At 69.5% G+C, this 55,048-nt stretch carries 48 protein-coding genes (1 of these 48 only partly in view); 18 read left to right on the top strand and 30 right to left on the bottom strand.

Annotation, left to right across the window (positions count from 1 at the left end; all coding sequences use genetic code 11):
* The 5 genes from AC07NS_RS14310 to AC07NS_RS14290 form a co-directional block, all read left to right on the top strand.
* The coding region (locus AC07NS_RS14310) for a transposase (protein ID WP_494604230.1) at positions 1 to 378 on the top strand (378 nt) is incomplete at its 5' end.
* Between the two features lie 482 nt (positions 379 to 860).
* Entirely contained in the window at positions 861 to 2,249 is a 1,389-nt protein-coding gene (locus tag AC07NS_RS14305) for an alginate export family protein (RefSeq protein WP_494604229.1), read from the top strand.
* A gap of 14 nt (positions 2,250 to 2,263) precedes the next feature.
* Complete coding sequence (locus tag AC07NS_RS14300; RefSeq protein ID WP_494604227.1) at positions 2,264 to 3,553, top strand: CmpA/NrtA family ABC transporter substrate-binding protein; 1,290 nt, start codon at positions 2,264 to 2,266, stop codon at positions 3,551 to 3,553.
* A 25-nt stretch (positions 3,554 to 3,578) separates the two neighbouring features.
* Positions 3,579 to 4,499 carry a nitrate ABC transporter permease gene (gene ntrB, locus AC07NS_RS14295; protein ID WP_494604225.1) on the top strand — a complete coding sequence of 307 codons (921 nt, stop codon included), beginning with the start codon at positions 3,579 to 3,581 and terminating at the stop codon, positions 4,497 to 4,499.
* A gap of 14 nt (positions 4,500 to 4,513) precedes the next feature.
* The gene (locus tag AC07NS_RS14290) at positions 4,514 to 5,299 is read left to right on the top strand and encodes an ABC transporter ATP-binding protein (RefSeq protein ID WP_494604223.1); all 786 of its coding nucleotides are present in this window, start codon (positions 4,514 to 4,516) and stop codon (positions 5,297 to 5,299) included.
* A gap of 184 nt (positions 5,300 to 5,483) precedes the next feature.
* Here the strand turns inward: AC07NS_RS14290 and AC07NS_RS14285 are convergent, their stop codons facing one another.
* The 3 genes from AC07NS_RS14285 to AC07NS_RS14275 all read right to left on the bottom strand — a co-directional run bounded on the left by AC07NS_RS14285 (position 5,484) and on the right by AC07NS_RS14275 (position 8,234).
* A complete protein-coding gene (locus AC07NS_RS14285; RefSeq protein WP_494604222.1) occupies positions 5,484 to 6,125 on the bottom strand; it encodes a GntR family transcriptional regulator in 642 nt (213 codons plus the stop codon).
* 96 nt (positions 6,126 to 6,221) lie between these two features.
* On the bottom strand, positions 6,222 to 7,220 hold the full coding sequence (locus AC07NS_RS14280; RefSeq protein WP_494604220.1) for a 4-hydroxyproline epimerase: 999 nt from the start codon (positions 7,218 to 7,220) through the stop codon (positions 6,222 to 6,224).
* 96 nt (positions 7,221 to 7,316) lie between these two features.
* Positions 7,317 to 8,234, bottom strand: a complete 918-nt coding sequence (locus tag AC07NS_RS14275; protein ID WP_494604218.1) for a dihydrodipicolinate synthase family protein — start codon at positions 8,232 to 8,234, stop codon at positions 7,317 to 7,319.
* 66 nt (positions 8,235 to 8,300) lie between these two features.
* Here AC07NS_RS14275 and AC07NS_RS14270 point away from each other — a divergent pair, with 66 nt between their 5' ends.
* From AC07NS_RS14270 to AC07NS_RS14260, 3 genes are all read left to right on the top strand, one after another.
* Positions 8,301 to 9,566, top strand: a complete 1,266-nt coding sequence (locus AC07NS_RS14270; protein WP_494604216.1) for an NAD(P)/FAD-dependent oxidoreductase — start codon at positions 8,301 to 8,303, stop codon at positions 9,564 to 9,566.
* Positions 9,563 to 10,771, top strand: coding sequence for a M24 family metallopeptidase (locus tag AC07NS_RS14265; RefSeq protein WP_494604214.1), 1,209 nt, complete (start codon positions 9,563 to 9,565; stop codon positions 10,769 to 10,771). The genes AC07NS_RS14270 and AC07NS_RS14265 overlap by 4 nt, the downstream gene beginning before the upstream one ends.
* A gap of 87 nt (positions 10,772 to 10,858) precedes the next feature.
* Positions 10,859 to 12,301 (top strand): amino acid permease, encoded by a 1,443-nt coding sequence (locus AC07NS_RS14260; RefSeq protein WP_494604213.1) that lies wholly within the window; start codon positions 10,859 to 10,861, stop codon positions 12,299 to 12,301.
* 6 nt (positions 12,302 to 12,307) lie between these two features.
* Here the strand turns inward: AC07NS_RS14260 and AC07NS_RS14255 are convergent, their stop codons facing one another.
* From AC07NS_RS14255 to AC07NS_RS14205, 11 genes are read right to left on the bottom strand one after another with little or no spacing between them, the layout of a single operon-like run.
* Positions 12,308 to 12,895, bottom strand: coding sequence for a hypothetical protein (locus AC07NS_RS14255; RefSeq protein ID WP_494604211.1), 588 nt, complete (start codon positions 12,893 to 12,895; stop codon positions 12,308 to 12,310).
* Between the two features lie 40 nt (positions 12,896 to 12,935).
* On the bottom strand, positions 12,936 to 13,577 hold the full coding sequence (locus tag AC07NS_RS14250; RefSeq protein ID WP_494604209.1) for a hypothetical protein: 642 nt from the start codon (positions 13,575 to 13,577) through the stop codon (positions 12,936 to 12,938).
* A gap of 1 nt (position 13,578) precedes the next feature.
* Positions 13,579 to 14,838: a PASTA domain-containing protein gene (locus AC07NS_RS14245; RefSeq protein WP_494604207.1), complete on the bottom strand. Its 1,260-nt coding sequence runs from the start codon at positions 14,836 to 14,838 to the stop codon at positions 13,579 to 13,581.
* Positions 14,835 to 15,491 carry a hypothetical protein gene (locus AC07NS_RS14240; protein ID WP_494604205.1) on the bottom strand — a complete coding sequence of 219 codons (657 nt, stop codon included), beginning with the start codon at positions 15,489 to 15,491 and terminating at the stop codon, positions 14,835 to 14,837. The genes AC07NS_RS14245 and AC07NS_RS14240 overlap by 4 nt, the downstream gene beginning before the upstream one ends.
* Entirely contained in the window at positions 15,491 to 16,579 is a 1,089-nt protein-coding gene (locus tag AC07NS_RS14235) for a hypothetical protein (protein ID WP_494604203.1), read from the bottom strand. The genes AC07NS_RS14240 and AC07NS_RS14235 overlap by 1 nt, the downstream gene beginning before the upstream one ends.
* Positions 16,579 to 17,133: a hypothetical protein gene (locus AC07NS_RS14230; protein ID WP_494604201.1), complete on the bottom strand. Its 555-nt coding sequence runs from the start codon at positions 17,131 to 17,133 to the stop codon at positions 16,579 to 16,581. The genes AC07NS_RS14235 and AC07NS_RS14230 overlap by 1 nt, the downstream gene beginning before the upstream one ends.
* Before the next feature lie 21 nt (positions 17,134 to 17,154).
* Entirely contained in the window at positions 17,155 to 17,889 is a 735-nt protein-coding gene (locus AC07NS_RS14225) for a hypothetical protein (protein WP_199232641.1), read from the bottom strand.
* A 36-nt stretch (positions 17,890 to 17,925) separates the two neighbouring features.
* Complete coding sequence (locus AC07NS_RS14220; protein ID WP_494604199.1) at positions 17,926 to 18,396, bottom strand: hypothetical protein; 471 nt, start codon at positions 18,394 to 18,396, stop codon at positions 17,926 to 17,928.
* Positions 18,393 to 20,168 (bottom strand): OmpA family protein, encoded by a 1,776-nt coding sequence (locus tag AC07NS_RS14215; RefSeq protein ID WP_494604197.1) that lies wholly within the window; start codon positions 20,166 to 20,168, stop codon positions 18,393 to 18,395. Before AC07NS_RS14215 ends, AC07NS_RS14220 begins: the two co-directional genes overlap by 4 nt.
* Positions 20,161 to 20,745 carry a hypothetical protein gene (locus AC07NS_RS14210; protein WP_494604195.1) on the bottom strand — a complete coding sequence of 195 codons (585 nt, stop codon included), beginning with the start codon at positions 20,743 to 20,745 and terminating at the stop codon, positions 20,161 to 20,163. Before AC07NS_RS14210 ends, AC07NS_RS14215 begins: the two co-directional genes overlap by 8 nt.
* Positions 20,742 to 21,833 carry a hypothetical protein gene (locus AC07NS_RS14205; protein ID WP_494604193.1) on the bottom strand — a complete coding sequence of 364 codons (1,092 nt, stop codon included), beginning with the start codon at positions 21,831 to 21,833 and terminating at the stop codon, positions 20,742 to 20,744. Before AC07NS_RS14205 ends, AC07NS_RS14210 begins: the two co-directional genes overlap by 4 nt.
* Before the next feature lie 261 nt (positions 21,834 to 22,094).
* On the opposite strand from AC07NS_RS14205, the gene AC07NS_RS14200 reads away from it, so the two are divergent.
* From AC07NS_RS14200 to AC07NS_RS14185, 4 genes are all read left to right on the top strand, one after another.
* Positions 22,095 to 22,598 carry an RNA polymerase sigma factor gene (locus AC07NS_RS14200; protein WP_110119698.1) on the top strand — a complete coding sequence of 168 codons (504 nt, stop codon included), beginning with the start codon at positions 22,095 to 22,097 and terminating at the stop codon, positions 22,596 to 22,598.
* Positions 22,595 to 23,536: a FecR family protein gene (locus tag AC07NS_RS14195; protein WP_494604191.1), complete on the top strand. Its 942-nt coding sequence runs from the start codon at positions 22,595 to 22,597 to the stop codon at positions 23,534 to 23,536. Before AC07NS_RS14200 ends, AC07NS_RS14195 begins: the two co-directional genes overlap by 4 nt.
* Before the next feature lie 103 nt (positions 23,537 to 23,639).
* Positions 23,640 to 26,537 carry a TonB-dependent receptor gene (locus AC07NS_RS14190; RefSeq protein WP_494604190.1) on the top strand — a complete coding sequence of 966 codons (2,898 nt, stop codon included), beginning with the start codon at positions 23,640 to 23,642 and terminating at the stop codon, positions 26,535 to 26,537.
* A 173-nt stretch (positions 26,538 to 26,710) separates the two neighbouring features.
* Complete coding sequence (locus AC07NS_RS14185; RefSeq protein WP_494604188.1) at positions 26,711 to 27,970, top strand: histidine-type phosphatase; 1,260 nt, start codon at positions 26,711 to 26,713, stop codon at positions 27,968 to 27,970.
* A 186-nt stretch (positions 27,971 to 28,156) separates the two neighbouring features.
* Here AC07NS_RS14185 and AC07NS_RS14180 read toward each other — a convergent pair whose 3' ends face one another.
* The 3 genes from AC07NS_RS14180 to AC07NS_RS14170 are packed head-to-tail and all read right to left on the bottom strand — an operon-like array spanning position 28,157 to position 32,333.
* The gene (locus AC07NS_RS14180) at positions 28,157 to 29,710 is read right to left on the bottom strand and encodes a DHA2 family efflux MFS transporter permease subunit (RefSeq protein WP_494604186.1); all 1,554 of its coding nucleotides are present in this window, start codon (positions 29,708 to 29,710) and stop codon (positions 28,157 to 28,159) included.
* Positions 29,711 to 29,745: 35 nt separating this feature from the next.
* Complete coding sequence (locus tag AC07NS_RS14175) at positions 29,746 to 30,888, bottom strand: HlyD family secretion protein (RefSeq protein ID WP_494604184.1); 1,143 nt, start codon at positions 30,886 to 30,888, stop codon at positions 29,746 to 29,748.
* Between the two features lie 23 nt (positions 30,889 to 30,911).
* Complete coding sequence (locus tag AC07NS_RS14170) at positions 30,912 to 32,333, bottom strand: efflux transporter outer membrane subunit (protein WP_494604182.1); 1,422 nt, start codon at positions 32,331 to 32,333, stop codon at positions 30,912 to 30,914.
* Positions 32,334 to 32,478: 145 nt separating this feature from the next.
* Here AC07NS_RS14170 and AC07NS_RS14165 point away from each other — a divergent pair, with 145 nt between their 5' ends.
* The 3 genes from AC07NS_RS14165 (at position 32,479) to AC07NS_RS14155 (ending at position 34,171) form a co-directional block, all read left to right on the top strand.
* Positions 32,479 to 33,093: a TetR/AcrR family transcriptional regulator gene (locus AC07NS_RS14165; protein WP_494604180.1), complete on the top strand. Its 615-nt coding sequence runs from the start codon at positions 32,479 to 32,481 to the stop codon at positions 33,091 to 33,093.
* Positions 33,094 to 33,165: 72 nt separating this feature from the next.
* A complete protein-coding gene (locus AC07NS_RS14160) occupies positions 33,166 to 33,654 on the top strand; it encodes a hypothetical protein (protein WP_494604178.1) in 489 nt (162 codons plus the stop codon).
* A gap of 37 nt (positions 33,655 to 33,691) precedes the next feature.
* Positions 33,692 to 34,171 (top strand): SEL1-like repeat protein, encoded by a 480-nt coding sequence (locus AC07NS_RS14155; protein ID WP_494604176.1) that lies wholly within the window; start codon positions 33,692 to 33,694, stop codon positions 34,169 to 34,171.
* On the opposite strand, the gene AC07NS_RS14150 is transcribed toward AC07NS_RS14155, so the two are convergent.
* From AC07NS_RS14150 to AC07NS_RS14130, 5 genes are all read right to left on the bottom strand, one after another.
* On the bottom strand, positions 34,168 to 34,800 hold the full coding sequence (locus AC07NS_RS14150) for an isochorismatase family protein (RefSeq protein WP_494604173.1): 633 nt from the start codon (positions 34,798 to 34,800) through the stop codon (positions 34,168 to 34,170). The two genes, AC07NS_RS14155 and AC07NS_RS14150, sit on opposite strands and share 4 nt — an antisense overlap.
* A 187-nt stretch (positions 34,801 to 34,987) precedes the next feature.
* Positions 34,988 to 36,181 (bottom strand): CaiB/BaiF CoA transferase family protein, encoded by a 1,194-nt coding sequence (locus AC07NS_RS14145; RefSeq protein WP_494604172.1) that lies wholly within the window; start codon positions 36,179 to 36,181, stop codon positions 34,988 to 34,990.
* A gap of 12 nt (positions 36,182 to 36,193) precedes the next feature.
* Positions 36,194 to 38,077 carry a hydantoinase B/oxoprolinase family protein gene (locus tag AC07NS_RS14140; protein WP_494604171.1) on the bottom strand — a complete coding sequence of 628 codons (1,884 nt, stop codon included), beginning with the start codon at positions 38,075 to 38,077 and terminating at the stop codon, positions 36,194 to 36,196.
* Between the two features lie 3 nt (positions 38,078 to 38,080).
* Positions 38,081 to 40,138, bottom strand: a complete 2,058-nt coding sequence (locus AC07NS_RS14135) for a hydantoinase/oxoprolinase family protein (protein WP_494604170.1) — start codon at positions 40,136 to 40,138, stop codon at positions 38,081 to 38,083.
* Between the two features lie 129 nt (positions 40,139 to 40,267).
* A complete protein-coding gene (locus AC07NS_RS14130) occupies positions 40,268 to 42,751 on the bottom strand; it encodes a TonB-dependent receptor (RefSeq protein WP_494604168.1) in 2,484 nt (827 codons plus the stop codon).
* Positions 42,752 to 42,927: 176 nt separating this feature from the next.
* Between AC07NS_RS14130 and AC07NS_RS14125 the strand changes: the two genes are divergently transcribed.
* Positions 42,928 to 43,845: a hydroxymethylglutaryl-CoA lyase gene (locus AC07NS_RS14125; RefSeq protein ID WP_494604166.1), complete on the top strand. Its 918-nt coding sequence runs from the start codon at positions 42,928 to 42,930 to the stop codon at positions 43,843 to 43,845.
* Between the two features lie 166 nt (positions 43,846 to 44,011).
* Here the strand turns inward: AC07NS_RS14125 and AC07NS_RS14120 are convergent, their stop codons facing one another.
* The 5 genes from AC07NS_RS14120 to AC07NS_RS14100 form a co-directional block, all read right to left on the bottom strand.
* On the bottom strand, positions 44,012 to 44,422 hold the full coding sequence (locus AC07NS_RS14120) for a DUF2141 domain-containing protein (protein ID WP_494604164.1): 411 nt from the start codon (positions 44,420 to 44,422) through the stop codon (positions 44,012 to 44,014).
* 14 nt (positions 44,423 to 44,436) lie between these two features.
* Complete coding sequence (locus tag AC07NS_RS14115; protein WP_110119714.1) at positions 44,437 to 45,612, bottom strand: aromatic ring-hydroxylating dioxygenase subunit alpha; 1,176 nt, start codon at positions 45,610 to 45,612, stop codon at positions 44,437 to 44,439.
* A complete protein-coding gene (locus tag AC07NS_RS14110) occupies positions 45,609 to 46,817 on the bottom strand; it encodes a serine hydrolase domain-containing protein (RefSeq protein ID WP_494604163.1) in 1,209 nt (402 codons plus the stop codon). Before AC07NS_RS14110 ends, AC07NS_RS14115 begins: the two co-directional genes overlap by 4 nt.
* Positions 46,817 to 47,710: an SMP-30/gluconolactonase/LRE family protein gene (locus AC07NS_RS14105; RefSeq protein ID WP_494604162.1), complete on the bottom strand. Its 894-nt coding sequence runs from the start codon at positions 47,708 to 47,710 to the stop codon at positions 46,817 to 46,819. Before AC07NS_RS14105 ends, AC07NS_RS14110 begins: the two co-directional genes overlap by 1 nt.
* 79 nt (positions 47,711 to 47,789) lie before the next feature.
* Positions 47,790 to 48,344, bottom strand: a complete 555-nt coding sequence (locus tag AC07NS_RS14100; protein WP_494604160.1) for a TetR/AcrR family transcriptional regulator — start codon at positions 48,342 to 48,344, stop codon at positions 47,790 to 47,792.
* Positions 48,345 to 48,716: 372 nt separating this feature from the next.
* On the opposite strand from AC07NS_RS14100, the gene AC07NS_RS14095 reads away from it, so the two are divergent.
* Both AC07NS_RS14095 and AC07NS_RS14090 read left to right on the top strand, forming a co-directional pair.
* Complete coding sequence (locus tag AC07NS_RS14095) at positions 48,717 to 51,257, top strand: TonB-dependent receptor (RefSeq protein WP_494604158.1); 2,541 nt, start codon at positions 48,717 to 48,719, stop codon at positions 51,255 to 51,257.
* Between the two features lie 88 nt (positions 51,258 to 51,345).
* Positions 51,346 to 52,659: an MFS transporter gene (locus AC07NS_RS14090; RefSeq protein WP_494604156.1), complete on the top strand. Its 1,314-nt coding sequence runs from the start codon at positions 51,346 to 51,348 to the stop codon at positions 52,657 to 52,659.
* A 59-nt stretch (positions 52,660 to 52,718) separates the two neighbouring features.
* Here the strand turns inward: AC07NS_RS14090 and ku are convergent, their stop codons facing one another.
* The 3 genes in view from ku to otsB are tightly spaced (at most 1 nt apart) and all read right to left on the bottom strand, a layout consistent with a single transcriptional unit that may run on beyond the window.
* Positions 52,719 to 53,561, bottom strand: a complete 843-nt coding sequence (gene ku, locus AC07NS_RS14085; protein ID WP_494604154.1) for a non-homologous end joining protein Ku — start codon at positions 53,559 to 53,561, stop codon at positions 52,719 to 52,721.
* A gap of 1 nt (position 53,562) precedes the next feature.
* Positions 53,563 to 55,029 (bottom strand): alpha,alpha-trehalose-phosphate synthase (UDP-forming), encoded by a 1,467-nt coding sequence (locus AC07NS_RS14080; protein WP_494604152.1) that lies wholly within the window; start codon positions 55,027 to 55,029, stop codon positions 53,563 to 53,565.
* Positions 55,026 to 55,048, bottom strand: the end of a protein-coding gene (gene otsB / locus AC07NS_RS14075) for a trehalose-phosphatase (RefSeq protein WP_494604150.1). The gene runs 772 nt beyond the window's last position; the window shows 23 of its 795 coding nt (coding positions 773-795); its start codon lies beyond the right edge, outside the window — the gene reads right to left on this strand; it ends in the stop codon at positions 55,026 to 55,028. Before otsB ends, AC07NS_RS14080 begins: the two co-directional genes overlap by 4 nt.

Raw genomic sequence — 55,048 nt, 5'->3', positions numbered from 1 at the left:
GCCCGTCAGGCCCTGCTGCAGACCATTCCCGGCGTCGGCCCGGCTGTCAGCATGACCCTGCTGGCCGACCTGCCAGAGCTGGGAAGCCTCGACCGCAAGGCCGTCGGCAGCTTGGCGGGCCTGGCGCCTCACCCCAACCAGAGCGGAACCCGGACCGGCCCCGCTCATATCGGCGGCGGCCGACCCTGTGTGCGCGCCGCCCTCTACATGGCCGCCGTCAGCGCCGCCCGCTCCGACAAGGGCTTCAAGCGCGAGTACCAGGCCCTCCGCGCCGCCGGCAAACCCGCGAAAGTCGCCCTCGTCGCCATCGCCAGGAAGATCGTCGTCGCCGCCAACGGCATGCTCAAATCCGGACAACCCTGGCAAAGGCCCGCTTGACCCAACACAGTCGCCGGGTCTGCGGTCCGCTGCGCGCCCCTCCGCCCGGGATGACGAGGGAAGGAACGGGCGAATTGGGTCGGAAACGCGCCAGCATCAGTCCGACCCCACGCCTCCCTTCCGGTAACCAGATGCCTTCAAAGCCTTGCGTCGCCAGGGATTGGTGAAGGCGAGTCCCCACCGGTCATCGTCCGTGAGGGGAGGGTGGCGCCTGGTTTCCAGGCGCCGCCCAAGCTTTGGGCGCCGTGCTGCTGCGCAGAAACGGGCGCCGCACCCGCGAAATGGTCGATAACGCCGGTTTTCAGATTGTCGGCGTCCCGACGGGGTGCGTCCCTGATGACGACACGCGGGGCAACGACGTCCTGCGAGGGTCCTTGAAGGATCTACGCCGACGACGGGGTCGGCGACTGTTTTGGACAACGACGTCCGGAGGGGGCTCACGCCCTCGCCGGGCGTTTTTTTTTGGCCTGAGGGGAAGAGGCATGAACACGAAGAGGGCCGGGCTCACGCTCGGCGCCGGGCTCGCAGCGCTGCTGTGGGCGACGGGAACCTGCGCCCAAACGACCGCCGCTCCGGAGCAGCCGGCGGCCACGGAAGCCGCACCGGAAACGGTTGCCGAACCCGCGCCAGAGCCGGCCGAACCGCCGCCTCCGCCCGCGCCGCCGCCGACGTTCAGCGACCAGGTCGCGGCCGGCAAGGTGATCCTTGAGGTCCGCGCCCGCTACGAGAGCGTCGACCAGGCCAACCTGGCCGACAAGGCCTCGGCCTTCACCGTCCGCACGCGTCTGGGCTGGGAGACCGCCGAGTTCCACGGCCTCAAGGGCCTGATCGAGTTCGAGGACGTCCGCCAGATCGGCGAGGAGCACTACGCCGTCAACGTGCCGGGCGCGACGACCGCCCCGCTGAACGGCGCCGACAAGGCCCGCTATCCGATAATCAACGATCCGGATGTGACCGAGCTGAACCGCGCCCAGGTGACCTGGACGCCCAGCGCCGCCTTGCAGGTGACCGCCGGCCGCCAGCGCATCCTGATCGACGACCAGCGCTTCGTCGGCGCGGTCGCCTGGCGTCAGGACGAGCAGACCTTCGACGGCGTGCGCGCCGACTTCGCGCTTGGCCGGGTGAAGGGGACCTACGCCTACATCAACCACGTCAATCGGGTGCTGGGCGAACTGCGCGACTGGGACAGCGACAGCCACCTGCTGAACGTGACCTGGTCGCCGGCCGAGGCGCTGCGCCTGCAAGGCTTCGTCTACGCGCTGGACTTCGGCAATTCGGCGGTCAACTCGTCGATCACCAAGGGCGCCAAGGCCTCGGGCAAGACCTGGGTCGGGCTGTATCAGCTGGCCTACAACGCCACCTTCGCCCGCCAGAGCGACTATCACGGCAATACCGCCGCCTATGACCTCGACTATGTCGGCGGCGACGTGGCCGGCACGTTCGACATCTACACCCTCAAGCTCTCCTACGAGTCGCTGGAAGGGAACGGAACGCGGGGCTTCACGACGCCGCTGGCCACCGCCCACGCCTTCAACGGCTGGTCGGACGCCTTCGTCACCGGGGGCGGCAACAAGGGCTTCGCCGACGGGCTGGAGGATCTGAACCTCAGCCTCAACGTCAAGCCGCGCTTCAAGCGGACTTACTTCTTCAACAGCGACGTCGTGGTCCGCTACCACGACTTCAATGACCAGCGCACCGGCGCCGACCTCGGCAGCGAATGGAACGTGCAGGTCACCGCGGCGATCACGCCCAAGCTCTCGGTGCAGCTGAAGTACGCCGACTTCCAGCGCGAAACGACCGTGCCGGCCGGGACCCTGGCCCCGCCAGCCTCGCGGACCAAGGCCTGGTTCACCCTCGAATACAAGCTCTGAGACGGATCTCGATCATGACCAAGACCGACAAGACCGCCCTTCAGGGTGTTTCGCGCCGCACCGCCCTGATCGGGGCCGCCGCCACCATGGCCGCCGTCAAGGCCGCCTTCCCGGCCGGGGCCCACGCCGCCGGCGCGGGTCCGGAAACCGCCAAGGCGCGCCTGGGCTTCATCGCCCTGACCGACAGCTCGCCGCTGATCATCGCCAAGGAGCGTGGCTTCTTCGCCAAGCACGGCCTGCCCGACATCGAGGTGGTCAAGCAGGCCTCGTGGGCCGCCACCCGCGACAACCTGGTTCTGGGCTCGGGCGGCGGCGGCATCGACGGGGCGCACATCCTGTCGCCCATGCCGCTGCAGTTCAGCCTGGGCGTCCAGACCGGCGGCAAGCCGCTGCCGATGTACGTGCTGGCCCGGCTCAACACCAACGGCCAGGCGATCTCGGTCGGCAACGACCTGAAGGCCGTGAAGGTCGGCCTGCAGGCCGGTGGCGCCAAGGCCAAGTTCGCCCAGCTGAAGGCGGCGGGGAACATCGCCAAGGTCGCCATGACCTTCCGGGGCGGCACCCACGACCTGTGGGTCCGCTACTGGCTGGCGGCGGCCGGCATCAATCCGGACATCGACGTCTCGACCATCGTCATCCCGCCGCCGCAGATGGTGGCCAACCTCAAGGCCGGCACCCAGGACGCCTTCTGCGTGGGCGAGCCGTGGAACGGCCAGACCGTCAACCAGAAGATCGGCTACACCGCCACGACCACCAGCGAGATCTGGATGAACCATCCGGAGAAGGCGCTGAGCATGCGGGCCGACTGGGTGGACAAGTATCCACGCGCCGCCCAGGCCCTGACCGCCGCCGTGCTGGAAGCCCAGATGTGGTGCGACAAGCAGGCCAACAAGGCGGCCATGTGCTCGATCGTCTCGGGCCGGCAGTACATCAACGTGCCGATGGGCGACATCCTGCCCCGCCAGCAGGGCGTCATCGACTACGGCGACGGCCGCAAGGTCACCGGTTCGCCGCACGTCATGAAGTTCTGGGCCGACAACGCCAGCTTCCCGTTCAAGTCGCACGACCTGTGGTTCGTGACCGAGAACATCCGCTGGGGCGTGATACCGCAGAGCACGAACAAGCAGGCCCTGGTCAACAAGGTCAACCGCTCGGACATCTGGCGCGCGGCGGCCAAGAGCATCGGCCAGACCGGCCCCGCGGGCGACAGCCGCGGACCCGAGAAGTTCTTCGACGGCAAGGTGTTCGATCCGGCCAATCCGGGCGCGTACCTGGCCAGCCAACCCATCAAGAAGCTCGCCTGAGAAAGGCCAGAGGGGAGGAAAGCTCATGACCTATCCCAAGCCCGACTTCGCCGAGGCCGCGCCTGTCGCGGCCCCGGTGACGGCCCCGCCGCCGGCAACGGCGTCGGCGGCGGAGGCCGCGCCGGCCGCCCCAAGAGTCCCAGGGGCGGCCGGCATCGCGCGGCGGGCAGGGACGGTCGCGGCCGCCGTCCTGCCGCCGGCCCTGACCGTGCTGGTCATACTGGCCGTGTGGCAGGGCGTGTGCGGCGACTCCTATGACGGCCTGCCGTCGCCCTCGCGCATCTGGCTGGAGTCGAAGGAGCTGATCGTCGATCCGTTCTACGACCGGGGCGGGGTGGACAAGGGCCTGTTCTGGCACGTGCTGACCAGCCTCAAGCGGGTGGCCTTCGGCTTCTCGATCTCGGCGGTGGTCGGCGTCGGCCTGGGCGTGCTGATCGGCGCAAACCGCTGGGCGCATCGTGGCCTGGACCCGATCTTCCAGGTGCTGCGGACGGTGCCACCCCTGGCCTGGCTGCCGATCTCGCTGGCGGCCTTCCACGAGGCCAATCCGTCGGCCCTGTTCGTGATTTTCATCACCTCGATCTGGCCGATCATCATCAACACCGCCGTGGGCGTGCGAAACATCCCCGAGGACTATCGCAACGTCGCCCGGGTGCTGCGGCTGTCGCCGATCGAATATTTCTTCAAGATCCTGCTGCCGGCGACCACGCCCTACATCTTCACGGGCCTGCGCATCGGGGTGGGCATGAGCTGGCTGGCCATCGTCGCCTCGGAAATGCTGCTGGGCGGCGTCGGCGTCGGCTTCTTCATCTGGGACCAGTACAACGCCTCGCGCATCTCCGACATCGTCGTGGCCCTGGCGTGGGTGGGCCTGACCGGCTTCGCCCTGGACCGCATCGTCGCCCTCGCGGGCCGCATCGTCTCCCGCGGCAACGCGGCGAGCTGAGAAGGGGAAAGATCATGGGCAAGGCCTATCTCTCCATCGAGAACCTGGGCGTCACCTTCGGGCACGGCGCGGGCGCTTCCGAAGTGCTGCGCGGCGTCGAGCTGCAGGTCGACAAGGGCGAGTTCGTCTCGATCATCGGCCACTCGGGCTGCGGCAAGTCCACCCTGCTGAACGTGGTGGCGGGCCTCGTGCCGGCCACCACCGGGGCGGTGATCCTCGACCGCGAGGCCGTCAGCGCCCCGGGGCCGGAGCGGGCGGTGGTGTTCCAGAACCACTCGCTGCTGCCCTGGCTGTCGGTGCGCGAGAACGTGCAGCTGGCGGTCGACAAGGTGTTCGCCGGCAAGAAGTCGGCGGCCGAGCGCCGCGACTGGACGCTGCACAATCTCGAACTGGTCAAGATGACCCACGCTAAGGACAAGCGGCCCTCGGAGATCTCCGGCGGCATGAAGCAGCGGGTCGGCATCGCCCGGGCGCTGGCCATGCAGCCCAAGGTGCTGCTGCTGGACGAGCCGTTCGGGGCGCTGGACGCCCTGACCCGCGCCCACCTGCAGGACAGCGTCATGGAGATCCAGGCGACCTTGAACAACACCGTGCTGATGGTCACCCACGACGTCGACGAGGCGGTGCTGCTGTCGGACCGCATCGTGATGATGACCAACGGCCCGCGCGCGACGATCGGCGAGGTGCGCCCGGTGGATCTGGCCCGGCCCCGCGACCGCCTGGCCGTGGCCGAGGACGCTTCGTACGTCCACGCCCGGGCGGCGGTGATCGAGTTCCTCTACACGCGGCGGGCGGCTTAGGGGCGGCCCCTAGTTCGTCATCCCGGCCGAAGCGCGTAGCGCGTAGAGCTAGGACCCAGGGGACTAGGCGCCGCGTCCAGGTTCGCTGCTGGGGCAGTAGCCGTCGCACTGCGCTTGGCCCCTGGGTCCCGGATAAGCCCTTCGGGCTTTCCGGGATGACGGCGTTTTTGAGGAGAAAAGAGCCTTAAGCCGCCAGCTGCTGGCGCAGGTCGTCGAGCGTGCCTTGGATGTGCTCGGCGACCAGGGCCTCGACCGTGGCGGCGTCGCCGGCCTTCCAGGCCTCGAGGATCTGGCGGTGCTCGCGGCTGGCGCGTTCGTCGCGTCCGAAGGGCTCCAGGTGGATGCGCACGTAGCGCTCCGACAGGATCTGCAGGCGCTCGACCAGCTGGCTGGTGATATGGCCGCCGGGGCGGACCAGCGACATGTGGAAGGCGTGGTTGAAGGCCACGTGGTCGCCGTCGGGCTTGCCCAGTTCGGTTTCCAGGGCGGTCAGGGCGGCTTCGGCGCGGACGTGGTCTTCGGGGCCGGCCTTGCGGGAGGCCTCGGCGGTGGCGCCCGGCTCCAGCTTCAGGCGCAGGGCGAAGACCTCGCTGGCCTCCTCGGTGGAGGCCGGCCGCACCACGTAGCCGCGGTTGGGGTAGGAGTTGAGCAGGCCGTCCTGCTCCAGGCGGCTGAGCGCCTCGCGCAGCGGGATCTTGGAGACGCCGAGCTCGCCGGCGATGGTGTCCTGCCGCACGGCCGCGCCCGGCGGCATGGCGCCGGTGAGAATACGGCGACGTACGATCTCGTACGTCTGGTCGGACAGGGTGCGGACGACGATGCTCATGAGCTGCGAACTATAACCCCTGGGTCGGCGCCCCCCGCGCCGAGAGGGCCTCCCTATATCAGATTATCAGGCGGCCCGGATTAAACCTGGGTCATTTCAAATGACCTGGAATCCGGCCCAGAACGGGTCGGCGCGATCGATCCAGATGGTGTTGAACCCTGTGGCGATCGCCGAGCCCTGAACCGAGGGAATGATCGCTTGGCGGTCGCCCAGGGTGGTCTCGGCCTCCACCCGGCCGATGAAGCGGCTCTTGATGTAGCTTTCGTGCACGAAGGCGTCGCCGACCTTCAGGCGGCCCTTGGCGTGCAGGTGGGCCAGGCGCGCCGAGGTGCCGGTGCCGCAGGGGCTGCGGTCGATGGCGCGGTCACCGTAGAACACCGCGTTGCGGCCGTCGGCGCCGTCGCTGGCCGGGGCGTCGGCCCACAGCACGTGGCTGACGCCGCGGATGGTGGGGTCGAGCGGATGCACCGGCTCGACCTTCTCGCGCACCAGGGTGCGGATGATCGGGCTCAGGCGCAGGATCTCGGCCGCGCCCAGGGCGTCGACGCCTTTGTAGGCGCCTTGCGGTTCGACGATGGCATAGAAGTTGCCGCCGTAGGAGACGTCGATGGTCAGCGGGCCGAAGTCGGGAACCTCGATCTCGACGCCGGTCTCGGCGAGGTAGCTGGCGACGTTGCGGATCTTCACCGAGGTGACCTTCTGGCCCTCGGTCTCATAGGCGATGTCGATGACGCCGGCCGGAACCTCCAGCCGCAGCTTGCCCGGTTCGCGCGGGGTGACGAGGCCGTTCTCCAGGGCGAAGGTGACCATGCCGATCGTGCCGTGGCCGCACATGGGCAGGCAGCCGCTGGTCTCGATGAACAGGATGCCCGCGTCGCAGTCAGGCAGGGTGGGCGGATAGAGGAAGCCGCCCGACATCATGTCGTGGCCGCGCGGCTCGAACATCAGGCCGGTGCGGATCCAGTCGAACCGGGCGAGGAAATCCTGGCGGCGTTCGCTCATGCTGGCGCCGCGCAGCAGCGGCGCGCCCCCGGCGACCAGACGCACGGGATTACCGGCGGTGTGGCCGTCGATGCAGAAGAACGTGTGACGCATGGACTTCCTCGGGACTCAAGAAGAGCCGATCCAATCGGTTTCGAATGGGGTTGTCATCCCGGCGCGCGGATGCGGCCGGGATGACGGGCAGTCGGATCAGGCCGCCTCGGCCTTGGAAAGCATCGGCCGGGTGGCGGCGGCTTCCTCGACCATGGCGACGACCTGGGCGCGGCGGGCGCCGGCCAGGGGCAGGCGGGGCATGCGCACGCGTTCGGAACCGCGACCCATGATCTCTTCGGCCAGCTTGATCGACTGGACGAGGTCGTGCTCGGCGTCGAGGTGCAGCAGCGGCATGAACCAGCGGTAGATGCTGCGGGCGGTGTCCAGGTCGCCGGCGTCGACCGCGGCCACCAGGGCCACCGATTCCTGCGGGAAGGCGCTGGTCAGGCCCGAGACCCAACCCTTGGCGCCCAGCAGCAGGCCTTCCAGCGCGACGTCGTCGAGACCGGCCATCAGGATGAAGCGGTCGCCGAAGGCGCGGGCAAGGTCGGTGAAGCGGCGGGTGTCGGGCGCGCTTTCCTTGACCGCCACGACGGTCGGCTCGTCGGCCAGGCGTTCCAGGACGCCCAGGCTGATGGCCGCGCGATAGGCCGGCGGGTTGTTGTAGAGCATGATCGGCAGGCCCGAGGCCCGGGCGACCGTGCGGAAGTGGGCTTCCAGCTCGGCTTCGGTGGGCACGTAGACCATGGCCGGCAGCGCCATCAGGGCGTTGGCGCCGATGGTTTCGGCGTCCTTGGCGAAGGCGGCGGCGCGGGGCGTGGTCAGCTCCGAGCAGCCGACGATGATCGGCACGCGGCCGGCCACCACCTCGACGGCGGCCTTGAGCATGGTGCGCTTTTCGTCGGCTTCCAGCGAGTTGTTCTCGCCGCAGGTGCCCAGCACGACGAGGCCGTGCACGCCGTCGCGGACGAGGTTATCCAGCACCTGTTGGCTGGCGTCGTAATCGATCGAGAGATCGGGCTTGAATTGAGTGGTAGCGGCGGGAAACACGCCCGACCAACGCATGGAACTCATAGTGCTTGCGCCTCCTGCTGATTTGTCTACCGTATACGATATTGAGTGCGAGGGTAAAGCCCGACGATGAAGGCGGCAGGAACGGCGGTTATCGGAGGCGGGATCGTAGGCACGGTCTGCGCGCTCGCTCTGCGGCGCGCGGGCGAGGATGTGCTGCTGATCGATCCGCGGCGCGATCCGCCCCCGGCTTCCTATGGCAACGCCGGTCACATCGCGGTCGAGCAGGTAGAGCCCCTGGCCTCGCCGGCGGCCCTGGCTTCGGCGCCCCGGCGGCTGTTCGCCCTGGGCGGCGCGCTGGATTTCCGACTCGCCGACGCGACCGCCTGGATGCCTTGGGCCGCGCGCTATATCCGCGCCTCCACGCCCGACGGCGCGGCGCGCGGCCGGGTCGCGCTGAGCGGCCTGCTGGCCGACGCCCTGCCGGCCTGGAAGCGTCTGGCGGCCTCGGTCGAGCGGCCCGATCTCGTCATCGAGCAGGGCCACGTCGTGGTCTGGGAAAGCCAGGACAGCGCCCGCAAGGGCATGGCCGCCTGGAGCGGCGCCGACATCGGCCAGACGAAACTCTCGCCTCTGGACGAGCCGACCCTGCGGCGCGTGGGGCGGCAGGTCTCGACGCCCCTGGCGGGCGGGGCGCGATTCGAGGGCTCGGCCCAGGTCAGCGATCCCGGCCAGGTTCTGAAACTGCTCGGCGAAGCCTTCGAGGCGGCGGGCGGCAAACGGCTGACGGCCAGCGTCTCGCGCCTGGCGCCCAGCGGCCGGTTCGCGCAGATCGTGCTGGAGGGCGGCGAGCGCATCGCCGCCGGCCAGATTCTGGTGACCGGCGGGGTCGGTTCGGGCGCGCTGATGCGCAGCCTTGGCCATGTCGCCCCGATCATCGCCGAGCGCGGCTATCACCTGGAAGGCGGGGCGGGCGACTGGAACGGCCTGCCGCCGGTGGTGTTCGAGGACCGCTCGCTGATCCTGACCCGCTTCGGCGACCGCCTGCGGGCCGCCAGCTTCGTCGAGTTCTGCCGCGAGGGCTCGCCGCCCGACCCGATGAAGTGGGACCGCTTGCGCGGCCATCTCGACGCGTTGGGGATCAAGCTGCACGGGCAGGTCGCCCAGTGGTCCGGCGCCCGGCCGACCCTGCCGGACTATCTGCCGGCCATCGGCGCCAGCGCGCGGGCCGACAATCTCTATTATGCCTTCGGGCACCAGCACCTGGGTTTGACCCTGGCGGCGACCACCGGCGAGATCGTGGCTAGGCTGATCGCCGGCCAGGCGCCGGATCTCTCCGCTTTCGACATAGATCGCTTCGCCTCCGGGCGCGGCAAGACGAGGACTACCGCATGACTTTGGGCGTGGGCGTTTCGACCATGGCCGCCGAACTGGCCGACCTTTCGCCGCGCGCCGGCCGCCCGCCGGCGATCACGGCGGCCGAATACGAGGCCCGGCTGGAGAAGGCGAGGGGGCTGACCCGCGCGCTGGGCGCCGACGCCCTGCTGATCGGGGCCGGCGCGTCGCTGCGCTATTTCACCGGCGTGCCGTGGGGCGCGACCGAGCGGCTGGTCGCCCTGCTGCTCCCGGTCAGCGGCGCGCCGCTGATGATCTGCCCGGGCTTCGAGCTGGGCTCGCTGCAGGCCGACCTGAAGATCGAGGTCGAGATCCGCCTGTGGCAGGAGCACGAAAGCCCCGCCGCCCTGGTCGCCCGCTCGCTGGCCGAGGCCGGCGTCGACACCCTGGCGCTCGATCCGGCCGCGCCGTTCCTGCTCTATTCGTCTCTGAAGACGGTCGCGCCGTCGCTGTCGGTCAAGGACGCGACGGCGGTGGTCGACGGTTGCCGGGGCGTGAAGTCGGAATCAGAGCTCGCCCTGATGCGCTACGCCAAGGCCATCACCCTCGACGTCCATCGCCGCGCCGGCGCGGTGCTGGCGCCGGGCGTGAAGGCCAGCGAGGTCAAGCGCTTCATCGACGAGGCCCATCGTGCGGCCGGCACGACCGGCTCGACCTTCTGCGCGGTGCAGTTCGGCGAGGCCACGGCCTATCCGCACGGCCTGCCCGGCGACCAGGAACTGGTCGAGGGCGACCTCGTCCTGATCGACACCGGCTGCCAGGTCGAGGGCTACCAGGCCGACATCACCCGCACCTACGTGTTCGGCGAGCCGAGCGCGGAGCATCGGCGGATCTGGGAGATCGAGCACGAAGCCCAGGCCGCCGCCTTCGCCGCCGTGAAGCCCGGCCTGCCGTGCGAGGTGATCGACACCGTCGCCCGCCAGGTGCTGGAGAGTCATGGCCTGGGTCCCGACTACGCCCTGCCGGGCCTGCCGCACCGCACCGGCCACGGCATCGGCCTGTCGATTCACGAGGGGCCCTATCTGGTGCGCGGCGATTCCACGCCGCTGGCGCCGGGCATGTGCTTCTCGAACGAACCGATGATCGTCGTTCCGGGCCGCTTCGGCGTGCGCCTGGAAGATCATTTTCACGTCACCGAGGACGGCGCGGCCTGGTTCACGCCGCCTTCGCCGTCAATCGACGACCCCTTCGCCCTGGGAAGGTGATCGGGGGACGCACCGAGTTCTGATTTGGCCAATGTCTCCGCGGCGCCGGGAGGAGTGCGGCGCGGAGTTTCCTGCAAGGGGGATCGAATGAGCTTCTGGACGCGCCGCAAGGCGCTCGACGCGATCGTGGCGGTGGACGCGGGCCATAGGCTCAAGCCCACGCTCAGCTGGCCGCACCTTCTGGCGCTGGGCATCGGCGCCATCATCGGCACGGGGATCTACACCCTGACCGGCATCGGCGCCGAGCGCGCCGGGCCGGCGGTGATCCTGGCCTTCGCCGCCTGCGGCGTGCTCTGCGTGTTCGCCGCCCTGGCCTATGCCGAGGTCGCCACCCTGATCCCGGCGGCGGGCAGCGCCTACACCTACGCCTATTCGGTGCTGGGCGAGGGCCTGGCCTGGATCGTCGGCTGGAGCCTGGTGCTCGAATACGCCGTCACCTGCGCGGCCGTGGCCGTCGGCTGGTCGGGCTACATGGTCGGGCTGCTGAAGAGCGTCGGCATTATGCTGCCGCCCGAGCTTCTGGCCGGACCGCACGCGGGCGGGATCATCAACCTGCCGGCGGTGCTGATTACCGTGGCGGTGACGGCCCTGCTGGCCAAGGGCGCGCGCGAAAGCGCCACGGTCAACATCGTGCTGGTGATCATCAAGATCATCGCCCTGGCCGTGTTCGTGGTCCTGACCATCGGCGCGATCAAGGCCGCCAACTTCCACCCCTTCATGCCCTACGGCTTCGTGTCCCACACCGAAGGCGGTCATCCGCGCGGCGTGATGGCGGCCGCCGCCATCGTGTTCTTCGCCTTCTTCGGCTTCGACGCGGTCTCGACCTCGGCCGAGGAGGTCAAGAACCCCAAGCGCGATCTGACCATCGGCATCATCGGCTCGATGCTGATCTGCACGGTGATCTACATGGTCGTGGCCGCCTGCGCGGTCGGCGCCTGGCCCTATGCCGAGTTCGCCAAGTCGGGCGAGCCCCTGGCCTTCATCCTGCGCTCGCTGCAGCATCCGTTCGCCGCCGTGGCCATCGCCGTGGCCGCCATCCTGGCCCTGCCCAGCGTCATCCTGGTGATGATGTACGGCCAGACTCGGGTGTTCTTCGTCATGGCCCGCGACGGTCTTCTGCCGAAAGCGCTGGGTAAGCTCAGCGCCAAGCAGGCCCCGGTGCGCCTGACCCTGATCACCGGCGTGGTCGTGGCCCTGGTCGGCGGCTTCCTGCCCCTGGACCAGATCGCCGAGCTGTCGAACGCCGGCACGCTGCTGGCCTTTATCTGCGTCGCCGTCTGCGTGATGGTGCTGCGCAAGACCCGTCCGGACCTGCCGCGCCTGTTCCGCTGCCCGGCGGTGTGGATCGTCGCGCCGCTGGCGGTGGTCGGCTGCCTCTACTTCATGGTCAGCCTGCCGGTCGGCACCCTGCTGCGCTTCGCCGGCTGGAACGCCATCGGCCTGGTCGTCTACCTGCTCTACAGCCGGCGCACGAGCTTGCTGGACAAGGGCGTCGAAGCCCCGCCGCTGACGGAAGCCGAGGTTCCCTGAGGCCGTTCAGTCGTCGAGCGGCGGCGAGACGTCGAACTGCTCGACGAAATAGTCTGCGAAGCCCGCCGCGCCCGGTGCGCGGCGGGCCAGCCAATCCTGAAGCCGGCGGACGAAGTCGGTGAAGGCCGCGTCGGCGGCGATCCGGGCCGCCGACAGCTCGGCGTAATCGACCGCGATGGCCTCGGCGTCGGGCGCGATGTCAGCGTGGATGATCGCCTGCTGCGCCGCGCACTCCAAATAGGCGTCGGGATCGTGGCCCAGCCAGGGCGAATGTCCGCCCGGCTTGACGCCGAACCACTCCCGCCATCTTTCAAGGCCGCAGCAGCACCCGGGTTCGATGACCACCCCGTCGCGCTCGGCGCGCAGACCGCCGGCCACCACCCGGTTTTCCCTGACCATCATCGACAGCAGCACCTCTTCCAGTGCTTCGCCCTCTGGCTCGTCGCCGTAGCAGGCGAGCGCGGCTACGGCGTTGGCCAGGTCGGCGTCCGTGACCTGGCCCGTCAGGTCGACCCATTGGTACTGGGCGTAGTCCGACGCCCAGGGATAGGCTGGGCCGGGATTCATTTGCAGAACAGGCGTGAGCTTGAGCATGGCGCGAAGGTGGCCGCCGCGCCGGCTGCGATCAAGAGCGTCAGCCCAGACCCAGGATCACCGCATTCGTCGTCCGGACCAGGGCGCGGGGCGGGGCGTCCTGGGTCTTGACCGTCAGCTTGGCGGCGTCGGCGGCGCTGACCGTCTGGCCCTTGGCGTCGACGAACTCGGCCGCCAGACCCCGGGTGGCCATCAGGGCGACTGCGTCGGCGCCGGTCAGGCCGCGCACCTCGGGCATCGGCGCGGCGTCGTCGAGGGCGGCGGGGGCGGGGACGGGCACGATCTTGAAGGTCAGCTTGGCCGCGCCGCTAGCCTGGAAGCCGTAGCGCTGCTGGAAGGCCGCATCGACCGGGGTGACATAGGTGCGGGCCTGGCCGATCGCGCCGCTGCGGCCGGTCGTCCCGGCGCTGCCGTCGGCGCCGCCCGTGCCGCCGATCCGCATCGAGACCTGCACCTCGCAGGTGGTTTCAGGCAGGACGTAGAAGGTGGGCTGGTAGCCGATCGAGCGCAGCATCTCGAGCCCCTCGTCGCCGTCGGCCTCGTAGATGGCCAGGCTGGCGTTGAGCGAGCCCTGGTCGAGGGCCGCCTGGGCCTCGGCCACGCCCCGCCCGACGGCGGCGATCACTTCGCCCAAGGGCGTCGCCAAGCTTTCGCTGAGCAGTTCGGAGGCGTCCTGGGCCATGTCAGGCTCCCTGTTCGTCGGCGGCGGCGAAGATCACCATCACCCGCGCCCCACGGGCGATGACCGAGCCGGCCGTGGGCGACTGCACCATGGCCTGGCCGGGGGCGACGGCCGGATTGAGCGCGTGAGGGCCGACGCTGGCTTCCAGCACCAGGCCGACCGAGGTCAGCACCCGCCGGGCCGCGCTTTCGGTCAGTTGCAGCACGTCGGGCGCGCGAGGGCCGTCGGCCGCGTCGGCCGGCTTCTCGGGGATGAACTGGAATTTGACGTCGCTGAGCACGTCCTGCTTGAGGTCCTTGGCCGTGTCGGCGTCGATAAGCTGCACCGCGCCGGCGTCCTGCAGCAGAACCTTGGCGTTGACCTGGATGGCGCCCAGCGAGAAGCCGCGCGGCTTCAGGCTGACCTGGGCGTCGTCCAGCTGGGTGGCCATGGTGGTGGCCAGATCGGTGACGGCGACGCTCCGCAGTCTTAGCGGCGCCGTGGCGGCGGCCGCCCCCGTGGCGTCGGCGGCCAGGCGTCCGGCCGTCGCGGGGCGCGCTGCTGCGGCGGCCGTGGCCTGGGCCGCAGCCGCGGCGGCGGCCTGAGCCGCGGTCTCCTGGGTGGCGACCACGCCGCGCAGGCGGGTGATCTCGGTCTGCTGCTCGGTGACGACGCGCGAGCGGTCGGCCAACTGGCGGTCGCGGTCGGCGAGGTCCTGGTCGCGCTGGACGAGGCGGGCGGTGAAAGTCTTGGTGGTCTCCTCGGTCGCCTGGGCGCGGACGGCGGCGACATCGACCTTGGCCGAGCGTAGGGTGGCGATCTCGGCGTCCTTGTCGGCCAGCAGCTTGTCGCGGTCGGCGACGTCGCGGGCGACGGGGCTGTCGGTGGCGATGACGCCGCCCACCGGGGTGATCACCGTGCCGGCGCGCAGCACCCGGGCCGCGACCGTGGTGCGGGCCACCACCTTCTCCTCGACCGCCAGGCGGCGCACCTGGCCGAAGTCGATGGTCAGGCCGCCGCCGCGCGCGGCGCGGCCGAACTCGGGGCTGACCGACATCGCCGCCGCCCCCTCGACCAGCCGGAAGGCCGGGGCGAAGGGCAGGGTGTCGTCGGCGATCGCGCCGCTGCCCCGGGCCAGGCCGTCGGCGTCGGTCTTGGCGTTGGAGACGGCGGCCCAGGCGTTGGTCTTCAGGTCGAACAGCTGGACGTCCAGGCTCGCCCCGACGGCCGGCTTGCCGTCGGCGTCGGTCAGCCTGGCGCTCCAGGTGAAGGCCGTGCTCATCCCACTTCCTCCAGACCGACGACGGCCCGCGCGTTGAACGCGCCGATCGAGGCGACGACCACGACGACGGCGCGGGCCGGTTCCTTGGCGGCGATCGAGAGGGCGGTGGCGGCCTTGCCCGAGGCGTCGGTGCGCAGCAGGGCCTGGTCGAGGCGCGTACCGGCCTGGCGCTTGTAGTTCGGGGCACCGCGCGCGGCCGACAGGGTGGCGCCGGCCTCGTCGTCGATGTTGAGCTCGACGGGCTGGTCGGCCAGCACCTCGCCGGCGCTGTTGGTGACGGTGATCGACAGGGTCGCCTTGCCGCCGATGTTCTGGCCGACGACGAAGGCGATGCGCGGCGTCGGCAGGCCCTCGCCGGGCGGGGTGGCCACGAGCCGGCCGCTGATCGTGCTGCTGACCTGCTGGTTGCTGGAGCTCTGGTCGCGGGCGGTGAACAGCAGGGCCACGGGCCGGCCGCCGGCGTCGGCCTTGGTCTGCATGTCGACCTTGATCGAGAAGTCGAGGAACGGCAGCTGGTAGCCGCCCAGCGGCGCGCCCGAGGCGTCGACGCGCGGGCCGGCGTTGAGGGCCAGCTGCGCCTCGCGGACGCCCTCGGCCAGGGCCACCAGAAGTTCCTCGATCGAATTGCCGACGAAGCGGCTTTCGGTCGTCATCAGTCGCCTCCCTCGGAACTGTCGCGGGATCCCTCGGCGCGCTTGGCCTTCAGTTTTTCCAGGGCGCGGTCGCGGCGGGCGTCGTCGCGGGCCTCGTCGGCCTCCTTCAGCTCGCGCACGTCGCTGGCCATCTCGCGCATGCGGTCGGCCTTCTCGGCGTAGTCGACATACTCGCCCACCGTGCCGGCGCCGACCGACAGCTTGCGCGCCGTCTCGCGGACGTAGGGGTCGGCGCGGCCGAGGCCTGGGATCTTCTCGCGGGCCTTTTCGACCCAGTCCTTGGGGATGGCGTCGCGGGCGCCGTCGAGCGCGCGTTCGGCGGCGGCGTAGGCTTTGCGGCCCCGGCTGACCATGTCGCGGGCCTTGGCCAGGCGGCGGTCGAGCGGGTCGCTGGCGGCCGCCGTGGGGCGAGGGCGATCATCGGGACTGGTCAGGGCCCTCCCGGCGTCGCGCAGGCCGCGGCCGGTCTGGCCCAGCGAGGCCAGCCGGCGCGAGGGCTCGGCGAGGGGATCGGCCTCGCGGCGAGCGGCCAGGCGATCCCAGGGGGCTTCGCGAGCGGCCGCGGCGGGACGTTCCCACGGCGCCTCGCGCGGGGGAGCAGGGGCGCGCTCGAACACGTCCGAAGGCGTGAACCGGCGCAGGTCGGGCGGCAGGCCGCCGGGCGTCGGTCGCACCTGTTCGCCCGGGGTGCCGCGCACGCCTTCGCCCGGCGTCGCGCGCAGGGCGTCGGCGGCGGTGCCGCGCAGGGCCGGGGGCAGGGCGGGCGGATGCGAGGGCGGTCGTGGCCCTGCGGCGGCGCGGGCGGCGTCGCGCCCCGCGCCCCAGCGGTCGAGCTCGGCCCGGCGACGGTCCAGCGGCGTGACGGCGTAGCGCGGATCGCCGAGGCCGCCCTGGCCGGTCAGTTGGGACATCCTGGACTCCAGCGCCTGACGCTCGGCCATCAGCCGCGCCAGGTTCGGCGACAGGGTCGAGGGATCGACGCCGCGAGAGGCCGCCGACGCAGGAGCGGGCGTGGCCGCGCGGGTCGGCGCGGCTGGAGACGGCGCCTTGGCGCGGCGCAGGGCGTCCTTCCAGGGCGGGTCGCTCATCAGTTACCGTCTTGCTCGGCCGCTCGCCGCTGCTCGATCAGGCCGCGTACGCGCTCCTCGAACAGGGCCGGCGGCGGGATCGGCACCAGCTTGGTGCGCATCAGGCTCGAGCCCTCGGCGCTGTACTGGTATTTGGCCGCGTAGCTGGCGCTGACGCTGCTGGCGCTGACCGCTCCGCCGCCGCCGAACGGCGTCCAAAGCCCCCCGGCCTTGACCGAGGTGTTGCTGCTGCTGCGCTTGATCTCGGTCTCGGACTTGAACGAGATCGACATCTTCAGCTCGATCACCGTGTCGACGAACTGGTAGAAGGTCGGTGTGAAGCCGAGCTCCAGCAGGCTGTATTCCTGGCCGTCGCCGAACTTGACCAGATAGGTCTTCGACTTGGCGCCTTCGCCATCCTTCTCCTCGTCGGCGTCCTCGTCGTAGCCGGCCATCAGCCGGGCGATGCGCAGCGAGACGAGGTCGAGTTGCAGCTGGGCGGTGGCGATACCGACGCCCAGGCGCTGGACCATCTCCGGAAAGGGGACGGCGAGCAGTTCTTGGCCCACGCTCATGGGACGTTCTCCGTCCGGGGGTTAGTTCTTGTTCTCGGCCAGCGACTTGTCGAGCAGGCGCTTGCGACGCTCGATCTCCTCGTCCAGCTGGCGACGGATCCGCTCTTCGAGGATGGCCGGGGGCGGGATCGGCACCAGCTTGGTGCGCAGCAGGCTCGAGCCCTCGGCCGTGTAGCTGTACTTGGCCGAGTAGGAGGCGTCGACCTGGCTGGTCGAGACCTGGGTGGTGTTGCTGGAGCCGAACTTGCCGCGGAACAGCTTGAACGAGAAGCTCTTGCTGTTGGTGTTGGTCTGGTTGGTGTCGCGCGACGAGCGGGTGGTCTCGCGGGTGTAGGTGAACTTGATGGCGATCTTCACCTCGATGATCGTGTCGACGAACTGGTAGAAGGTGGGCGAGAAGCCCAGCTCCAGCATCGACAGCCGGGTCGGCACCCGGATCAGGGTGGTGTCGAGGCTCTCGCCGTTGTCCTGGGCGTTCTTCTTCTGGTTGGCGATGACCTTGGACAGGGCGTCGATATTGCCGCCGGAGATCGCGTCATCGGTGGCGATGAAGGCCTCGGCCTGCTGGACGGTCATCAGGTCGTAGCCGAAGAAGATCCGGCTGTCGTCGAAGGTCTGGTTGCCTTCGTCGTCGGTGACGACCTGCAGGCCGCCCATCATCTCGGCCACCTCGATGCTGTTGGCGTCGAGTTTCATCTGGCCCTCCGCGATGGCGAAGGCCATCTGGCGGATCATGTCCCCCATGGGGACGTTCAACAGCTCTCTTCCGATCGACGGCATGACGTCTCCTTCCTAGGGTACGGGCGTGGGTTCGCTGATCCTGCGCAGCAGGTTTTCGAGGATTTCGGGGGGCGGCAGGCTGACCAGCCGGGCCGCGATCGAGCTCATGCCCTCGGCGCTGACCGAGAACTTGCGCGCGTAGCTGACGTTGACCGAGGCGGCGACCATGACGAAGCCGGTGTTGACCCCGACGCTCGCCCCGGCCGAGACGCCGAATTCGGTGCTCTCGGTCATGCTGAACGAGAGCTTGGCCTCCACCGTCGCCTCGGTGAAGCTGTAGAAGGTGGGCGTGAAGCCCAGCGAGATCAGGTTGTGGGTCTCGCCGCCGATCTCGATGTCGGTCGTCGCCATGGCCTGGGCCGTGGCGATGCTGTTGCGGTCGAGCGCGGCCTGGGCGTCGGCGATGGCGATGCCCAGGCGCTCGATGATCTGCGGCAGCGGCGCGGAGAGCAGCTGCCGGGTGACGGCGGCGGTCTCGCTCATGGCGTCGGGGTCGGGGCTGGCGTCAGGTAGGTCTTGATCTCGTCGAGGAACTCGACGGGCGCGGGCACGGCGACGATGCGGGCCGAGATGCTGCTGTTGCCGTTCACCGACTGCTCGAACTGCCGGCTGGTGCGGTAGTCGACGGCCAGGCCGACGGCGACCGAGACCTTCGGCTTGTCGCCGCTGGCCGTGGGCCCCGCCGTGATGGGGGCAAGGGCCTTGGTGATGCTGGCGCCGTCGGCGGCCGACAGGGCGATGTCGTTGGCCGACAGGGTGACGAGGTTGATCAGCACCACGTCCTTGGCGTCGGCGAAGGTGACGACCCCGCCCTGGCGGGTGGCCCGCACGCCGTGGGTGGCGCTGCCGGCGTTGACGTCGCGGGTCAGGTTGAAGGCGTAGGCCTCGGGCGTGTCGCCGGCGAAGGTCGAGCCGCCGGAATTGACCGCCGCTCCGCTGATCGCCACCGAGGTGTCGGAGGCCCCGACCTTGACCGCCGTGGCGTCGACGGCCTGGGCCGTGAAGTGGCGCACGATGATGAAACCGTTGCCGCTAGCGCTGCCGCCGGTCTTGTCCGGGGTCGGCGTGGCCTGCAGCTGGGTTCCGGCGGAGTCGACGATGATCAAGAGGTCGTTGGAGTCGGCCAGCAGCACCTCGGCGCGGCGGAACTGCTGGTTGGAGACCTCGTCGGTGGCGCCGACCCAGCGGTCCTCGCCCTTGGTCTCGACCTTGCGGATCTGGGCGGCGGGGACGCCGTTGCTCTTCAGGTAGTTGGCGACAGCGTTGGCGCGGTCCTCGCCCAGCTTGATGTTGTAGTCCTGCGAGGCGACGCGGTCGGTGAAGCCGATGACGTCGACCACCGAGCCGCTGTCCCGAAGCGTGCGGGCCAGCAGGCCCAGCTCCTCGGTGGCGGCGGGCTTGAGCACCGAGCTGCCACTGTCGAAGAGGGCGATGCCCAGGGTGCCGCCGCCGACCGGCAGGGTGGAGCCGACCGGGTCGCGCTGCAGCTTGGCCTTGAAGCCGCCCAGGGCGTTGATCGCCGACACCACGGCGCGGGCGTAAAGCAGCTCGTTGGCCTGGCTCTTGACGTTGGCGGTCTTGCCCGAGGCCAGGACGAAGTCCTCGCTGGCGCCGGCCGTGGGCGTCTCGACGATGCGGATCACGCCGACGCTGGACTCGCCGGCCCCGTAGAAGGCCACGCCGCTGTCGGTCTTGATCGGGTTCTTGGCGGTGTCGGGATCGAGCTTGAACTGCACCTTGGTGTGCTGGGCCTCGACATAGGCCCGCTCGAACTTGCCGGCGGGGGTGCGCAGCTTCTGGGCCACGGCCTCGGCGGCGGACTCCAGGTCGGCGCCAGCCGCGTCGGTCTTGGCGCCGTCGACCGTGACGCTGGCGGGCAGGCTTTTCAGCGTGATCTGGGCCTCGCGGGCGTTGGCCGGCGATTGCGGGCCGCCCTGGCCGAAGCCGAAGTCCAGCTTGCCGCCGATGCCGAAGGCGCTGGCCTCGCCGACCTTCATGGTCAGCTGCATCGAGACCGTCAGGTCGGCATGCTGATAGTGGTAGAAGGGCGGCGACAGGCCCAGCTGCAGCAGGCTCTTGCCGCCCAGCCCCGGGCGGGGCTCCACGTACTCGCCGACCTGCGCCAGGCTGTTGAGGTCGAGCGCCTTCTGGGCGTCGGCGATCGACAGGCCCATGGCCTTGATGAACTCGGCGACGCTGGCGTCGGCCAGGATCTGGCCGGGCGTCATCTTCTCGATGGGGTTCTCGTCAGCCATGCATCGGCTCCTTGATCATCGGCCCCTTGGCGGTCTCGGGGGACTCGCAGGCGCGTGTCCGATCGACGGTGTCGGCGCGCACGGTCCAGTAGCCGTGGGCGCGCTGGGCCTCGGCCAGCCGGGCGGCGGTGACGCCGAGGCCTCGGGCGGTCCAGGTCAGCAGGTCGCGGGCCAGGGCCAGGCCTTCGTCCAGGGCCAGGGCGGCGGCCAGGCTGTCTCGGGCGGCGGCGATGTCGCCGGCCTTCAGGCGGTTTACGCCCTGGCGCTCCAGCAGGAAGGCGCGGTCGCGGCGCTGGAAGTCGCTGGGCGTTCCGTCGCCCAGTTCGGCGGCGGCGCTGCTGGCGGCTTCGCCGGCCAGGGTCGCGGCCTGGTCGTGGGCGCCCGTGCGCTCCAGGCTCTCCAGCACGCAGTGCAGGTAGTGGCGGGCGAAGATCTGCGGGGCGCGCACGCCGTGGGCCAGGCGCAGGGCCTCGCGATACTTGGCCAGGGCCTCGTCGTGTCGGCCCTTCAGCGCCAGCAGCTTGCCAGCCTCGGCGACGCCGGCGTGCAGGCGATGGACGTCGGGACGGGCGGTCATCGGACTGCCTCGGCGAACAGCACCTCGGCCCCAGCCGCTTCCAGCCGGTGGCGCAGCAGGCGGGCGTGGGGGCGGGGCATCGGCGGAGTGGCCAGCGGCGTGGGGCCGGCCAGGCCGAACTCCGCGAGCAGGGCGGCCGGCGCCGACAGGATATCGAGCGCCTGATGGGCGAAGGTCTCCAGTTCGGCGCGCACGTGCAGGTTGGCGGCCTCGTAGGCGGCCATCCGGTCTTCGAGATCGGCGAAGGCGAGACCGGTCTCGATCGGAACCGGCAGGGCCTGGCGCAGCAGGTCGTAGTCCTCGACCGGAACGCCGGCCAAGGCCTCCAGCGCCTCGGCGGAGCCGTCAGGCGCGGCGACCAGTTCGATGGAAAAGCGCAGGAAGGCCTGGTCGATGATCCGCACCTGCTCGGGGGCCTTCAGCCGCCGCCACAGGCCGTCGGCCTCGCCGCGGGTCAGGTCGAACACGGTGGCCGAACCGCCGACGGCGATCTCGGCCCCGGCCGGCAGGCGCGGGCGCAGTATGCCGACCTGAAGGTGCGACAGGCCGCTGGCGAACAGGGCGAAGGCGGCGGTGTCCGGCCGACTGGCGGTCAGGCGCACGGCGCCGGCGGGCAGGGCGGCTTCCAGGGCGCGGACCGTGGCCTCGGTGACATTGCCCAGGATCACGCCGGGCGGGGTCAGCAGCAGGTCGAGGGCGGCGTTCGGCTCCATGCCGAGGAAGCGTCCCAGAGCCTGGCCGACGGCGTCGGCGGCGTCGAGATCGATCAGCTCACCGGCCAGATCCACGGCCGGCGCGCGGGCCGGAGCGGGGCCGGCCGGGGTCACGGCCACCTCGACGCCCAAGGTGCGGATGACGCCGGCCAGATGCGCGGCGTCGGCCGCCGGCAGCCCGGCCAGCAGGCGGGCGGGGGCGCGATAGAGGGCGTCGACCACCGTCTCGACCGGCATGTCGAGGGCCTGGCTGAGCACCGAAGCCGCCTTGGGCGACGCGCCGCCGATGCCGGTGACCAGCAGGTCCGCGGCCTCCGTGCTCGAAAGATCTACGCTCTGGGACGCTACGCTGGGGCACACCGACGACTCGAGCACCAATCCCTCCCTGAGGCTGGTTTCGAACGGGCGATCCACGCTCTGGTTGGCGTGGCGCTGGACTCGTGTCAGAGTTGCAATTGTTTGTAAAGCTTTGAAACATCACACGTGGTGAATTCGCACCCGGTGCGTTCGCCCGTGTGCGGACGATCGCTGCTGGTCCTATTCCGGAGGGCGAGGCGGAAGAACTGTCATGAAGCCGTGCTAGCGCCGGCCCATGCTTCCGGAGCCTGCACCTTCGCGCGCGCGGCGTGTCGCGCCATGACCGACCTGGCCAGCCTGCGCGCCCAGCGTGACGAGCTCTATCACTTCATCGTCCGGCGCACGCGCGACCCGGCGGCGGCCGACGACCTGGTGCAGGAAACCTTCGCGCGGCTGCTGACCTACGAGAAGGCGCGCACCGTCGCCGACCGGGCGGCGCTGGGCTATCGCATCGCCCTCAATCTGGTTCGCGACCACTTCCGCAGCCGCAAGCGTCGGCCGGTCGAGGCGCTGGACGACGACATTCCCTGCCAAGCCCCCGCGCCGGAGCAGATCCTCATGCATCGCCAGAAGGTCGAGGTGTTCGGCAAGGTGCTGGACGCCATGCCGCCCCTGCGCCGCGACGTTTTCATCCGCCGCCGCCTGCACGGCCAGACGACGCGCGAGATCGCCGCCGCCCTGGCCATGAACGAGGCCGCCGTCGAAAAGCACGTGGTGCGGGCGCTGGAGCAGCTGCATCGCGAAGTGGCCAAGGCCGAGCGCCGCGCGGGAGGCCGCCGATGAGCCGCGCCCGCCGCACCGCCGCCCTGTGGGCCGCCCGCCGGATGGATCCGGCCTTCCGCGACGAGGCCGGCTTCGTCGCCTGGCGCGCCGCAGACGCCGCCAACGCCCAGGCCTTCGACCAACTGTGGACCACCAGTCAGGACGCGGCCCTGTCCGAGGCCATGGCGCTCAGCGAGCAGCGCCGCGCCGTCCGCGCCCGTCGAGCCGGGCCCATCGCGGGCTTGGCCGGCGGCCTCGTCGCCGCCTGCGCCCTGGCCGCCGTGATCGCCTGGCCGCAGCTGCAATTGATGACCGTGACGCCGACAGTCTTCGAGACGGGCAGGGGACAGCATCGCACCGTCGCCCTGGCCGACGGCACCCAGGTGACCCTGGACGGGGGCACGCGTCTGTCGGTCCGGATGGGGTCGCAACGCCGCGAGGTCGCCCTGTCGCAGGGCGAGGCCTTCTTCGACGTCGCCCACGACGCGGCGCGGCCGTTCACGGTGAAGACCGCCGAGGGCTCGGCCCGGGTGCTGGGCACGGCCTTCGACCTGGAGCTCAGCCACGAGCGCGGCCCGGGACGGGTGGAGCTGTCGGTGCATCGCGGCCGCGTGCGGCTGGCGCCCAAGGGGCTGATCCATCGCACCGCCGAGCTGACCGTCGGCCAGCGGGCCTTCGCCACCGAGGGGCGGCTGTCCAAGGTCAGGGCCTTCGACCCGGCCGGCGACGACTGGCGCTCGGGCTGGCTGGAGACCGACGGAGTCACCCTGGCGCGGCTGGTCGAGCGGCTGAACCGGGCGTCGCCGACGCCGATCGTGGTCGAGGACGACGACCTTGGCCGCCAGCGCGTGGCCGGCCGCTTCCGCATGGACGATCCGGACGCCCTGGTGCGCAATCTGGCGCTGGTCCACGGCTTCAAGGTCAGGGAAGGCGGGGGCGGTCTGGTCCTTTCGCGGTGAACCCGTCGCGGAAACTTCACAAAAATCACTGTCCTGACAGGCGGGGCGCCAGCGTCTTTCCCGCCGAAGCCGGCCTTACGCCGCGCGAACTCGGGGATAGACGATGACCTTCAAGACCTGGCTCGGTACGGCCTCGGCCGTGGCTCTGCTTTCGGGCGGCTCGGCGCTGGCCGCGCCGGCGCCCAAGCCGGCCCTGGCCATCCCGGCCGGCGACCTGTCGACGGCCCTGCCGGCCTTTTCGCGCGCCACCGGCCTGCAGGTGCTGGCCGACCCGGCCCTGCTGGCGGGCAAGCGCACCGCCGGCGTGCGCGGCGAGGTCGACGCCGAGAGCGGTCTGGCCCAACTGTTGCGCGGCACCGGCCTGACCTATGTGCGCAACGGCGGCGCGGCGGTGCTGCGTCCGGCCGCCCAGAAGATCTCGACCGCCCCGGCTCCGGTCGCCCGCGCCGAGGCCGCGTCGGCTCCGGCCGCCGCCGAGCCGGTCGCCGAGGAGCCCGCCACGGTCGAGGAGATCGTCGTCACCGGCGGTTTCGCCAGCTCGCTCGCCCGGGCGCTCGCCGACAAGCGCAAGGCCGCCAACGTCGTCGACGCCATCTCGGCCGAGGACATCGGCAAGTTCCCGTCCAACAACATCGCCGAGGCCCTGCAACGGGTGCCCGGCGTGGCCATCACCCGCGATCGCGGCGAGGGCCTGTTCGTCCGCGTCCGGGGTCTCGGTCCCAACTTCCAGATCGTCACCCTGAACGGCCGCAGCGCCGCGGTGAACGAGAACATGCGCGACAGCGGCCAGAGCGGCCGCCAGTTCCGCTTCGACACCCTGCCGTCCGAGCTGGTGGCTGGCGTCGAGGTGGGCAAGACCCCGCTGGCCTCGCTGGACGAGGGCGCGATCGGCGGCGTGGTCGACATCAAGACCTTTCGCCCCCTGACCCTGGGCAAGAACACCATGGCCGCCTCGGTGACGGCCAGCCATCCGGAACTGGCCGGCAAGACCGATCCGCGCGCCTCGGGCCTGATCAGCTGGGTCAATGACGACAAGAGCTTCGGCGCGCTGCTGGCCCTGGTCTACGACCAGCGCACCCTGCGCCAGGACCGCGTCACGGGCGTGGGCTGGAGCTATGTCGACACCTCCACGACCCTGGGCAAGAGCCTGGCGGCGCAGGGGATCAGCCTCTATCCGACCGCCATCCGCCCGACCCTCGAGCGCGAGGATCGCGAGCGCAAGGGCCTGGTGTTCTCGGCCCAGTACCGGCCGACCGACGCTACCGAGATCACCTTCGACGCCAGCTACACCCACCTCGACGACCACTATGACGAGCTGACCTATTCGGTCGACCAGACGGTCTCGACCCTGGTCGCCGGCACGGCGGTGGTGCGCGACGGCGCCCTCGTGGGCGGTACGGTCACCTCGACCAGCCAGATCGGCCGCGAGGTCAGCGACCTGGCGCACGACAACCTGATGCTGGCCGTCAACGGCAAGCAGCGGATCGGCGAATGGACCTTCTCGGGCGACGCGGCCTACGCCCGCGCCTATTCGGAGACCTCCAAGCCGATCACCCGCACGCGCCTGCTGGGCTCGATCGGCCAGACGACCTTCAACATGACCAAGGCCGACGACGAGGAACTGCCGAGCGTGTCGTTCGCGACGGCCAACCTCTCCAACCCCTCGCTGCTGCCGTTCCGCCGCATCGAGTGGCGCGTCAACGACTCGCTGGACCTGGAGAAGGCCCTGCAGGCCGACGCCGAGCGTCCGGTCGAATGGGGGCCGTTCAACCGCATCGCCTTTGGCGTGAAGTTCCGCGAACGCGAGCGCACCTATAATCGCGCCGACATCAACTACACGACCAACCTGGCCAACAAGTACTTCGACGCCAGCTACTTCGAGGCCTTCCCGGTCAGCGACTTCCTCGGCGGGGTGGGTGGAAACCTGCCGCGCACCTGGGTCATGCCCAACCCCGAGAAGTTCTGGGCCCTGGCCGACAAGAGCCAGCTGGGCACGGCGCGCGCCGACAAGCGCAACTCCTACTTCGTGTCGGAAGAGATCCTGGCGGGTTACGCCCTGACCGATCTCGACACCAAGGTCGCCGACCTTCCGCTGCGCGGCGAGATCGGCGTGCGCGTGGCCAACACCAAGCAGGTCTCGGCCGGCCACGCCGACAACGGCACGACCGCCGTGCCGGTGCGCTACGAGAAGAGCTACACCGACGTGCTGCCGACGGCCAACTTCGCCCTCGACATCACCGACACCCTGCAGGCCCGCGTCGCCGTGGCCAAGGTGATCACCCGTCCGTCGCTGGCCGATCTGGCCCCGCGCCTGACGCTGAACTCCTCGGGCACGGTGCTGACGGCCGTCGGGGGCAATCCGGAGCTGAAGCCGTTCGAGGCCTGGCAGTACGACGCCACGCTGGAATGGTACTTCGCCCCCGGCAGCGCCCTGATCGCCGGCGCCTTCTACAAGGACATCACCACCTTCGTTTACAGCCAGAAGACCAACATCGTGGTCGACGGCCAGACCTACCAGCTGACCTCGCCGACCAACGGCGGCGAGGCCACCATCAAGGGCGTGGAGCTGGCCTACCAGCACCTGTTCAAGAACCTGCCCGCGCCGTTCGACGGCCTCGGCTTCCTGGCCAACTACACTTACACCGACACCGAGGCGACCTACTCGGCGACGCTGAAGGACCAGATGGTCAACGTCGCCAAGAACAGCTTCAACCTGACCGGCTTCTACGAGAAGGACCGCATCGCGGCCCGGGCCAGCTACAGCTGGGTGGACGACGTGTTGCAGGACGTCGGCGGGGCGGGCCTGTCGGCCCTCAACGACGCGGCCTTCGGCTCGCTCGACGCCAGCGTCAGCTACAAGATCACCCCGCAGATCACGGCCGCCATCGAAGGCCAGAACCTGACCGACGCGGCCCAGTGGCAGTTCGTGAAGGGCGGCTGGTTCGGCGGCTACACCAAGTACGGCCGCACGGTGAGCTTCGGCCTGCGGGCCAAGTTCTAAGGCTGATTGCTCCGTTCACGGAGTTCTGTCGCGCCCCGGCTGCTTTTCCTGGCGGCCGGGGCGGCGATCCCGACTTTCCGGAGGCGACGCCCCTTGCGCTCCTCCGTTCCGATCCCCTTGACTGGCCCGCGCGATTCCGCCGTGCGGGCCGTTTTTTCGTTCTGGGAGTTCCGATGCGGCTGCTTGCCCGCCTCTTCGCCGCCGCGCTGACCGTCAGCGTCGCCGCGCCCGCCGCCGCCCAGCAGTCCGGTGACACCCTGGAGAAGGTGGTGATCCTCAGCCGCCACGGCGTGCGGGCGGCGATGTCGAGCCCCGAGCGGCTGGAGACGGCCACCGCCAAGCCCTGGCCGCGCTTCGGCGTGCCGCCGGGCCATCTGACGGCCAACGGCGGCGCGCTTTCGACCTTGTTCGGCAGCTATTACCGCCAGCTCTACGTCAAGCAGGGCCTGCTGGCCGGCGCCGACTGCGGCGCGGTCTATTACTGGGCCAATGTCACCCAGCGCACGATCGCCACGGCCAAGGGCCTGGGCGAGGGGCTGTCGCCGGGCTGCGCCGTCGACGTTCACACGGTGGGCGAGGGCAAGATCGATCCGATGTTCGAGCCGGTGAAGGCCGGCGTCGCCAAGCCCGACCTCGCCCTGGCGCGGGCGTCCGTCGCCGGCCGGGTGGGGGGCAGCCTCGCGGCCTGGAGCGCCAGCCACGCCGACGCCATCGCCAGCCTCGACGAACTCTTGATGCAGTGCGACGCCGCCCCGTGCCCCAAGGCCGCCGGCAAGCGCCGCGTCTATGACGAGGCCCCGGCCTTCCTCGACGACGCCGACGAGACGGTGGGCATCGCCGGTCCGGAAGCTTTCGCCTCGGGCGTCACCGAGAGCCTGCTGATGGCCTGGGCCGACGGCCAGGACTTCGCGAGCCTGGGCTGGAAGGGCCTGAATGATGCCTCGCTGCTGCGGGTCTTCCCGCTGCACCAGGCCGAGTTCGACCTGCGCCTGCGTTCGCACGAAGTGGCCCGGACGGGCGCCGGCCATCTGGCCTCGCGCATCCTGGCGACTCTTGAGACCAAGCCCGGCAGGGACGCGCTTGGCGAGCCCAATTCCAAGATGGTGGTGATCGTCGGCCACGACGGCACCCTGGCCATGCTGGGCGGGCTGCTCGGTCTGGAATGGGCCGCGCCGGGCTATCAGCCCAACCAGATCGCGCCGGGCGGCAACCTGGTGTTCGAACGCTGGAAGCGCGCCGACGGCGTGCGGGTGATCCGCGTGCGCTACGCGGTGCAGAGCCTGTCGCAGTTGCGCGAGAAGAAGGCCCTGACGCTGGCGGCCCCGCCGGAAGCCTCGCCGATCTTCGTGCCGGGCTGCAGTCGGGCGGGGGCGGGCTATGACTGTCCGGTGGACGGTTTTGCGAAGGTCGTTAAGGGGGCGGTGGCCCGCTAACCCCAATCTCCCGTCATTCCCGCCCTTGTGGCGGGAACCCCTGGTTCCGCTTCCACGTGAGACGCAAGCGGCGTGCTTAGCACGCCGCCCCACCTGCACCTGCGGCTGAAAGAGGGTTTCCCGCCACAAGGGCGGGAATGACGGGAGTATGGGTTGGAGAGCGACCTTCGCCGCTCCCCCTTCGATCTAGTGCACCGCCGACGTATCCGCGACCCGCGTCGGCTTGGGAGCCAGCCAGACGATCAGGGCGGCGACCACGAACAGCACGGCCATGGCCATGAACACCTGGTTGGTGGCCAGCATGACGCCCTGGCTCTGGACCATGTTGTCCAGCGTGCCGCGCGCCTGTTCGGGCGTCAGGCCAACGCCTTGCAACTGGTCCATCGTCGATTGCGCGCCGTTCAGCACGCCCGACAGTTCGTTGTGGTTGCGGCTGGCGCCGTCGGCCCACACCGTGGTCACCACCGAGGTGGCGAAGGCCCCCGACAGCGTGCGGCAGAAGTTCATCAGGCCGGCGGCGCTGGCGGTCTCCTCGACCCGGACGCTGGCCAGGGCCAGGGCGGTCACGGGGACGAAGAAGAACGGCATGCCGAAGCCCTGGAACAGCAGCCAGTGGGCGATGTCGAAATAGCCCATCTGCTGGTTGGCCTGCGCCCGGAAGAAGGTCATGAAGGCCATCCACATCAGGCCCAGGAACACCAGCCGGCGGGCGTCGAGCTTGGCCGACAGGCCGGCTGCCAGCGGCGCGACCATGACGGCCGTGACGCCCAGCAGGGCCGAGACGTAACCGGCCCAGGTGGCCGTGTAGCCCATGTTCTGCTGCAGCCAGAGCGGGTTCAGCACATTGATGCCGAAGAAGGCCCCGAAGGCGACGCTTAGGGTTATGACCGCCGCGGTGTAGCCGCGATGGCGGAAGACCCGCAGGTCGACGATCGGGTTCTGCTCGGTCAGCTCCCAGATCAGGAAGGCGACGAAGCCGACGGCGGCGACCAGGGCCAGGCCGATGATCAGCGGCGAGGCGAACCAGTCGTGCTCCTTGCCCAGGTCGAGCATGATCTGCAGCGCGCCTACCCAGACGACCAGCAGGCCAAGGCCCACCAGGTCGACCTTCGCCTTGGCCAAGGGCGTCTCGTGACCCTTCAGCAGGTTCCAGGCGAACCAGGCGCAGGCGATGGCGATCGGCACGTTGATCCAGAAGATGAAGGCCCAGCCGACGCTGTCGCACAGCGCCCCGCCCAGGATCGGCCCGAGGATCGGGGCGACCAGGGTGGTCATGGCCCAAAGGCCCGTCGCCGCGGCGGCGTGCTTCTTGGGGAAGACGCGCAGCAGCAGGGTCTGGGACAGCGGCATCAGCGGGCCGCCGCAGGCGCCCTGCAGGATGCGGAACAGCACCAGCAGGCCCAGAGACGGCGCAAGACCGCACAGGAACGAGAAGATCCCGAACCCGATCATGCCGAAGACGAACACCCGCACCGCGCCGAAACGGGCCGAAAGCCAGCCGGTCAGCGGCACGACCACGGCCTCGGCCACGGCGTAGGAGGTGATGACCCAGGTGCCCTGGCTCGGCGAGACGCCCAGGGCGCCGGCGATGTTCGACACCGAGACGTTGGCGATGGTGGTGTCGAGCACCACCAGGAAGTTGGCGGCGGCCAGGATCAGGCCGGCGAAGATCATCGCCGGCCCGCTGAGCGGCGCGGGTTCGGAGGCCGCCCGTGCGGGGGCGGCTTGAGCGCTGGCCATGACGGCTGTCCTTGCTCGGAAAGACTAGGTGCGGATCAGCCGCGGGTGTCGATCGTGGCCTTCATCGACAGGCCCACGCGCAGCGGGTGGGCCTTGAGGTCGGCCGGGTCGATGGCGACGCGGACGGGCAGGCGCTGCACGACCTTGATCCAGTTGCCGGTGGCGTTCTGGGCCGGGATCAGGGCGAAGGCCGCGCCGGTGCCGCCCGACAGGCCGGCGACCTTGCCGTGGTACTTCACCGAGCCGCCGTAGAGGTCGGCTTCCAGTTCGACCGGCTGGCCGATCTTGACCTTGCGCAGCTGGCCTTCCTTGAAGTTGGCGTCGACATAGGCCGCGCCGATCGGAACGACCTGCATCACCGGCGAGCCGGCGGCGACGCGCTGGCCGATCTGGACGTTGCGCTTGGCCACGACGCCGTCGATCGGCGCGCGGATGACGGTGCGCGACAGGTCCAGCTGGGCCTGCTCGACCTTGGCGCGGGCGGCGGCGACTTCCGGATTGGCGTCGACGCTGGCGCCGGCGGTCAGCACGGCGTTGGCGGCCAGAGAGCCGGCGGCGGCGGCGCGGTTGGCCTGGGCCTGGGCCTGCGAGGCCTTGGCCGAGGCGAAGGCGGCCTGGGCGTTGGCATAGGCGTTCTGGGCGCGGGTCAGTTCGTCGCCCGAGACGGCACCGGTGGCGGCCAGGGCCTTGCGGCGGTCCAGATCGACGCGGGCGCGCTCGAGGTCGGCCTGAGCCGAGGTCAGGCTGGCGGCGGCGCGGGCCTGGTCGGCGTCGCGGGCGGCGATCTGGGCGGCCAGGCTCTGGTCGGTGGCGAGATAGCCGCGCACCCGGCGCTCGGCGCGGGAGAGGTCGGCTTGAGCCGAGGCGAGCGCGATGCGGGCGTCGCTGTCGTCGAGGGTGACCAGCACGTCGCCCTGCTTGACCACCTGGGTCTCGTGGACGGCGACGCTGCGCACCGGACCGCCGACCAGCGGGGTCACCTGGGCGGTGTCGGCGCCGACATAGGCGTTGTCGGTCTCGACGTGGTGCGAGCCCACGAGAACGTAGTAGGCGCCATAGCCGGCGCCGGCGACGACGATGACGGCGGCGAGGCCGGCGAACAGCTTCTTGCGCTTGGCGGTCGCGGCCTTCTTGGAGGCGGCGGCTTGGACTTCAGCGGAGGCTTCGGAATCGAACATTGGGGGATGCTCCGGGAAACGGGTCAGGCGGCGCGGTAGCCGCCGCCGAGGGCGCGCACGAGCGCCACGTCGAGGGTGAAGGCGCGGGTCTCGAGGTCGGCGAGGGTCCGCTGGTTGGCGATCAGGGCGTCCTCGGCGGTGAGGACGTCGAGGTAGGTGGCGAGCCCGCCGCGATAGCGCTGCAGGGCGATGTCGTGGGCGGCCGAGGAGGCTTCGACGGCCTTGCGGCTTTCACCCAGGCGGGCGTCGAGGGCGCGGGCGCTGACGGCGGCGTCGGCGACGTCCTTCAGGGCCTGCGACAGGGCGCCGTTGTAGCTGGCGACGGCGGCGTCGTAGTCGGCCGCGGCCCCGCGATAGCCGGCCCGCAGGGCGCCGCCCTGGAAGATCGGCAGGCGGATAGCAGGACCGAACGAGCCGATGCGCGAGCCGCTGTTGGTCAACATGTCCAGGCCCAGCGACTGCTGGCCGAAATAGGCCGAGAGGTCGACATTGGGGTAGAACTCGGCCTTGGCCTTCTTGACGCTCTGGGCGGCGGCCTCGGCCCGCAGGCGGGCGGCGGCGACGTCCGGGCGGCGGCCGATCAGGTCGGCCGACAGGTTCTGCGGGAGACCAAAGGCCTTCAGGGCGCCGACCTTCGGACGCTCCAGCGACAGGCCCCGGTCGGGACCGGCGCCGAGCAGGGCGGCCAGGCGGTTGCGGGTTAGGCCGACGGCTTCGTCCGAGGCGGCCAACTGGGCGCGGGCCGAGGCCAGGGCGGCCTTCGACTGCTCGGCCGAGCCCTGGTTCTCCAGGCCGTTGGCGGCGCGGTCGGCGGTCAGCTGGGCCGTCTGTTCACGGGTCTTCACCGCATCGGCGGCCGCGTCGCGGTCGGCGAACAGTTGGGCGAGGTCGGCATAGGCGGCGGCGACATTGGTCGACAGCACCAGACGCGTCTCGGCGGCTTCGGCCTGCGCGGCCTTGGCCTGCGAGGTGGCGGCGGCCAGGGCGGCGCGGTTCTTGCCGAAGAAGTCGAGCTCCCAGGCGAAGTCCAGCGTCGCGCGGCCGCTGTCGTTGTAGCCCTTGGGCACGTACGCGGCCGGGAAGCCGTTGTGGTAGCTCTGCTTGACCGAGGCGTAGTTGGCGTTGGCCGACAGGCTGGGCAGCGTGGCCGAACGGGCCTGGCCGGCGAGGGCCTCGGCCTTGGCGACGCGGGCCTGGGCGGCGGCCAGGTCGGGCGAGCCGGCCAGGGCCTCTTCGATCAGGGCGTCAAGCTGGGCGTCGCCATAGGCGGCCCACCAGCGGTCGGTCGGCCAGTCGGAAGCAGGGGCGGCCAGGCTTTGCTGCGATGCATAGGCGTCGGGGGCCTTGATCGCCTGGGCGGGCGGCAGGGTCGGCACGGCCGCGCAACCCGCCAGGGCCGAGGTCGCGAGCAGCGCCGCGAGGGTAGTCTTAAGGGGGAGGGACAAGTGGGCCATCGAATTGCTCGATATCAAACCGTACAGGACGGTCTAAATATAACTTGACGTGACGGCGTCAAGCGAAAAGTGTACACATCGGTCCAGAAAACGGCTGGGCCGTGTAGCCGGGTCGATCGGGGGGAGAGGAGAGCGCGTGCGCGTCAAGACCGAGGAGAAGCGGAAGTGCATCCTGGAGGCCGCCAAGGCGGTGTTCCTGGAGCGCGGATTCCTGGGCGCCAGCATGGCCGAGGTGTCGGCCCGGGCCGGCGGCTCGAAGCAGACGCTCTACAGCTACTTCGCTTCGAAGGACGACCTCTTCGTCGCCACCATGCTGGAGAAGGGGACCCAGATCATCGATCCGGTGTTCGCCACCTTCGAGACCGAGGACGAGCTGCGCCCGGCCCTGAACCGCTTTGGCCGCGCCTTCCTGACGTTCATCGCTAGCGAGGAGGTCATGGCCTTCCGGCGGATGATCATCGCCGAGGGCGCGCGCTCCAACCTGGGCAAGCTGTTCTTCGAGAACGGCCCCAAGCGCGGCTGGGCCAAGATGACCGTCCGCTTCGAATGGTTCATGGACCAGGGCAAGATGCGGCGGGTCGACCCCTGGCGGGCCGCCATGCATTTCCAGGCTCTGTGCGAGGCCGGACCGTTCTATCGCCTGCTGGAAGGCGTCCTGAAGGAGCTTCCCCCGGCGCTGGTCGACGAGACGGTCGACGCCGCCGTCGACGTCTTCATGCGCGCCTATGGCGTGGAGCCTGCCAAGGCCTGACGCGCGGTTGCGCATCGCGCGTTCTGAGCTAGTCTTGCACCCAAGAGTTGTTCTGGCGTGCGGAGGCTGACCTTGTCGAACGGGATCGCGCGGACGGTCGTCCTTGTCCTCGCCGTGGCCGCCCTGGGCGCCTGCGCCAACTCGCAACAGGCGCGGCTGGCCAGCCTTGGTCCCTTGCAGACGGCGCTGACGACTTCGCCGGAGGAGCTGCGCGCGCGGGCCGATCGCAACGACGCCTCGGCCCAGCTGAGCCTGTCGCTGCTCTACGAATACGGCCAGGGCGGCGTCGAGCGCGACCCGGTCGAGGCCTATCGCCTTCGCAAGGCGGCCACGGCGTCGCGCGGGTCGATGCCGATCACCACCTACATCGCCGGCCTGAACGGCAAGCCTGGACGGGTCTCGATGATCTTCGTGCCGCGCTACGACGTCGCGCCGTTCCAGGCGACGATCAATCTCGCCTGCTCCCAGGCCCTGGCCCAGAACGATCGCTCGCCCGAAGCGGTTGGGGCGTGCGGGGGCGAGGCGAACTACGCCGAGCTGGCGGCCCGCTGGCGGCGCTGAGGCGCGTCAATTCAGAAAAAGAAAGGGGAGGAAAGCCTTGTCGAAGACGGTCATGTCCATCGCGGCGCTGCTCGCGACCACGACGCTGCTGGCGGCCTGCGCTACGGCCCCCGAGGACCGGCGGGCCGAACTGGAGCCGCTGAAGCTGGCGCTGACCACCTCGCCCCAAGAGCTACAAGATCGCGCCGCCGGCCCCAGCGCCAAGGTCCAGCTGGCCCTGGCGCTGCTCTACGAGACCGGCCGCGGCGTCGAGCGAAATCCGGTCGAGGCCGCCCGCCTGCGCAAGGCGGCGACGGCTTCGCGCGGGCGCTGGCCGGCCTTCGAGCGCGGCCCGCTGGATCCGCCGGGCGGGAATTTCGCCCCGGAAGCCTCGCCGCGCTACGATATCGTGGAGCCCCAGGTCGCCGCCAACCGCGCCTGCGCCAAGGTTCTGGCCGCGGGCGACCGCTCGGCCAAGGCGGTCGAGGCCTGCGGCGGCCAGGCCAGCTACGCCGAGCTGGCGGCGCTCTGGCGCTAGGCCGTCGTGCCGGCGATCAGCTCCAGCGCGTCGGCTTCCGACACCACCTCGGCGTATTTGGCCTGCAGGTCGAAGAGGTTGGCTTCCTGCACCCGTTCGTCGCGGTCGCCGGAGGCTTCGCGCACCACGAACGGGATGAAGCCGTGCTGGAGCGCGTCGAGCGCGCTGGCCCGCACGCAGCCGCTGGTCGAGAAGCCGCCCATGATCACGGTGTCGACGCCCATGGCCCGCAGGGTCGAGGCCAGAGGCGTGCCGAAGAAGGCCGAGGCGTACTGCTTGGACAGCACGATCTCGCCCTCGATCGGGGTGATCTCCTTGGGGAAGGCGCCCAGCGGCGAGCCTTCCTGGAAGGCCTTCAGGGCCGGCACCTTGCGATAGAACACCCCGCCGTCGCGGCCGCCGACGCCGGCCTGGTAGACGACGTTGGTCAGGATCACCGGAATGCCGGCCTTGCGCGCGGCCTGCAGCAGCCGGGCGTTGCTGGCCAGAGCGTCTTCGACGCCGGCGTACAGCGGCGAGTCCGGCAGCAGATAGGCGTCGACCACGTCGATGATCAGCAGGGCCGGGCTCTTGCCGAAGGCCAGGCGACCGCCGAAGCCGGCCTTGTGGTAGTCTTCGTTGAGGTCCATCTCGCACTCCGTTCGTCCGGCGTGGGACGACTAGCTCAAATCCAAAAGACAATGTCATCCCGGCCGTAGCGAAGCGGAGCGCCGGGATCTCCCACGGCAGCCGTACCGGAACCGTGGGAGATCCCGGCTCTACGGCGCGTTGCGCCTTCGGCCGGGATGACAATCAAGAGGGAGGGCAGAGGCGGTCCTAGACCACCCCCTGCTCGGCGAACGCCTTCAGCTCGCTCTCGCTCACCCCCAGCTCGCTCCACACCGCCGCATTGTCCTGGCCCACCGCCTGCGAGGCGATGGCGCGGACGACGCCGGGGGTCTTGGAGAGCTTGGGCATGACGTTCTGCATCGGCAGTTCGCCCCAGCGCGGGTGGTCGAGCGTGACGATCGACTCCCGGGCCGCGAAGTGCGGATCGGCCAGCATCTCGGGCGCGCGATAGATCTTCCCGGCCGGCACGCCGGCCTCGATCATCTTGGCCTCGACCTCGTCGACCGTCAGGGTCTTGGTCCACTCTTCGATGAGGGCGTCCAGCGCCTTCATGTTGCGGCCGCGGTTGACGTGGTTGACGTAGTCCGGGTGCTGGGCGAGCTCGGGCTGGCCCATGGCCTTGCACAGGCGGCCGAACACCGTGTCCTGGTTGGCGGCGATCAGATAGTCGCCGTCCTTGCAGTGATAGACGTTCGACGGCGCGATGCCGGGCAGCACCGAGCCCGAGCGCTCGCGGATGTAGCCCATGACCTTGTAGTCGGGGACCAGGCTTTCCATGACCTGCAGCACCGCCTCGTAGAGCGAGCTGTCGACCACCTGGCCTTCGCCCGTCTTGTCGCGGTGGCGCAGGGCCGCCAGGGCGCCGAGGCACCCGTAGGTCGCCGCCAGGGCGTCGCCGATCGAGATGCCCATGCGCGAGGGCGCGCGGTCGGGGTCGCCGACGATGTGGCGCCAGCCGCCCATGGCCTCGCCGATGCCGCCGAAGCCGGCGCGGTCGGCATAGGGACCGGTCTGGCCGTAGCCCGACACCCGCACGATGATCAGGCCCGGGTTCTCGGCGTGCAGGACTTCGGGGCTCAGGCCCCAGCCCTCCAGCGTGCCCGGACGGAAGTTCTCGATCAGGATGTCGGCGGTGGCGATCAGCTTGCGGGCCAGGGCCTGGCCTTCCGGCACGCGCAGATTGGCCGAGACCGTGCGCTTGTTGCGGGCCACGACCTCCCACCACAGCGGATAGTCGCCGCGGCCCCAGTCGCGCATCGGGTCGCCCTTGCCGGGCGGCTCGATCTTGATGACGTCCGCGCCCATGTCGCCCAGCAGTTGGCCGCAGAATGGACCAGCGATCAGCTGGCCCATCTCGACGACGCGCAGGCCCTTCAGGGGACCCGTGTTTTCAACCGTCATGACGCTTGCGACCTATTCCGCGGCCAGGGCCAGCGGCGCGTTGCGCCACACGGGCGGACGCGGGGCGGGCAGGCCCGTCTCGGCCAGGCAGTTGGCGCGCAGGGTCTCGAGCGACGGACCACGATCGAAGACCTCCAGCGGGCCGCGCTCGGACCGGATCTTGGCGCGCAGGGCCTCGGTAGCCGCCGCATCGACCTTGCCGGCGCCGTCCAGCACCACGCCGAAACGCTTGGCGCCCTCGACGCTGACCAGGCCGCGCGAGACTTCCAGCTCGACCAGTTCGACCTCGCGCTCCAGCGGGTCGCCCCAGCCGCCGCCGCCCCAGGTGACGAAGTGCAGCAAATCACCCTTGTCGACCTGGATCCCGTCGCACTTGGAGGGCAGGGCGATGCTCTCGCCATTGGCCTTGTCCAGGCGCTTCCACGAGCGGGCGCCAGGGGCGCCGCCGTTGACGCCCCACGGCGGCACGAACCAGCGGTCGTCGTGGATGGCGATCGTCCCGGCTTCCGTGAACCTGTAGGTCATGTGGATGCCGTTGCCGCCCCGGAAGCGCCCGGCGCCGCCGCTGTCGGCCACGCTTTCGTAGCGCTCGATGACCATCGGGAAGTAGCGCTCGAGGAACTCGTTCGGAACGTTGGTGAAGCCCGGCCACAGCGAGTGACCGTCGGCGCCGTCGCCGAACGGACGGCCCGGAATGCCGCCGAAGCCGATCTGGAACAGCTGGAACCACTCGCCCTTGCCGTCGAAGCCCGAGAACATCAGGTGCGGCGAGCTCGAGAAGCCGGCGGCGCACAGGAATTCCGGGGTCTTCTGGCCGAGCAGAGCGCCCAGCACGTCGAAGATGCGGCCCAGGGCATGGGTGCGGCAGGACAGGGCGGCCGGGAACTTCGGCTTCAGCAGGCTGCCTTCCGGGATCCGCACGTCGACGAGGTCGTAGAAGCCGTCGTTGAACAGGATCTGCGGGTCGAAGACCATGATCATGTAGATGCCGAAGAACATCTTGAACATGTTCTCGTTCAGCAGGAAGTTGATCGAGCTTTCCGACTGCGGATCGGTGCCGTCGAAATCGAGAATGACCTTCTCGCCTTCGCGCCACATGGTGCACTTGATCTTGAACGGACCAGCGCCCTTGCCGTCGTCGCAGATGTAGTCCTCGAACGACACCGGCTGTTCGCCGATCGCCGTCGAGATCAGGTGGGCCATGGCGCGATGGTTGCGGGCCAGAAGCTCGGTCAGGGCCGAGTTGAAGACGTCGTCGCCGAAGCGCTCGCAGATCTCGACCACCCGGCGGCCGGCCACGCGGCACGAGGCGACGATGGCGTGCAGGTCGGCCTTGAACCACTCGGGCATGCGCGACTGGTGGGCGGCGATGCGGACGATGTCGCTCTGCAGCTCGCCCTTGCGGTAGAGCTTCACGGGCGGCAGGCGGAAGCCTTCCTCGAAGATCGAGTTGGCGTCGGTGGGCAGCGAGCCGGGCACCTTGCCGCCGACGTCGGTCATGTGGCCGAACATCGCCGACCAGGCGATCAGCCGGCCGTCGCGGAAGATCGGCGCGATGCACAGCTGGTCCGAGGTGTGGCTGATGGCGCCTTCGACCGAGTAGGGGTCGTTGACGAGGATGATGTCGCCTTCCTCGATGTCGCCGTCATAGCCCTTGAGGAAGCCGTCGATGAACGAGCCGAACTGGCCGACCACCATCTTGCCGTCGCGGTCGGCGATCAGCGGGAAGGCGTCGCCCTGTTCGCGGATGCCGGGCGACAGCGCGGTGCGGAACAGGGTGGCGTCCATCTCGACGCGGGCGTTACGCAGGGCGTTCTCGATGATGTCGAGCGTCACCGGATCGACGGCGACCTTGCCGAAGGGCGTGGAATTGGTTTCCAGGATGCGCGCGGGCATGGCTCAGCCCTCCTTGGTCGGGTTGATCAGGATGACGCCGTAGACGTCGACGACGGCTTCGCAGTCGGGCAGCACCAGGGTGGTCGAATCCATCTCGGTGATGATCGCCGGACCCGGGATGCGGTCGCCGGCGCGGAGCTTGGAGCGGTCATAGATGACGGCCGGCTTCATGCCGCCGTCGGCCCAGACCTCGTGGTCGCGGATCTTGGCGCGCGAGGGATCGCCGTCGCCTTTCTCGATCTCGAGCGTCGGGATTTCCTGGACCTTGCCCACGGCCACGGCGCGCAGGTTCACGAACTCATGCTCGGCGTCCATGTTGAACGTGAACAGGCGGCGGTGCTCTTCGTCGAAGGCGGCCGCCAGGCGGGCCAGGCCGCCGGCGTTCAGCATGTCCAGGGTCACGACCATCGGCACTTCGAAGGCCTGGCCGTGATAGCGGATGTCGATCTCGAAGCTGGTCTCGATCTCGGCGTCGGCGACGCCGTCGGCCTTGAGCGTGGCGCGGATCTGCGCGTCCATCTCGTTGAAGAACGACAGCACCTCGGTCTCGGTCGCCGCCGAGATCCGCTTGGAATAGGAGCGGGCGGTCTCGGTGCGCATGCGGGTCGTGGCGTCGCCCAGGGCGCAGAGCACGCCCGGCGAGACCGGCGACACGGCCGGCCACGAGCCCATCAGCTTGGCGACGGCATTGACGTGCAGGGGACCGGCGCCGCCGAAGCCCATCAGGGCGAAGTCGCGCGGGTCGTAGCCCTGCTGCACCGAGATCATGCGCAGCGCGCCGAACATGTTCTCGTTGACGATGTCGATGATGCCGCGGGCGGCCTCATAGAGGTCGATGCCCAGGGCGTCGGCGATGGTCTGCACCGCCGTGCGGGCCGCTTCGCGATCCAGCTTGAAGGCCCCGCCCAGCAGGTCTTCGGGCAGATAGCCGAGCACGACGTTGGCGTCGGTGACGGTGGGGGCCGTGCCGCCCTTGCCATAAGCGGCCGGACCCGGCGCGGCGCCGGCCGACTCGGGGCCGACGCGCAGGGCGCGGGTCAGCTCCGGCACCTTGGCGATCGAGCCGCCGCCGGCGCCGACCGTCTTCACGTCCAGCGACGAGGCGCGGACGGTCAGGTGGCCGACGTCGGTGGTGCGCACGCGGCGCGGCTCGCCGTTCTCGATCAGGGCCACGTCGGTCGAGGTGCCGCCGACATCGAGCGTCAGGATGTTCTTCAGGCCCGAGTTGCGAGCCACCCACAGGGCGCCGGTCACGCCGCCGGCCGGGCCGGACATCAGCAGGCTGACGGGATGCTCTTCGGACTTCTCCGACGACATCAGGCCGCCGTCCGAACGCAGCAGGGCGATGCGGCCCTGCATGTCCAGGCCGCGCAGCTTGTCGCGCAGGTTCTTGACGTACTTGGAGACGACCGGGCGGACCGAGGCGTTGGCGACGGTGGTCAGGGTGCGCTCGTATTCCTGCATCTCCGGCAGGACCTCGTGCGACAGCGAAACCAGCACGCCCGGCAGGATCTCGGCGGCCAGTTCGGCCACGCGGCACTCGTGCGAACCGTTCAGGTAGGCGTTCATCAGGGCGATGGTCACCGCCTCGACGCCTTGCTCTTTCAGCTTGGTCAGCTGGGCGCGGGCGTCGACCTCGTCGAGCGGGCGGATCTCCTTGCCCGAGGCGTCGATGCGGCCCTTGATCTCGACCGTGTCTTCCAGCTTCGCCAGCGGTTCGGGCTTGGGCCAGATGATCCAGGCGGCCAGACCGCCCGGCACCAGCGAGCGGGCGATCTGCATCACCTGGTGGTAGCCCTCGGTGGTCACCAGGCCGACGCGGGCGCCCTTGCCCTCGAGCACGGCGTTGGTGGCCACGGTGGTGCCGTGCAGGAAGACGTCGACGTCCGACGGCTTGACCCCGGCCTTCTCGCAGACCGCGTTGACGCCGGTCATCACGCCGACCGAGCTGTCATGCGGGGTCGACGGCGTCTTGTGCCGCCAGAAGTCGCCCGTCGCCTCGTTCAGCAACAGCAGGTCGGTGAAGGTCCCGCCTACGTCCACGCCCAATCGGTAAGCCATCGTCAGCCTCTTTGCTGGCGCGCCAACATCCCCCCAGGGCGGCGGCGCGACGCCTATTCGGGCGACATTCCCCCGATCGGGCGGCGCGCGCCGGATCGGGGGAGGGGTTTCACCGCTGTGCGGGCGCCATCAGAACTTCACGGCGAGCTCCACGCCCCAGGTCGCGCCGGCGGCGGGCGAGACGAAGCTGCCGCCGAACTCCGGCGCCGGGATCACCTCGGCGGCGTAGTCCTCGTCGAGCACGTTCTTGCCGAAGGCCGTCAGGCTCCAGGCGTCGGCCTCGACCCCGGCCCGCAGGTCCAGCGTCGTGTAGGCGTCGCGGCGGGACTTGGCGTAGTTGGCCCGGCCCAGAGCGCCATAGCTCAGCTCGAAGACGGTGGGGTTGTCCTGGTCCTGCACGATGTGGAACCAGGTCGGTCCCGTGCCGCGCACGTCGGCCCGCAGGTGCAGCGACAGGTTCTGCGGCAGCGGGTGGGTGTAGTCGGCCGCCAGGTTCCAAGTGTAGCGCGGCGTGTAGGGCGACTCGTTGCCGACGGTGTCGGGCCGCACCGAGTTCTTGCGGATCTCGCTGTCGGTATAGGCGCCCGAGGCCTCGAGGATCAGGTTCGAGCTGGCCTTGAACCGGAGGCCCAGCTCCGCGCCCTTGATCCGCACCTCGTCGATGTTGGACACCACGCGCAGCAGGCCGAACGGACCGACGAAGAACTCGAAGAACTGCATGTCGTCGACGTCGGTCTGGTAGGCGGCGGCGTCCACGGTCAGGCGACCGTCGAACATCCGGCCCTTGGCCCCGATCTCGAAGCTCTTGGAGACTTCCTTGTCGAAGTCGTCGCGGATGGTCACCGGCTTGTAGCCGGCCGCCGTGCGCACCGGGTTGATGAACAGGTTCACGGTCGCGGCGCTGCCCTGGCTGTTGAAGCCGCCCGACTTGAAGCCGACGCCCCAGTCTCCGTAGAGGGTCCAGTCGTCGCTGGCCTTCCAGCGCAGGGCGATCTTGGGCTGCAGCTGGTCGTAGGTCTTCTTCTGGTCCTTGATGCCGCCGGGATTGATCGTGGTGTCGAGGCCGGGGTTCAGGGCCGCGCCGCCGGTATAGGCCGGGCCGTCGAAGTCGATGTACTTGGTGCGCGCGGCGGTCGGCACGAGGTTGTGGACCTTGCGCTCCTCGCGGTCATAGCGCAGGGCCAGCGAGCCTTCGAGGCCGGGCGCGAAATCATAGGCTAGCTGGCCGAACACCGCGGCCACGTCGCTCTTGAAGTCGTCCCAATAAAGCTGCTCGGTCGAATAGGCCGAGGACGAGGGCACGTAGAGCGACCGCGGAATCTCGCCGCCGCCGTCCAGGCCCGTGGCCACGCCGACCTCGCGGTCGATGTGCAGGGCGTAGGCCCCGACCATCCAGCGCAGGGCCTGATCCGAACGCGAGGTCAGGCGCAGCTCGCCCGACAGGTCGCTCTGGTCGCGCTTCTGGTACTGGTAGCCGTCGCAGGTGGTGGGCGTGTAGGGGCCGAAGAACGAGCCGGCCGCCGTGGTCCCCAGGTACTGAGGCGAGGGCAGGGTGACGCCCTCGGCGTTCAGCGCCGCGATCGAGGCCGCGCAACTGGCGCTGGCGTTGAAGAAGCCGAACGAGGCCGAGGTGCCGTCGGCGACCAGGTCGTTATCGATGTCGGAATAGAGCGTCCAGCCCGTCAGGGTGGCGAAGCCGAGGTCACGCTCCAGCTTGGCCGACACCTCGAAGGCCTCCTGCCGGTTGGTGTGCTGCACGTTGTTCTGGAAGACGAAGTCGTGGTCGTTGACGTCCTCGTAATAGGACGGCGTCGCCAGCACCGAAGCGAACGAGGGCAGGGCGAAGACGGCGTTGTAGGCGATCGAGCCGGCGGTCAGTCGGCCGTAGCGGGCCTTGAGGTCGAGCTTGGTCTTCTCGTCCAGCCGCGCCACCAGGCGGCCGTTCAGATTGTAGCCGCGATAGCGGTCGACGGCGCCGTCGCTGAACTGGCTGTCGTAGAAGCCGTCGGTGCGCCGCCAGTCGGCCGACAGGCTGCCGACCAGCTTGTCGGTGAGCGGTCCGGCCACCCGCAGGTCGCCGGCGTAGCTCTTGCGGTTGCCGGCGCTGAGCTTGGCCGAGCCTTCGAACTCGTCGCCCGGCTCGACGGTGGAGACGATGATCGCCCCGGCGGCGGCGTTGCGGCCGTAGACCGCGCCCTGCGGGCCCTTCACCACCTCGATCTGGCGCAGGTCGGAGAATTCGCGGTTGAAGGCGGCGGGGTTGGCCATCTGCACGCCGTCGACGACGAAGGCGAACGAGGCCTGGGCGTCACGGGCGCCGTTGACGCCGCGGATGTTGACCTGGGCGTCGCCCTGTTCGGCGGCCTGCACCAGGCTGACGCCAGGGGTCAGGGCCACGAAGTCGGCGGCGCGGGCCACCCCGGCGGCTTCCAGCGTCGACTGGCCCAGAGCGGTGACGGCGGCGGGCACGTCGCGCAGGTTCTCGGCCCGCTGGCGGGCGGTGACCACCACTTCCTCGACGGCGGTGTCCTGGGCGGACGCGGCGCCGGCCCAGGCCAGGGCCAGCAGCGATACGCCGGCGTAGGCGGCGAGTGTTCCAGCAGCAGTTTTCATTGATCAGCTCCCCTCGTTGATCGTGGGAGCTTGCGCCGCGTACCGACGTTCGCTGCGCGGCCGCGCGGGCTCCCCGCCTGTCGGGCGCCGGGGGCGGGGCGCTGGTTTCGAAGGCGCCGCCGCGCATGCTCGCGCGCCATGCCTGCCTGTGTCGCGGGCGTCGAGGAACACGCGCCATGACCACCCGCATCGAGATCGTCGAAGTGTCGCCCCGCGACGGGCTGCAGAACGAGAAGACGATGGTCTCGGCGACCGACAAGGCCGCCCTGGTGCTCAAGGCCGTCGAGGCCGGCGCCCGCCGGGTCGAGGCGGTCAGCTTCGTCAATCCGCGCGCCGTGCCGCAGATGGCCGACGCCGACGAGGTGATGGCCCGGCTGCGCGGCCAGCAGGACTTGCGCGCGCGCGGCGTGTCGCTGATCGGCCTCGTTTTGAATCGCCGGGGCCTGGATCGCGCCATCGCCGCCGATGTCGACGAGGTCAATTTCGTGGTGGTGGCCAGCGAGACCTTCAATGCCCGCAACCAGGGCGTCCCGGTCTTCGAGACCCTGCGGCAGATTTCCGAGGCCCCCGAAGTCGCGCGCCAGGCCGGGCTGAAGCTGGGCGTCACGATCGCCGCGGCCTTCGGTTGCCCGTTCGAGGGCGAGGTGGCGGTCGAGCAGGTGGCGCGGATCGCCGCCGAACTGGCGAGCTTCGGCGTCACCGAGATCACCCTGGCCGACACCATCGGCGTGGGCGATCCGCTGGCGGTCGAGACCCGCTTCGGCGCCGTCCGCGCCGTCGCGCCCGGCGCTGTGCTGCGCGCCCACTTTCACAACACCCGTAACACGGGCCTGGCCAACGCCTTCGCCGCCTGGCGCGCGGGCGTGGCCAGCCTCGACGCCTCGATCGGCGGCATCGGCGGCTGCCCCTTCGCCCCGGCCGCCACCGGCAACGTCCCCACCGAAGACCTGGCCTACATGTTCGCGCGGATGGGCGTGGCGACGGGGCTCGACCTGCCGTCGCTGATCGAGACGGCGGGCTGGCTGAAGGGCGTGCTGGGCGCGCCGGCGCTGCCGGGCATGGTGTCGAAGGCGGGGGGGTTTCCTCAACCCTGATCCTTCTCCCCTTGCGGGAGAAGGTGGCGTCCGTAGGACGTCGGATGAGGGGTCTCTCAAAAGCAAAACGCCGCGACAGGCCTTTCGACTGTCGCGGCGTTTCAGGTCTGTGCGACCCCTCATCCGTCGGCTGGCGCCGACACCTTCTCCCGCAAGGGGAGAAGGATCAGTACTTCAGACCGATGCTGACGCTGGCCCCGCCAGCGCCGACATCCACCGCCGAGTCCTCGAACTTCGGCGGGCCGAACCTCGCTTTGGGATCGCGCGACAGGCCGACGCCGTCGGCGGGCAGGCCAAGGGCCGTCTTCTTCATCACTCCGTCGCCGTCCTCGTCGTGGAAGGCCAGGAACGACCAGCGGCCGGGCGGCAGGTTGGCGATCTTGGCCGTCACCGCGCCGGAGGCGGCAGGGACCTTCACGTTGTAGGGGCAGGTCTTCAGGAAGGTCGCCTTGTCGCAGGCCGAGACCACGATCTGGCCCTTGGCGCTGCTGACGCCGGAGACGCGAACCTCCACGGGAGCCGCATGAGCGGCCCCCGCGGCGGCGGCGAGAGCGATGGCGAGGATGCTCGATTTCACGCTTTTCGCTCCCACTATTCGGCCGCGGCCGGCGCTTGGCCGCCGTGGCGTTGTTTCAAGGCTTCCTGGCGCACCCGCTCGCCGTCGACCAGCGGCACGGTCTTCAGCAGGAAGTCCTTGGCCAGCTTGGGATCGGCGCGGTCGGGCGAGGGGATGACCATCGCTCGCTTGCCCTGGATGTCGCGCTCCATGGCGTCGACGTCCAGCGCCCAGCCCTTCTCGATCAGCTCGCGGCGCTTGTTGCGCCAGGCCACCATGATGCCGTCTGACTTCACGCTGACTTCTTCGTGCAGATAGACGGGCAGCAGCTCGGGGCAGACCTTCTCCATGATCACGCGGTCCTGCTCGAAGATGCGCAGGGTGCGGCGGCGGCTGTCGCCGTCCCAGATTTTCTGGGTCAGGAAGTTGCGGGCCATGATCCAGCGGGTGATCGTGGTGGTCTCGTCGATCGGCGTGTTGACGTCGAAGATCACCGTCGACCAGGTCGGGGTCGGGCGGATCTGGATCCGCACGTGGGCGCCCGAGACGTGGAAGCCGTTGCGCACGGTCACCATGCTGCGCTTGGCCTTGCGGAAGAACTTCCACATGCCCTTGTACTCGGGGGGCACGAACTTCAGCTCGGCATAGGCCGAGTACTCGTCCTGCTCGAGGGTGAACTCGTGGACCTGCGGGGCCTCCTTGTCGCCGAAGCTCGGGTGGACGAAGGCCGCGTGCGAGGGGTCGATGCCGTTCTCGGTGATGCGGGCGTAGTTGGCCTTCCACTCGTAGGTGCCGCGGATGCAGCGCCAGGCCGGATCCTCGAACTCGGGGAAGGGCGGCAGGGGCGGACGCTCGGCCTCGGGCAGGTCGCCCATGAACACCCAGATCATCCCGTACTTCTCCTGCACGGGGTAGGAGTCGATCTTGGCGCGCGGCGGGATCTTGGCGTCGGGCTCTTGCGACGGGATCTTCACGCACTTGCCGCCGCCGTTGAAGCGCCAGCCGTGATAGGGGCACTCGATGGCGTCATCGACGACCATGCCGCTGCCCAGCGACGCGCCGCGGTGGATGCAGACGTCCGACAGGCAGCTGACCTTGCCCTTGGAGTCGCGGAACACCACGAACTCCAGGCCCAGCATCTTCACCCGCTTGTGGCCGCCGTTGGGGATCTCGTCGCTGTAGTCGGCCACGTACCACTGGTTCTTGATCATGGCGTCTTCTCCGGCTGCGGGGCGGGGGTGAGTCCGCGGAGGATGAGATTGGGTATCTTGGTGTCGTCCCAGTCGTCGAGGTCCACGCCGTCGCGCAGGATCACCAGTTTCTGCGAAGGCACGATCCAGAGGCGGCGCTTGCCCCAGCCGTCGAGGAAGATGGCGTCTTCCGCGGCGATCGGCTCGGCCGACTTGCTGCTCTTGTCAGGACGTTCGGGCGTGTAGATGCGGTCGGCCGCGTAGGGGCGGCCGCGCCAGATCTGGAAGCCGTAGCCCGGATTGGCCTTGCCCGGCGCGCTCATGGCTTGGACGTACGAAGTCGGCAGCACCTGCCTGCCCTCGAACGAACCGCCATTGGCCAGCATGACGCCGATGCGCATCCAGTCCTGCACCTGCGAGACCAGGCAGCAGTCGCCATGGGCCAGGCCGCCTTCCTTGGCCAGCCACAGCTGGCCGTCGTGCATGCCCAGCGGCGCGAACAGCTTCTCGGACATGTAGGCAGCGAAGGTCTTGCCGGTGGCCCGCTCGACGATGACGCTCAGCGCCACCGGGTCGGGATTGTGATGGCCGAACACCGTGCCCGGCGGGTGGGTCGCCTTCAGGGCCAGGTTGTCCTTGGCCAGGTCCGGCGACAGGAAGGTGCGGATGGTGCTGGACCACGGCGCGTAGGAATAGTCCGGCGCTTCCAGGCCCGACGACATCTGCAGCAGGTCGCGGATGGTGATCTTGGCGCGCTCGTCGCCGCGCCACTCGGTGATGAAGTCGGCGGCCGGCTGGTCGACCGACTTGATCTTGCCGTCGGCGATGGCGGCGCCGATCAGCATGCCGGTCAGGGTCTTGGTGAAGGAGTGGGCCTTCATCCGGCTTTCGGGGCCGACGCCGTTCCAGTAGCGCTCGTAGACGATCGCCCCGTCCTTGACGACGATCAGGGCGTCCGACTTGCGGGCCCCGGCGTAGTCGGCGGCGGCGGCCGGGGCGGCGGGATCGATCCCGGCCGCCTGCGGCGTGGTCTTCGGCAGGGCCTTGCCCGGCGCGCCCTTCACCACGGCGACCGGCTTGTACCAGTCGATCGGCGGCTCCAACGGGTTGACGGTCAGGGCGCGGAAATAGCGGCTCCAGTAGAGCGGCGCGGAGGCGTAGGTCGCCGCGCCCGCCAGGACGACGACGCCGAGGCCCGCCAGCAGGATCTTGCGCTTCTTGCCCATCAGGCCGCCTTTGCTTCCACGATCGACGTCACGCCGAACGGGATGTCGAGCTTCACGCTGGCGACGGTCTCGCCGCTGTCCAGCGCGATCTTGGCCAGCTGGCCCGAGAAGAAGTCGCCGGCCCAGAAGTGGGCGCCGTCGTCGGTGGCGCGCAGGAACGACCAGCCGCGGCCTTCCGGCACGGCGTAGGTGCGGACCACCGAGCCGTCCTGGGCCACGCGGCGCACTTCATTGCCGCAGCTGACCAGCACGTCGTCGTTCGGGGCGGTCGCCAGGCCGAACACCATGCCCGGCGGGTCGGTGCGGACATAGAGCGGCGACAGCTGGGCGTCGGCCTCGATGTCGTAGCGGAAGACGGTGTGTCCGGTCTCGGAAACGTAGGCCACGGTCTTGCCGTCCGACAGCAGGGCGAGGTGCGTGACGCCCAGGAAGCCCATCACGCCGCCATGATACTCGGGGCGATAGAAGCGCACGACGCGGCCGTCGGCGTCGAAGCGCACCAGGCGGCCCTCGCCGGTGAAGGGCGGGGCGAGACCCGACAGGTGCTCGCCGGCCAGGGCGCCGCCGTCGGGCAGGAACACCATCGAGCCCAGGCCCCGGCCGGGGAGAAGCGAGGCCTGGCCTGGAACGCGGCGCCCGTCGGCGTCGATGCGGGTGACGTTGCGGGCGAAGGGGTCCAGAGCGTTGAGCTCGCCGGTGCGGGGATTCACCGCCAGGCCCGAAACCATGCCGAAGTCGCCCGTGTGCAGCGCCGCCTTCACCTGCAGATCAGGGCCCAGCAGCAGGATGCGCGACAGGCCCAGCTTCAGCTGGTGGTCGGTGACCGTGGTGGCGGCCACCCAGAGGTCTCCCGCCTGGGGTTTGACGGGAAGAGAGAGGGGGTCGCCGAACATGAAGGTCTCCGGGTGCCATCAGCCCCGCGGTTGGCGGGATGCTCGGAGATTTTCAAAAAGGGACCGACCGGTCAATTTTCTATTCGGCGATATCCGCCTGATGAGAAATCGCGACCTCGACGCCCGTCTGATAGCGGCCCATCACGTGGTCGAGCATACCCGCGACCTTATCCCAGGCGTCGTCGTCGTGAAGATCGAAACCGAAGAAGTTCGGCTCGAACTTGGCGCGCATGCCGATGTAGGAGACGGCCGACAGCATGGTCATGGCCACGGCCAGCAGTTCCTTGTCCTCGCTGCGTTGGCCGATGAACAGCCGCTCGTACTCTTCCCAGATGCGGATGCGTACGGCGGTGACGGCGTCGCGCAACTCGGGCGGGCCCGCGAACTCGCCGGCCATGATGGTGGCGACGGCCGGATGGGCGCGCAGGGTCGAGGCGTAGGCCCGCACCAGCATGCGCAGGCGTTCCATCGCCGGACGCTGGTGGAAGGTCTCCAGCGACTCGTCGATCATGTCGGTCAGGCGAGGCCAGACGCCGGTGCGGCGCACCCAGGCGTCGGCGACGCCGCCCAGTCCGCCGAAATAGTCATAGATTTGTTTCTTGCCTACGCCCGCTTCCTTGATTAGGGCGTTCACACCCGCGTCGTGGACGCTTCCGCGCTCCATAAGACGCCCAAAAGCCTCCACGATCGCTGCTTCAGTGGCGATCCGACGTGATTGTCGAGGCTTGGGCGCGGCGGCGATCTCTGACAGCATGGCTTACTTTCCTGAACTCCTATCCGATGGACGGACAAACGCTTTATCGCAAGACCTGTATTGGTCCGGCTCCATCATCTTGACCGGCGGGGAACAGTCGCGGTGAACGCGGCGGGGTGTGGTCAAGATTTGAAGAGGGGAGTCATGACCAAGTCGGCGATGAATATCTACTGTGCGAGCGCGAGCGCTCTTACGCTTTTGGTCTGCGCGGGGCAAGCCTTCGCGCAAACGACAACTTCGGAAGAGTCCACGGTGATTGGAGAGATCACCGTAACGGCTCGTGGTAAGTCGGAAGCTCTGCAAGAGGTTCCGATCAGCATCAATGCGGTGTCGGCCGAGACGATCGAGCGCCGTAATATTTCTGACATTGCTCGGGTGGCGCAATCGACCGCCGGCCTGACCTTTGATCAGGGTCTGACGCCTAGCGATACGCGTCCGGCCATCCGCGGCGTGCAAGCCGTTCGGGGCCGTCCGAACGTGGCCATCCTGGTGGATGGGGTCGACACGTCTTCGGAAGCCTTCGCCACCGCCGGCGGCGGCGCTCTGGCGAGCCTGCGCTTCGTCGACGCCGAGCGGATCGAAGTGGTGAAGGGCCCGCAAAGCGTGCTCTACGGCCGCTCGGCCTTCTCCGGCGCGATCAACTACATCTCCAAGCGTCCGAACCTCGACGAGTTCGAGGCCAAGGCCAGCATCGAAGCCGGCAGCTTCGGCCTGAAGGAAGGCAAGGTCTCGCTCAGCGGTCCGCTGGTGCAGGACAAGCTGGCGCTCAGCCTGAACGTCGGCGCCTGGGAGAACGACGGCCAGTACCGCAACAGCGTCAGCGGCGCCAAGGTCGGCGGCGGCGAGTCCAAGGGCGCGGCCCTGGGCCTGCTGATGAAGCCGACCGAGAACCTGACGGTCTTTGCTCGCGTGCAGACTTCGCACGAAGAGTACGACCAGATGGCCCGGGCCTTCATCACTTCGGTGAACCCGCAGACCGGCGCGGCCAACACCGCCGATCTGGGCGTCTCGGCCACCGATCCGAGCACGGGCCGGGCCGGCTACACGGTGAAGGGCAACCTCGCCAACGCCGCGGTGGTCAAGAACCAGACCGTCTCCTATTCGCTGGATCCGCGCACGGGCAAGGACTTCACGGGCACCGTCACCGACGCGACCCGCGCCTCGTTCGAGATCAACTATGAAAGCGACTGGGGCACGTTCACCTCGCTGACCGGCATCACCCGCGGCGAGACCACCCAGATCCAGGACTTCGACAACAGCGACTACAGCCTGTCGGGCAATGTCCTGTCGTCCTATGCCGGCATCGCGCCGTTCTACGGCTCGCTGTATCCGTACCTGAGCTTCCTGCGCGCCTACGGTCTCAACTACTCGACCGTGGCTCCGACGGGCGGCCTGCCGGCCATCGGCTTCTCGGTGATGCTGGACGACGAGTTCGACACCAAGCAGCAGAGCCAGACGCTGCGCTGGAACAAGGACTTCGGCAAGCTGCGGACCTCGCTGGAAGGCCTGTACTTCCACGAGCAAGCCAGCCAGATCAACAAGGATCAGTTCTGGATGCGTACGGGGTCCGATCCCCGCATGACCATCCTGACGGCGCTCTACATGGGCGGCGGCGCCAGCGCGACCGGGACCTTCCAAGCCCCGACCACGACGGCCAAGGCCACGGCCGACTATCCGCTGAAGATCTCGCGTGAGACCGACTCGCTGTCGTGGGCCGGCAGCGTCGAATACGACGTCACCGACGCCCTGACCGTGCGCTTCGACGGTCGCTACATCGAGGAACGGATCGCCTATCGCGGCAGCCCGTACCAGCCGATGTACTACCGCCTGTTCGGCGTCCAACTGGTCTGCCTGACCCAGCTGGGTTGCGCCGCCGGTCCGGCCGGCACCGCCTCGGTGCGCGCCGCCCAGATCGCCAAGACCACCCAGATCGACAAGAAGACGGTCAAGGACCACGCCTTCACGCCGAACTTCGTGGCCAACTACAAGCTGACCTCGCGCAACTCGGTCTATGCGTCGTACGGCGAAGGCTTCAAGCCGGGCGGCGTCGACACCACGGGCACCAGCGGCAGCGTGGACTCGACCTTCAAGCCGGAGAAGCTGCAGAGCTTCGAAATCGGTTCGAAGAACGTCTTCCTCGGCGGCGACCTGGTCGTGAACGGCGCGATCTTCTTCAACCGCTACAAGAACCAGCAGATCGGCACCACCAAGGTGCTGGGCGGCACCTCGGTGCCGTCGGTGGAGAACGCCGGCGAAAGCGAAAGCAAGGGCTTCGACCTGACCAGCGACTGGCGGGCGACGAACTGGCTGACTCTCAGCGGCAACTACACCTACACCGACGCCGAGTTCACCAACTACAAGGTCTCGACCCCCGGCTACTTCGACCGGATCGAGTCCACCGGCGGCAACTACACCGGCAACGCCGTGCCGCTGACGCCCAAGCACAGCCTGAACGTCGCGGCCCTGGTGACCGGCGACCTGCCGGTGGGCGCCGGCTGGACCTGGACGACCGAACTCAGCGGTCGCTACCAGTCCAAGCGCTACATGACCCAGAACAACCTGACCTGGCTGCCGAGCTACTTCGTCTCGGATCTGCGGGCCGGGATCACCGACGGGTCGTGGAGCGTCGACGTCTCGGTGACCAACCTGTTCAACGACGACACCCCGAAGAACGCCATCGCGGCGACCGACTTCGGCTACTTCGACCTGAACAACAACACCCCGGTGCGCGCCTACGTCGTCAGCCTGCCTGACAAGCGCGCCGGCTCGATCCGCATCAGCAAGACCTTCTGATCCCGCTGACCGTGTGAACTGCCAAGGCCCGGCGCGCCTGCGCGCCGGGCCTTTTCCTTGCCCCCAAGCTTTCCTGGAGTTCCCCCAAATGGCGAAGGCCAAAGATCCCGAGCGCTTCGGCATAGTGGCGATCGAGCCGGGCGTACGCGCCGGCCACATGTGGACCGCGCTCTACGCCTCCTTCGTCAATATCGGCCTGGCCACGACCGTGGCGATCATGACGCCCTACGTGCTCAGCGCCAATCTGGGCGTGCCGCTCGACCGCCAGGGCTCGGCCCTGGGAATCCTGAATCTCGTCAACGAGGTGGCGCTGCTGTTCGTGTTCGGCCTGGCCGGAGCCCTGGCCGACCGCGTGGGGCGCCGCGCCGTCTACGCCGTCGGCTTCCTGGCCACGGCCGCCGGCTATCTGCTCTATCCGCTGGCCACCAGCCTGTGGGACCTGTCGCTCTACAAGGTGATCTACGCCATCGGCATCGGCGCGACGACGGGCATGCTGTCGACCGTCCTGGCCGACTATGTGAAGGCCCGCGACCGCGGCAAGATCGTCGCTCTCTCGGGCGTGCTCAACGGCCTGGGCGTGGTGGTGCTGGCGCTGGCCATCGGCAAGCTGCCCTCCATCTTCGTGGCCGACGGCATGGGCGAGAAGGCCGCCGGCCAGGCCGCCCTGGCGGTCGCGGCGGTGATGTGCGTGATCTCGGCGGCGGTGATGTGGTTCGGCCTCAAGCCGGGCGTGGCGACGCGCACGGTCGAGCGGCCCAAGCTCTCGACCCAACTGGGCGTCGGCGTTGCGGCGGCCAAGGCCAATCCGCGCATCGTCCTGGCCTACGCCTCGGCCTTCGTGGCCCGGGGCGACCTGGCCATCGTCGGCGCCTACGCCATCGCCTGGGGCAAGAAGGCGGCGCTGGAGAACGGCGCCACCCTGGCCGACGCCCTCGACCAGGGCCGCATCCCGTTCATCGTCGCCCAGTCGGCGGCCCTGCTGTGGCCGGTGGTCGTGGCCCTGATGATCGACAAGGCCCACCGCCTGACCGCGCTTGCGGCCTGCATGCTGCTGGGCGGCGTCGGCTACCTGGCGACGATCTTCATCGACGACCCGCTGAGCAAGGCGGCCATGCCGCTGTTCGTGCTGCTGGGCGTGGGCCAGATCAGCGCCTTCATCGGTTCTCAGGCCCTGATCGGCAAGGAAGCGCCGGAGGAGGGCAGGGGCGCCGTCATCGGCTTCTTCAACCTCTGCGGCGCGTTCGGCATCCTGGTGCTGGGCACGGTCGGCGGCGTGCTGTTCGACGTCGTCGGCCCGGCCTCGCCGTTCGTGCTGGTGGGCATCCTCAACGCGATCGTCGGCTTCGGCTGCATCTATCTGCGTCTGAGGGAAGCGAAGTCGCCGGTGGCCGAGGCGGCCTAGGACGCCAACCCAACCCCGAGCATCCCCGCCTTCGCGGGGGATGCTCGGATTTTGGTGAACTAGGAGGCCTTCTTCGCCTTGGCCGCGGCCTTCGCCGCCGGCTTTCTGGCGGGCGGCTTCACCGGCGCCTTGCCGCCGAGGCTCTTGCGCAGCGCCTCCATCAGGTCGACCACGTTCGTGTCCTCGGGCGGAGCGGCCGAGACCTTGGCCTTGCCGCCCTTTTCCTTGCGCTTGATCAGGGCGCGCAGGGCGTCCTCGTAGCGGTCCTTGAAGGCCTGGGGCTCGAACGGACCGTCCTGCTGCTCGATGATCTTGCGGGCGATGGCGATCATCGAGGCGTCGGCCTTCTTGGCCGGAATGTCGTCGAACAGGTCTGCCGGGTCGCGCACCTCGTCGTAGGATCGCAGCGAGTAAGCGATCAGCCCCTTGCCGCGCGGCTCGATGGCCAGCAGCCGCTCGCGGGTGTGCATGACCACGCGGCCAAGGGCGATGCGCTTGGCCCCGGCCATGGCGTCGCGGATCACCGAATAGGCCTCGACCGCCAGCTTTCCGTCCGGGACCAGGAAGTAGGGATTGTCCCAGTAGAGGCGATCGATGTCGGCCACGTCGACGAAGCGCTCGATGTCGATCGTGCGGGTGCTTTCCAGTCGCACGCTCTCGATCTCCTCGGGCGTGACGACGACGTAGCGGTCCTTCTCGACCTCGTAGCCCTTGACCAGGTCGGACCGCTCGACGGGCCCGAGGTCCGGGTCCGTCGCCACCATCTTGATGCGGTTGTGGGTCTTGGGGTGCAGCAGGTTGAACCGCACCTCGCCGCCGGGATTGGTGGCGGTGTAGAGCGCCACCGGGCAGGTCACGAGCGAGAGCCGCAGATGGCCCTGCCAGGTGGGGCGGGCGGCCATGTCAGGTCTTGGCTCCGGCCAGGGCGGCCTTCTTGACCGCCACGACCGGCGGTTCCTCCTCGGCGGCCTCGGTGTTGGCCGGTTCGGCCACCGGCGGACGCCCCTTCAGCGCCGCCACGAAGTCGTCGCGCCAGGCGGTCACGTCCTGGCGGGTGACGTTGTCGATCAGCGCCTCCCAGCGCCGCTTGCGCTCGCCCTCGTCCATGGCCAGGGCCCGGCTCAGCGCGTCCGAGATCTCCTCGGGGCTGTTGGGATTGATGATCAGCGCCTCCTTCATCTGCCGCGCGGCGCCGGCGAAGCGCGACAGGATCAGCACGCCCGGATCCTCGGGGTTCTGCGAGGCGACATACTCCTTGGCCACCAGGTTCATGCCGTCGCGCAGGGGCGTGACCAGCGCCGCCCGGGCCGCGCGATAGACCCCTGCCAACTCGTCGCGCCGATAGGAGCGGTTGAGATAGCGGATAGGCGTGAAGTCCATCTCGGCATAGGCGCCGTTGATGCGACCGATCAGGCCGTCCAGCCGGTGGCGGATGTCCTGATAGGCCTCGACCTCGTCGCGTGACAGCGGCGCGATCTGCAGCAGCATGACCTCGTTCCGCGCCTCCTCGTTGTCGTGCAGGAAGCGCTCGAAGCCGATCAGGCGCTCCTCCAGACCCTTGGAGTAATCTAGGCGATCGACGCCCACGACCATCTTGCGGAACACGCTGTGCGCGGCCATCCGGTCATAGACCCGCATGGCCCGCGAGCTCTTGGTGATGCGGGCGAAGTCCTCGGCGTCGATGCCGATCGGGAAAGCGCCAGCCTCGGTCACCTGGCCGAAGGCGCGCAGGCGGCCGTCCTCGGTCTTCTCGCCGCCGACCTCGTTGAGCACATAGCCCTCGAAGGCCTGCAGGCTCTCCTCGGTCTGGAAGCCGATCAGGTCGTAGTGGAACATCGCCTCCACCAGCGGCCGGTGGCGGGGCAGGGTGACAACCAACTGGTGGGCCGGCCAGGGGATGTGCAGGAAGAAGCCGATGCGGTTGGTCACGCCCAGCCGCCGCAGCTCCCGCGCCATCGGGATCAGGTGATAGTCGTGCACCCAGATGATGTCGTCCGGCTCGATCAGCGGGCGCAGGGTCTCGGCGAAGCGCTTGTTGACCCGGTCATAGCCCTCGCCGAACGAGCGGTCGTAGGCCGTCAGGTCGACGCGGTAGTGGAACAGCGGCCACAGCGTCTTGTTGGCGTAGCCGTTGTAATACTCCTGGTAGTCGCCTTCCTCGAGGTCGACCGTCGCCACGGTCACGCCCTCGATGCGCTGCATCGACAGCTGGCCGGTGAATTCCGGCGTGGTCTTGCCACTCCAGCCGAACCAGATGCCGGAATATTCGCGCAGGGCCGCGGCCAGGGCCATGGCCAGGCCCCCGACGCTTTCCTCGCCCTTGCCGGACGGCGGATTGACGCGGTTCGATACGACGATCAGGCGGCTCATAGGGTTGCCTCGCTGGTCG

It is taken from the genome of Caulobacter sp. GW821-FHT10A10, assembly GCF_059415745.1.
This window is presented reverse-complemented; position numbering and strand designations above follow the sequence as displayed.

What these genes read in the sequence shown, in the direction of transcription:
- AC07NS_RS14200 (WP_110119698.1), top strand. Translation starts at nt 22,095, where the DNA reads ATGACCGACCTGGCCAGCCTGCGCGCCCAGCGTGACGAGCTCTATCAC.
- AC07NS_RS14110 (WP_494604163.1), bottom strand. Translation starts at nt 46,817, where the DNA reads ATGGGCAAGAAGCGCAAGATCCTGCTGGCGGGCCTCGGCGTCGTCGTC.
- AC07NS_RS14245 (WP_494604207.1), bottom strand. Translation starts at nt 14,838, where the DNA reads ATGAGCACGGCCTTCACCTGGAGCGCCAGGCTGACCGACGCCGACGGC.
- AC07NS_RS14290 (WP_494604223.1), top strand. Translation starts at nt 4,514, where the DNA reads ATGGGCAAGGCCTATCTCTCCATCGAGAACCTGGGCGTCACCTTCGGG.
- ntrB (WP_494604225.1), top strand. Translation starts at nt 3,579, where the DNA reads ATGACCTATCCCAAGCCCGACTTCGCCGAGGCCGCGCCTGTCGCGGCC.
- AC07NS_RS14210 (WP_494604195.1), bottom strand. Translation starts at nt 20,745, where the DNA reads ATGACCGCCCGTCCCGACGTCCATCGCCTGCACGCCGGCGTCGCCGAG.
- AC07NS_RS14090 (WP_494604156.1), top strand. Translation starts at nt 51,346, where the DNA reads ATGGCGAAGGCCAAAGATCCCGAGCGCTTCGGCATAGTGGCGATCGAG.
- AC07NS_RS14115 (WP_110119714.1), bottom strand. Translation starts at nt 45,612, where the DNA reads ATGATCAAGAACCAGTGGTACGTGGCCGACTACAGCGACGAGATCCCC.
- AC07NS_RS14260 (WP_494604213.1), top strand. Translation starts at nt 10,859, where the DNA reads ATGAGCTTCTGGACGCGCCGCAAGGCGCTCGACGCGATCGTGGCGGTG.
- AC07NS_RS14230 (WP_494604201.1), bottom strand. Translation starts at nt 17,133, where the DNA reads ATGAGCGTGGGCCAAGAACTGCTCGCCGTCCCCTTTCCGGAGATGGTC.
- AC07NS_RS14250 (WP_494604209.1), bottom strand. Translation starts at nt 13,577, where the DNA reads ATGGCCCAGGACGCCTCCGAACTGCTCAGCGAAAGCTTGGCGACGCCC.
- AC07NS_RS14190 (WP_494604190.1), top strand. Translation starts at nt 23,640, where the DNA reads ATGACCTTCAAGACCTGGCTCGGTACGGCCTCGGCCGTGGCTCTGCTT.
- AC07NS_RS14175 (WP_494604184.1), bottom strand. Translation starts at nt 30,888, where the DNA reads ATGTTCGATTCCGAAGCCTCCGCTGAAGTCCAAGCCGCCGCCTCCAAG.
- AC07NS_RS14140 (WP_494604171.1), bottom strand. Translation starts at nt 38,077, where the DNA reads ATGCCCGCGCGCATCCTGGAAACCAATTCCACGCCCTTCGGCAAGGTC.
- AC07NS_RS14275 (WP_494604218.1), bottom strand. Translation starts at nt 8,234, where the DNA reads ATGAGTTCCATGCGTTGGTCGGGCGTGTTTCCCGCCGCTACCACTCAA.
- AC07NS_RS14130 (WP_494604168.1), bottom strand. Translation starts at nt 42,751, where the DNA reads ATGAAAACTGCTGCTGGAACACTCGCCGCCTACGCCGGCGTATCGCTG.
- AC07NS_RS14150 (WP_494604173.1), bottom strand. Translation starts at nt 34,800, where the DNA reads ATGGACCTCAACGAAGACTACCACAAGGCCGGCTTCGGCGGTCGCCTG.
- ku (WP_494604154.1), bottom strand. Translation starts at nt 53,561, where the DNA reads ATGGCCGCCCGCCCCACCTGGCAGGGCCATCTGCGGCTCTCGCTCGTG.
- AC07NS_RS14300 (WP_494604227.1), top strand. Translation starts at nt 2,264, where the DNA reads ATGACCAAGACCGACAAGACCGCCCTTCAGGGTGTTTCGCGCCGCACC.
- AC07NS_RS14270 (WP_494604216.1), top strand. Translation starts at nt 8,301, where the DNA reads ATGAAGGCGGCAGGAACGGCGGTTATCGGAGGCGGGATCGTAGGCACG.
- AC07NS_RS14185 (WP_494604188.1), top strand. Translation starts at nt 26,711, where the DNA reads ATGCGGCTGCTTGCCCGCCTCTTCGCCGCCGCGCTGACCGTCAGCGTC.
- AC07NS_RS14215 (WP_494604197.1), bottom strand. Translation starts at nt 20,168, where the DNA reads ATGGCTGACGAGAACCCCATCGAGAAGATGACGCCCGGCCAGATCCTG.
- AC07NS_RS14240 (WP_494604205.1), bottom strand. Translation starts at nt 15,491, where the DNA reads ATGACGACCGAAAGCCGCTTCGTCGGCAATTCGATCGAGGAACTTCTG.
- AC07NS_RS14180 (WP_494604186.1), bottom strand. Translation starts at nt 29,710, where the DNA reads ATGGCCAGCGCTCAAGCCGCCCCCGCACGGGCGGCCTCCGAACCCGCG.
- AC07NS_RS14080 (WP_494604152.1), bottom strand. Translation starts at nt 55,029, where the DNA reads ATGAGCCGCCTGATCGTCGTATCGAACCGCGTCAATCCGCCGTCCGGC.
- AC07NS_RS14125 (WP_494604166.1), top strand. Translation starts at nt 42,928, where the DNA reads ATGACCACCCGCATCGAGATCGTCGAAGTGTCGCCCCGCGACGGGCTG.
- AC07NS_RS14285 (WP_494604222.1), bottom strand. Translation starts at nt 6,125, where the DNA reads ATGAGCATCGTCGTCCGCACCCTGTCCGACCAGACGTACGAGATCGTA.
- AC07NS_RS14265 (WP_494604214.1), top strand. Translation starts at nt 9,563, where the DNA reads ATGACTTTGGGCGTGGGCGTTTCGACCATGGCCGCCGAACTGGCCGAC.
- AC07NS_RS14220 (WP_494604199.1), bottom strand. Translation starts at nt 18,396, where the DNA reads ATGAGCGAGACCGCCGCCGTCACCCGGCAGCTGCTCTCCGCGCCGCTG.
- AC07NS_RS14280 (WP_494604220.1), bottom strand. Translation starts at nt 7,220, where the DNA reads ATGCGTCACACGTTCTTCTGCATCGACGGCCACACCGCCGGTAATCCC.
- AC07NS_RS14255 (WP_494604211.1), bottom strand. Translation starts at nt 12,895, where the DNA reads ATGCTCAAGCTCACGCCTGTTCTGCAAATGAATCCCGGCCCAGCCTAT.
- AC07NS_RS14235 (WP_494604203.1), bottom strand. Translation starts at nt 16,579, where the DNA reads ATGAGCGACCCGCCCTGGAAGGACGCCCTGCGCCGCGCCAAGGCGCCG.
- AC07NS_RS14145 (WP_494604172.1), bottom strand. Translation starts at nt 36,181, where the DNA reads ATGACGGTTGAAAACACGGGTCCCCTGAAGGGCCTGCGCGTCGTCGAG.
- AC07NS_RS14135 (WP_494604170.1), bottom strand. Translation starts at nt 40,138, where the DNA reads ATGGCTTACCGATTGGGCGTGGACGTAGGCGGGACCTTCACCGACCTG.
- AC07NS_RS14195 (WP_494604191.1), top strand. Translation starts at nt 22,595, where the DNA reads ATGAGCCGCGCCCGCCGCACCGCCGCCCTGTGGGCCGCCCGCCGGATG.
- AC07NS_RS14105 (WP_494604162.1), bottom strand. Translation starts at nt 47,710, where the DNA reads ATGTTCGGCGACCCCCTCTCTCTTCCCGTCAAACCCCAGGCGGGAGAC.
- AC07NS_RS14305 (WP_494604229.1), top strand. Translation starts at nt 861, where the DNA reads ATGAACACGAAGAGGGCCGGGCTCACGCTCGGCGCCGGGCTCGCAGCG.